General features: G+C 46.6%; 29 protein-coding genes, 3 pseudogenes and 2 riboswitches. Of the genes and pseudogenes, 29 read left to right on the forward strand and 3 right to left on the reverse strand.

The window, feature by feature from the left end:
• The first annotated feature begins 45 nt into the window (after positions 1-45).
• The 7 genes from ACR0QT_RS11225 (at position 46) to ACR0QT_RS11255 (ending at position 11,460) form a co-directional block, all read left to right on the forward strand.
• Positions 46-357 carry a hypothetical protein gene (locus tag ACR0QT_RS11225; RefSeq protein WP_432630889.1) on the forward strand — a complete coding sequence of 104 codons (312 nt, stop codon included), beginning with the start codon at positions 46-48 and terminating at the stop codon, positions 355-357.
• Positions 358-359: 2 nt separating this feature from the next.
• Positions 360-974, forward strand: a complete 615-nt coding sequence (lepB, locus tag ACR0QT_RS11230; protein ID WP_432630864.1) for a signal peptidase I — start codon at positions 360-362, stop codon at positions 972-974.
• Between the two features lie 64 nt (positions 975-1,038).
• Entirely contained in the window at positions 1,039-6,219 is a 5,181-nt protein-coding gene (locus ACR0QT_RS11235; protein ID WP_432630865.1) for a SpaA isopeptide-forming pilin-related protein, read from the forward strand.
• A gap of 187 nt (positions 6,220-6,406) precedes the next feature.
• Positions 6,407-8,047, forward strand: coding sequence for an isopeptide-forming domain-containing fimbrial protein (locus ACR0QT_RS11240; RefSeq protein WP_432630866.1), 1,641 nt, complete (start codon positions 6,407-6,409; stop codon positions 8,045-8,047).
• Positions 8,048-8,528: 481 nt separating this feature from the next.
• Positions 8,529-9,413, forward strand: coding sequence for a class C sortase (locus ACR0QT_RS11245; RefSeq protein WP_432630867.1), 885 nt, complete (start codon positions 8,529-8,531; stop codon positions 9,411-9,413).
• 8 nt (positions 9,414-9,421) lie between these two features.
• A complete protein-coding gene (locus tag ACR0QT_RS11250) occupies positions 9,422-10,390 on the forward strand; it encodes a class C sortase (RefSeq protein WP_432630868.1) in 969 nt (322 codons plus the stop codon).
• The gene (locus ACR0QT_RS11255; RefSeq protein ID WP_432630869.1) at positions 10,387-11,460 is read left to right on the forward strand and encodes a hypothetical protein; all 1,074 of its coding nucleotides are present in this window, start codon (positions 10,387-10,389) and stop codon (positions 11,458-11,460) included. Before ACR0QT_RS11250 ends, ACR0QT_RS11255 begins: the two co-directional genes overlap by 4 nt.
• 179 nt (positions 11,461-11,639) lie before the next feature.
• Here ACR0QT_RS11255 and ACR0QT_RS11260 read toward each other — a convergent pair whose 3' ends face one another.
• Both ACR0QT_RS11260 and ACR0QT_RS11265 read right to left on the reverse strand, forming a co-directional pair.
• The gene (locus ACR0QT_RS11260; RefSeq protein ID WP_432630870.1) at positions 11,640-12,146 is read right to left on the reverse strand and encodes a CAP domain-containing protein; all 507 of its coding nucleotides are present in this window, start codon (positions 12,144-12,146) and stop codon (positions 11,640-11,642) included.
• Between the two features lie 109 nt (positions 12,147-12,255).
• A riboswitch (cyclic di-GMP riboswitch) is annotated at positions 12,256-12,339 on the reverse strand.
• A 139-nt stretch (positions 12,340-12,478) separates the two neighbouring features.
• A riboswitch (cyclic di-GMP riboswitch) is annotated at positions 12,479-12,562 on the reverse strand.
• 445 nt (positions 12,563-13,007) lie between these two features.
• Positions 13,008-14,489 carry a DUF1846 domain-containing protein gene (locus tag ACR0QT_RS11265; RefSeq protein WP_432630871.1) on the reverse strand — a complete coding sequence of 494 codons (1,482 nt, stop codon included), beginning with the start codon at positions 14,487-14,489 and terminating at the stop codon, positions 13,008-13,010.
• 209 nt (positions 14,490-14,698) lie between these two features.
• Here ACR0QT_RS11265 and ACR0QT_RS11270 point away from each other — a divergent pair, with 209 nt between their 5' ends.
• From ACR0QT_RS11270 to ACR0QT_RS11345, 16 genes and pseudogenes are all read left to right on the forward strand, one after another.
• Positions 14,699-15,352: a DUF1653 domain-containing protein gene (locus tag ACR0QT_RS11270; RefSeq protein WP_432630872.1), complete on the forward strand. Its 654-nt coding sequence runs from the start codon at positions 14,699-14,701 to the stop codon at positions 15,350-15,352.
• Between the two features lie 27 nt (positions 15,353-15,379).
• Positions 15,380-17,266 carry an excinuclease ABC subunit UvrC gene (gene uvrC, locus ACR0QT_RS11275; protein ID WP_432630873.1) on the forward strand — a complete coding sequence of 629 codons (1,887 nt, stop codon included), beginning with the start codon at positions 15,380-15,382 and terminating at the stop codon, positions 17,264-17,266.
• Between the two features lie 293 nt (positions 17,267-17,559).
• Positions 17,560-18,498 (forward strand): HPr(Ser) kinase/phosphatase, encoded by a 939-nt coding sequence (hprK, locus tag ACR0QT_RS11280; protein WP_432630874.1) that lies wholly within the window; start codon positions 17,560-17,562, stop codon positions 18,496-18,498.
• A gap of 91 nt (positions 18,499-18,589) precedes the next feature.
• Positions 18,590-19,555 carry a UDP-N-acetylmuramate dehydrogenase gene (gene murB / locus ACR0QT_RS11285; protein WP_432630875.1) on the forward strand — a complete coding sequence of 322 codons (966 nt, stop codon included), beginning with the start codon at positions 18,590-18,592 and terminating at the stop codon, positions 19,553-19,555.
• Positions 19,556-19,603: 48 nt separating this feature from the next.
• A complete protein-coding gene (gene rapZ / locus ACR0QT_RS11290; protein ID WP_432630876.1) occupies positions 19,604-20,506 on the forward strand; it encodes an RNase adapter RapZ in 903 nt (300 codons plus the stop codon).
• A 26-nt stretch (positions 20,507-20,532) separates the two neighbouring features.
• Positions 20,533-21,498, forward strand: coding sequence for a DNA-binding protein WhiA (gene whiA / locus ACR0QT_RS11295; protein ID WP_432630877.1), 966 nt, complete (start codon positions 20,533-20,535; stop codon positions 21,496-21,498).
• Between the two features lie 30 nt (positions 21,499-21,528).
• Positions 21,529-21,786, forward strand: a complete 258-nt coding sequence (locus ACR0QT_RS11300; protein ID WP_177977488.1) for an HPr family phosphocarrier protein — start codon at positions 21,529-21,531, stop codon at positions 21,784-21,786.
• Between the two features lie 177 nt (positions 21,787-21,963).
• A pseudogene (locus ACR0QT_RS11305) lies at positions 21,964-24,213 on the forward strand (DNA polymerase III subunit alpha); the annotation flags it as partial.
• Between the two features lie 837 nt (positions 24,214-25,050).
• Positions 25,051-26,901: a group II intron reverse transcriptase/maturase gene (gene ltrA / locus ACR0QT_RS11310; RefSeq protein ID WP_432630888.1), complete on the forward strand. Its 1,851-nt coding sequence runs from the start codon at positions 25,051-25,053 to the stop codon at positions 26,899-26,901.
• Between the two features lie 151 nt (positions 26,902-27,052).
• Positions 27,053-28,318 (forward strand): annotated as a pseudogene (locus ACR0QT_RS11315) (OB-fold nucleic acid binding domain-containing protein); the annotation flags it as partial.
• A gap of 173 nt (positions 28,319-28,491) precedes the next feature.
• Positions 28,492-29,466: a 6-phosphofructokinase gene (pfkA, locus tag ACR0QT_RS11320; protein WP_432630878.1), complete on the forward strand. Its 975-nt coding sequence runs from the start codon at positions 28,492-28,494 to the stop codon at positions 29,464-29,466.
• Between the two features lie 268 nt (positions 29,467-29,734).
• A pseudogene (locus ACR0QT_RS11325) lies at positions 29,735-30,091 on the forward strand (DUF6145 family protein); the annotation flags it as partial.
• Positions 30,092-30,159: 68 nt separating this feature from the next.
• On the forward strand, positions 30,160-31,128 hold the full coding sequence (dusB, locus tag ACR0QT_RS11330; protein ID WP_432630879.1) for a tRNA dihydrouridine synthase DusB: 969 nt from the start codon (positions 30,160-30,162) through the stop codon (positions 31,126-31,128).
• A 351-nt stretch (positions 31,129-31,479) separates the two neighbouring features.
• Complete coding sequence (greA, locus tag ACR0QT_RS11335; RefSeq protein WP_177977492.1) at positions 31,480-31,962, forward strand: transcription elongation factor GreA; 483 nt, start codon at positions 31,480-31,482, stop codon at positions 31,960-31,962.
• Positions 31,963-32,012: 50 nt separating this feature from the next.
• A complete protein-coding gene (gene lysS, locus ACR0QT_RS11340) occupies positions 32,013-33,968 on the forward strand; it encodes a lysine--tRNA ligase (RefSeq protein ID WP_432630880.1) in 1,956 nt (651 codons plus the stop codon).
• Positions 33,969-34,286: 318 nt separating this feature from the next.
• Positions 34,287-35,687: an O-antigen ligase family protein gene (locus ACR0QT_RS11345; RefSeq protein ID WP_432630881.1), complete on the forward strand. Its 1,401-nt coding sequence runs from the start codon at positions 34,287-34,289 to the stop codon at positions 35,685-35,687.
• Positions 35,688-35,839: 152 nt separating this feature from the next.
• Here the strand turns inward: ACR0QT_RS11345 and ACR0QT_RS11350 are convergent, their stop codons facing one another.
• Positions 35,840-36,868 (reverse strand): acyltransferase family protein, encoded by a 1,029-nt coding sequence (locus ACR0QT_RS11350; protein WP_432630882.1) that lies wholly within the window; start codon positions 36,866-36,868, stop codon positions 35,840-35,842.
• A gap of 283 nt (positions 36,869-37,151) precedes the next feature.
• Between ACR0QT_RS11350 and ACR0QT_RS11355 the strand changes: the two genes are divergently transcribed.
• The 6 genes from ACR0QT_RS11355 to ACR0QT_RS11380 all read left to right on the forward strand — a co-directional run bounded on the left by ACR0QT_RS11355 (position 37,152) and on the right by ACR0QT_RS11380 (position 44,442).
• The gene (locus ACR0QT_RS11355) at positions 37,152-38,225 is read left to right on the forward strand and encodes a membrane receptor RagA (RefSeq protein WP_432630883.1); all 1,074 of its coding nucleotides are present in this window, start codon (positions 37,152-37,154) and stop codon (positions 38,223-38,225) included.
• 22 nt (positions 38,226-38,247) lie between these two features.
• The gene (locus ACR0QT_RS11360) at positions 38,248-39,267 is read left to right on the forward strand and encodes a membrane receptor RagA (RefSeq protein ID WP_432630884.1); all 1,020 of its coding nucleotides are present in this window, start codon (positions 38,248-38,250) and stop codon (positions 39,265-39,267) included.
• Positions 39,264-40,064: a radical SAM protein gene (locus tag ACR0QT_RS11365; protein WP_432630885.1), complete on the forward strand. Its 801-nt coding sequence runs from the start codon at positions 39,264-39,266 to the stop codon at positions 40,062-40,064. The genes ACR0QT_RS11360 and ACR0QT_RS11365 overlap by 4 nt, the downstream gene beginning before the upstream one ends.
• A gap of 147 nt (positions 40,065-40,211) precedes the next feature.
• The gene (gene rpsO / locus ACR0QT_RS11370; protein WP_177977497.1) at positions 40,212-40,478 is read left to right on the forward strand and encodes a 30S ribosomal protein S15; all 267 of its coding nucleotides are present in this window, start codon (positions 40,212-40,214) and stop codon (positions 40,476-40,478) included.
• Positions 40,479-40,859: 381 nt separating this feature from the next.
• Positions 40,860-42,968: a polyribonucleotide nucleotidyltransferase gene (locus ACR0QT_RS11375; RefSeq protein ID WP_432630886.1), complete on the forward strand. Its 2,109-nt coding sequence runs from the start codon at positions 40,860-40,862 to the stop codon at positions 42,966-42,968.
• Positions 42,969-42,972: 4 nt separating this feature from the next.
• On the forward strand, positions 42,973-44,442 hold the full coding sequence (locus ACR0QT_RS11380; protein ID WP_432630887.1) for a M14 family zinc carboxypeptidase: 1,470 nt from the start codon (positions 42,973-42,975) through the stop codon (positions 44,440-44,442).
• Positions 44,443-44,919: the final 477 nt, after the last annotated feature.

Raw genomic sequence — 44,919 nt, forward strand, 5'->3', positions numbered from 1 at the left:
ATCTATAAGGGGTCACCTCCGTAACATTAAACTTTGGTCGGTAAAATGATTTGGGAGGCTTCTTATAGATGTATTTTATTACAACAAAAAGAATGTTGGAAGTATGTTTTTCAACACACCCCAACATTCAGTATAGAACCGGAAATTCTGGTTTCTCTGTCTGAAGAGAATGAGCAACTCAGAAAAGAGAATGAAGAGCTGAGGGAAAAGATTTCCCGCAGAGAGATTTGCATTGAGCAGTCAGGTTCGATCGCAGAGGCATCCCTGAAGCTGAGCGGAATTTTTGAGTCGGCGCAGAAGGCCGCAGACCTCTATCTGGAGAATATTCGCAGAAGGGCAGAGGAGGAAGGTCGTTAAGTATGGACAATAACAGAAATGCGAATTCCTCTCAGAATTCTTGGAAATCGCAGACTCGTCCGACCTCCGTACAGTTGAAAAAGCAACTGATGTGGGAACGGTATCGGATGCGTTATCTTCGAACTCTTCGCAGTACCGTGATGATTCTGGTATGTGTGGCGGCGATCGCAGTGCTTTTGGCGACTCTCGTTTTTCCGGTTCTTCAGGTTGTGGGAACGAGCATGGAGCCCACACTGGAAAACGGCGAGGTTCTTGTGGCAATAAAAAATGGAAAGTTTCGGCGCGGAGACATCGTGGCATTCTACTATAACAACAAGATTCTTTTAAAGAGAGTGATAGCGGTAGATGGCGAATATGTGGAGATCGCGGAGGATGGAACCGTCAGTGTCAATAATCAGGTGCTTGATGAGCCGTATCTGACGGATAAGAGTCTTGGAGAGTGTGACATCGAGATGCCATATCAGGTTCCGGATGGAAGAATTTTCGTGATGGGAGATCACCGCGCGACATCTGTGGACAGCCGATCCAAGTCGATCGGGGCGATCGCAGATGAGTATATTGTGGGACGTGTGATTTTTCGAGTTTGGCCTTTGTCTCATTTTGGAGTAATCCAATAGGAATAATCAATAGGAAGAATAAAACATATTCTGACATTTGTCTGAAAGAAAGGGGGGAAGAGAGATGGAAGAGAATTTACTGAAAAAGATAGCTGTTTATCTTCAGGCGCACAGAAAAGCAAAACGTTTTGCAGTGTTTGCGTGTGTGCTTTCGGTACTCATGATTACCGGAGTGGTTCAGGCATTGATGAAACCGGCAATCAGTATGGAGATTGGCAATCCGGCGCTGAGTTCGGAAGATGAATTTCTGGAGTACGGCGAAGAATCCGTGATTCATGTGTCGGCAACCGCAGACGATGATCAGGAAGATGGAACATACTTTGCGTTATCGACAAAAGAAGAAAATGCCTATCTGTCAGGTCTCTCTTTCGACCGACAGGGAGAGGCAACGCTGAAGATGGATGATGGAAGTGATCTGGTTCTTCATCGGGTTTCCGCAGACAAGATTTCTTCGCATGAGGAGATTGAGGATGGAAGAGTCAATTACTGGTTCTGGCTTCCACAGGGAACTTCTCAGGATTTTGATCTGACGTTTGTCTCCTCGCTCAATGAGGATGGAAAGCAGAAGAGTGAGGAGGAGAGACTGGCAGATCTCGCGACCGATTCGGATGCAGAGCCGGCGGAGGATGCAAAGCAGACGAAGAAAGATGAGCAGGAAACGAGCAAAGATCAATCGTCCGATCAAGAGAGTCTTGCAAGTCCATCGGATGCATCTGGCGTGGAGTCGAAGCAGTCCGGAGTAAAGCCGAAGAAGAATACACTGTTTTCCATGCTGAAACATGCCGTTGAGACAGTAGAGCATGACTTGACAAAAAAGGCGAGTCCTTCCAATGCAAGCCCTTCCAACGCAGAGGAGGGAGCAGATGGATATAAATGGAATCTGACGGATTCTGGTCTCAGCTTTGTAGAGTTTTACAGCGCAAGTTCGTTTGAGAAGAAGGAAGCGCTCTTTGCAGCCGATTCCGCACGCGAGAACCTACAGGGAACTCTGACGGTGAGCTGGATGAGCTGGGATATGATCGAGGCACTCCGATATGAAAAGGGAATGCCGGACAGTGCAATCAGCTGGGTGACGGTTCAGCGTGAGGGACTGCCACTGACTTCGTTTGGATATGATTCCTATTCTGTGGCACTCTTGAATGACCTGTCAGATGAAGAGGATGGAATCGCAACATTTGACGACTCGGCAGAGGAAGGAATCGACTTTACCGATCACATCACAAGCGTAACTGTTTGGAAGATCGTCAATGGTCAGTGGAAAGAGAGCACGGAATTTGTCGATGGAGATCAGGTTAAGACGGAGATCCATTTCACAATTCCAGAGGGAGAAGTAGACGAGGACAACAAGACGATCTATTATCAGCTTCCGGCAGGAATTCGCCCGCTCGAAGAGCAGACCGGAATTGTGTATCAGAAGGGTGTGGCAGTCGGAACTTATACGATTGACACAGACGGAATGATCAAGATTCTTTTCTATGATGCATTTGCAGATGGAGAAGAGTTTGATGGAAAGGTTGAGTTTAAGGGAACGCTTTCTGCAAGCGGGGCTGGAGATGACGGAAAGATCAATTTTGGCGGAGCAGCCGGAACGATCACCGTCGGAAAGAAAGATCAGGATAAGACGGATTTAAGCATCACGAAGACAGGTACTCCGACTGATGATAAGACGGCAATCGACTACACGATTGAGGCATCCACAAAGAACGGAACAAAAGATACCGTGACGATCATGGATAGTTTCAAGAGTGGAGGAAGTGCAACCGGTGTCTATCAGGAGGGAAGTTTTAAGCTCCAGAAGAAAGATGCCGAGGGAAATCTGATCGATCTCTCAGATCAGTATAAGCCGACGATCAAGACTGAGGCGGATGGAAATAAATCCTTTACTTATGAAGATCTTCCACCGCTTGAGGCAGGAGAGAGTTATGTGGTGAACTATCGTGCGGATGTCAAGTCGACCTCCATTTCCGGACAGGAGACTGTTCAGAATGCCGCAGGTGTGAAGAGCGATGGATCGGAAGACTGGAAATGGAGCTGGATTGAGATTTCCAAGAACATGATCGCAAAGAGCGGATATTATGACGCCAATCAGGATGTGATCAACTGGAACATTACAGTCAATGAAGATCACAGAGACATCAGTGGGTATCATCTCAAAGATACCCTTCCGGATGGCTTGGATCTGACCAGCGATGTGATTATCAGGGATAGCAACGGAACTGTGGTTGCTACAATTCCAAAGTCGGATGTTCAGAACCATGAAATTCTCTACACCTTCCCGAATGGAAGCAACGACAGATATACGATGGAATTTCAGACGACAGCGCCGAAACTGGAAGGCAATGTAAACAACAGTGCCGATTTTGAAAATCCTGATTCCGGAAAAAATTGGTCTTCGTCCACGACGGTTTCGGTTAAGCATCGCGATGACAAACTTCAGAAATCGTATCAGAGCAACTACGTTGACGGTGGAAAGATTCATTACCGCTGGAAAGTAGAGAGAACAATTCCGAATGGAACGCTTTCTGGATTCACCTATACGGATGTCATCCACGATGGAGTTGATGGCAATGGAAATGAGATTCCGGACAGCCATTATGCAATCGCAAGTGAGCTTCAGCGTGCGATTCAAGAAAAGCTGGAGATGCAGATTCAGGATGAGGACGGAAAAGTTCAAACTATCAAATGGGGAGAAAATGACTTCCTTTCGTTTTCTGTCACTTACTACGATGCAGAAGGAAATGTGGTAGAACCGAATGACACAGCGACCCATGTAATGCGGTTTGAAATTACGGTGACTCCGAAAGAGGGACGGACTCTCGAAGGTATTTATTTTAAAATCTCAGAATATTCGACGATCGTGGATTACACGGGAATGGATGAGAATGAGACAAGAAATTTTGTGAATACTGGAAGCATTAATGATATGACGAGTGATGCCTCTCATGAGCACAAAAAACCGATTCGAATTGAGAAGAACACAAAGGTGAAAGACCAGTGGGGCAATTTTTCGTCCTATGGTTCCGGAGAGCAGAGCGTCAATTACGACAGACAGAATGGAATTCTCTACTATGAGATTCTTCTTCACACGGAGGAGAATGAGAATGGAGAGATCGTTCTCAAAGACCAGATCCCGGACGGAGCTACCTATGTGGAAGATTCTCTTGAGGCAAAATTTTATGCGAACCAGTGGTATCAGTTTTCAAAACTTGAGTGGAATGATGGAAAATACGATTTTGAAAATGAGCAGAAACCTCAGGTGAGCGTAGATTCCAAGACGAATCTCATGACGATCACAATTCCGGCTGGTTACAACACGAAAAAGTCGGATAGTGCTAACCCATATGGAAATACGATTCAGCTTGTATATCAGATTTCCGTGAAGGACGATCCATACTGGAAGGATGAGTCCCATGAGCACAAGATTTACACAAATACGGTGGACTGGGATGGAAGCAAATCCGATCAGACGACCGAAGTGACAAAGGATGTGGAAAAACTTCGCAAGTCTGCAACCCAGCTGGAGGAATGGGATGAGGCAACCGGAGAGATGAAGCTGATCGACAAGGTGCGATACACGGTTGTAATCAACCCGGGCGCAGTCGATCTTCATCCGGACAGCGATGAACTCAGCTTAACCGACAATCTGACCGTGCCAAATGGCGTGGATGCTCATCTGGATTTGACATCTGTAAAGCTGTATCAGTATGACGGAGAAGCCGACGATCATCTCGGAAAAGAGGTAGAAAAGAGCCGATACAGTCTGACGTACAACGATGAGTCGCACAAACTTGAAATGAAGATTCCGGATGAATTTGCCTGTGTCCTCGTCTACGAGTACGCGTTTGAGAATAAGAGTTCTGCGTCAGAGGAACTGACGATGACAAACGAGGTTTCTCTGGATGGACAATTCTCCAAGAAAAATGAGCTTGTGGCGATTGATACAACTTCCGCCGTAACCGTTGACAAAAACGGAGAACTTCGATTCTACAAGGTGGACAGCGAGAACTACTCCAAACTTCTTTCCGGAGCACAGTTTACGCTCTATACCGTGGATCGGGGGCAGACGGATGTGGAAAAAGGCTGGACGGAGGTCGGAACATTTGATACCGACAAAAACGGAGAGCTGATTTTCAAACTGAGAAACAGTCTTGGAAGCGATGGCGTGACCATTGAGCGAAATCGTCTCTACAAGATCACAGAGACAAAGGCTCCGGATGGATATGTGAAGTCCGATGACGCATGGTACTTTGTCTGGATGCAGAATGGAAATAAGATTGCCGATTCCAAATATATCGTCAGCAATTATAATGCATGGAATTTCTTCAATACATGGACGGGTGATCCGGAGGCAAAAAATGTCACGTTCTACGGCGGAGTCGATGGAGAGCGGGATGGCTTCTACTATGTTCCGAACAAAAACACTCAGATTAATGTCAAGAAGGTCTGGGTAGATGAAGAGAACCGAGAGGTCGAACCGGGAAGTGACAAGATCCGCGTACAGCTCTATCGGGAAGAGATGGAGTGTGCAGGAAAACCTGTGAAGGTGATCATTCGATATTACAACACTGATAAGGACAATCCGGAGGAGATGGAGACAGAAGCATATGTTAAAGATTCCGGAACGATCACGGTAAAAGCACTGAAATATACATGGTCAGATGCCAACACAGATCCAATGATTATAAAAGGAGGCTTTACGCCACAGACACCTTTTTATGATGCTACTTATGGACAAAATGTGGTGTGGTATACAAAGACCTTTGACATTTCAGAGATAGAAGGAGATACCTTACTGATTCCAGTAGGTACAGGTGACTGGGCGGATCGAAACTATGCGAGCCTGTTGAAAATGGAAGTTACCGGTGATGTGGAGACATGGAAGAAGGCCGATGCAAAACCGTATGGAGATGAAGTTGAGCTGAGTGCAGACAATGATTGGAGTTATTCCTGGACTGTGGATGCAACGGATTCAAAAACAGGTCAGCCGTACTGGTATCGAGTGATGGAAGTAGGTGATCTTTCCGGATACACGATCATTTACAACAATAACAATGGCATCCAATCAGGAGATATCCTGATTACCAATAAAAAAGAAATTGATTTTTCCCTTCCGGAAACCGGAGGAGTCGGAGCGGAGGTAATCTGGCAGAGCGGAGCAATTCTCACCGCCTTGTCGGGCGCAGGACTCGGGGCACGGAAATGGAGAAGGATGCGAAAGAGAGATCTTTCGGACAGAAGGAGGTGACGAGGCGCGCATGGGAGAGACCGAAGAGACTAGACTTGGAGTTCGCGCGAAACGTCGCCGAATTCCGCGGGCGAGAGACTCGAACGCAGGCTGTCACAAAATATCCAGAATGTGACAATGGGGAGAATTCATAAAAAAGGTCCCCAAATGAGTATGAAAAACAAAGGACAAGCAGGAGGAAAAACGAATGAAAAAAGTGAAGAGACTTGCCAGTCTGATTCTGGCATTCGTACTGGCATTTGTACTGGCAGTACCGGCATTCGCAGCAACAGTAAACAATGAGACAGGTCATGAATATAAGGCATACCAGATTTTTACAGGAACTCAGGCAAGTGATGATGTAACAGGAGCTCTGGCAGTTACTGGATGGGGTAGTGGTGTAGATGGAGCTACTTTTCTGGCTGAATTAAAAACAGCAAATGCAGATTTATATGGTAATGCAAATTCAGCAGCAGAGGTTGCAGCTGTTTTAAGTGAGAATAACAGCAATTCTGAAGTGGCAAATGAGTTTGCAAAAATTGCAGAAAAGCATATTAAAAAAGATCAGGGAATCGATATTGCAGCGGATGCTGAATTAACTGCTGGATATTATCTGTTTGTAGACCAGACAACTACAAGTGGTAAGGATGATGTAAAGGGACTTTCTCTTCTTCAGGTAACTCAGAAGGGCGACATTGAGCTGAAAAGTAAAAATGATAAGCCAAGTGTAGAGAAGAAAGTAAAAGAGAATCTCAAAAACGTTTCTGGTAATAAAGATGACAGAATCCCGGATTATGAGCTTTCGACAGGATACAATGATGTAGCTGACTACAATATTGGCGATGATGTACCATTTGAACTGATTGGTACATTGCCTCAGAATCTTGATTTATATAATACCTATAAATATATTTTCCACGATACATTATCTGCGGGATTGACTTACAAAGAGGGAAGTTTAAAAGTTTACGTTGTAGATACTGAGAAAGATACCGAGAATGATGATAACGTAATTCCGGAGAGCGCATATAAGTTAACAGTAGCAAATCAGAAAATTGAAGTAGCATTTGATAATATCAAATCTGTAGATGGTGTAGCTGCTGGAAAAAAGATTGTTGTAAAATATGAAGCAACATTAAATAAAAATGCAGAAATCGGTCTGGATGGAAACAAGAACGAAGTTTATCTGCAATACTCTAACAACCCGAACAATGGTGGTGAGGGAGATACCGGTGAAACTCCGAAAGATGAAGTACTGGTATTCACTTATGAGCTGGATGTAACCAAGATTGATGGTGCTACTGCTGGAGATAATCCGAAAAAGCTTGCTGGCGCAAAGTTTGTACTGAAAAATTCTGAAGGAAAGTATGTTCAGGTTGATGCGGATGGAAAAGTAACTGGATGGGTAGATACAGAACCGAATCCGGAAAATCAGGAAGATGCAGCAGGAATTTTGACTTCTAATGACGATGGTCTCTTTAAAGTAATTGGTCTGGACGCGGGCACTTATTATTTGAAAGAGGTAGTGGCACCGGCTGGCTATAATATTCTGAAAGATGAGATTGAGCTGAAGGTACTGGCAACAACTAAGAATGACCAGAATTGGACAAGCGGAAACGCTAGTGATGCATTAACCGCATTAAAGATTAAAGTAGGTACTGGTGATGAAACAGACGGAGATGTCAATAGCGGTATCGTATCTGCAACTGTTCAGAATAACAAGGGTGGCACTCTTCCTGAGACCGGTGGTATCGGTACAACGATCTTCTACCTGACCGGTACGATCCTTGTTCTTGGTGCAGTTGTTCTTTTGATCACCAAGAAGCGCATGGAGAATGCAGAGAAGTAAGAAACAAACAAATAAGGCAGTAAAACAAGAGCGAAAAACTCAGATAGAATAACAGACATCATTGTAGACACCAGGGTAGACCGAAAATAAGACAGCGTAGTTGACATCATTGCAGACATCTTAGAGGACATCACAGTGTAGGCGGGCTCTGCAAGGCAAGAAAGATCATGCAAACCCGTGTGAGACGTCGGTGTTTAGGCTGTGTTTTTTACAGCCTTATGCACCGTTACGTCGAACCCGGAGTGAGAACGAGTTTGCAGGACTTTACTTGCCGGCAGAGCCTTAAAGACAATATAAGATAGACAATATAAAATAGGCGATAAAAAACAGATCCCTAAAGGGAATGTGAAAATTATTGATTTTATATATCTAAATTTTATGTATTAAAATTTTAAGAATTTAGATTTTGTGTATTTTAGATTTTATTTCGTGTTAGAAAAGAAAAAAAGAGAAACGACAGCAGGAGACAGTTATGAGGTGGATGAAACAACATTGGTCAACAGCAATACTGGTGGTGATTCTCGCAGTCGGACTGATCCTGCTGTCTTATCCGACAGTCAGTGACTATTGGAACTCCTTTCACCAATCCCGCGCGATTGCTTCCTATGCGGAAGCCGTAGCGGAGATTGATGAAAATGAGTATGAGAAAATCTGGGAGAATGCGCGCCAGTACAACGCGCAGATGCCCGATGAAAAGAAACGTTGGTCGTTGAATGATGACCAAAGACAAGATTATGAGAGACAGCTCAATATCGGCGGAACAGGAGTGATGGGTTACATTGAGATTCCATCGATTCAGGTTTCGCTTCCCATTTATCATGGGACAAGTGAAGGCGTCCTGCAAATTGCAGTGGGACATATTGAGGGGTCTTCCCTGCCGGTCGGCGGAATGGGAACACACTGTGTGCTTTCCGGACATCGAGGTCTTCCGTCGGCGAGATTGTTTACGGATTTGAATAAAGTAGAAGAGGGCGACCGCTTCTTTTTAAGAGTGCTCGATGAGACACTCACATATGAGGTAGATCAGATTCACATCGTGGAACCGAATGATCTGCACTACTTGGAAATCGAAAAGGGACAGGATCTGTGCACGCTTGTGACCTGCACACCTTATGGAATCAATTCGCACAGACTTCTTGTGCGCGGTCATCGCGTTGCAAATGATGAGGACGATAGTGGTTCCGATATTCGTGTCACCGCAGATGCGATCCAGATCGATCCTCTGCTCGTAACACCTGTCCTTGCAATTCCAATGCTTCTAATCGGACTCTTCCTTCTGCTCACAGGAAAGGGACAATCTGACACAGTTGGAAAGTCTGGTAAATTTGATAGATCTGATAAATTTGATAAATCTGGAAAGGAGTGAACACCCGGGTGAAAAAACATATCATGTCTTTCGTGATAGGACTCATTCTTCTGGCAGGCGGTGGGCTTTTGGCTTATCCGTCTGTCAGCAACTATGTGAATGAAAAGAACAGCTCCCGGGCGATTGCAACTTATCAGGACGCAGTTGGCGAGTTGGGAGAGGCAGATTATTCAAAAGAATTGAATGAAGCTCAGGAGTACAACATCCGGCTTGCGCAGTCTTATACCAACCTTGCTTCCGCCGTGAGCGCAGAGACGGAGCGGGCGGACAATCCATATGAGAATCTTTTGAACGTTGGCGGAACCGGAGTCATGGGAGAAATCAAGATTCCGGTCATTCATGTCGATCTTCCGATCTATCATGGAACCGACGAGGGCGTTCTCCAGATCGGAGTCGGCCACTTAAAGGGTTCTTCGCTCCCGGTCGGCGGAACAGGAACGCATGCAGTGCTCTCCGGTCACCGTGGACTCCCCTCGGCAAAACTATTCACGGATCTCGATCGTCTTCAGACCGGAGATGTCTTTTATCTGAGGGTGCTCGGGGAGATTCTTGAGTATCAGATTGATCAGATTGAAGTCGTGCTTCCGGAAAAACTCGATCAGATTGAGATTGATCCGGAGCGGGATCTTGTCACGCTTGTGACCTGCACGCCGTATGGTGTCAACAGTCACCGGATTCTGATTCGCGGAGCACGGATCGATTACGATGGAAAGATCGATGAGACTGTGGCAATGCGAGGAGCAGTGGAAAATGAAGATCCGCTTCTTGCCGGTCAGTCCGTTCAGGGCTTGACGCTGTGGCAGAAAGCAGGCATTGCAATCGGACTTCTTGCACTTGCCGTGTTGGTCGGATTTATGATTCCGGTAAAACCGAAAAACAAGCAGAATGTCCAAAATACGAAAAACATTCAAAATATTCAAAAGATCCAAAAGACTCAAAAACAAGATGAGGGAAAGGAGGAGAATGAGCCGAAATGAGACGATGGAAAACACAGAAAACTTGGAGTGCAGACAAAACAGAAAAGACTTATGGAACATGGAAGAAGTGGAAAGCGTGCAAAGCATGGAGACAGTGGACAACCGTGGCGGTGATTGCCACGATGCTTGGAACGGCGACTCCTCTTTTCTCACATTTCGCACAGAATCACAGTCAGGAATCGCCATCCTTGTTTGCTAGTATGGCAATGACCGCACTGGCGGGAGAAGCGTGGAATCCAGATCGAACGGTGAACCTGACGATCGACTTAAAGTCTGAGAAAAAGAAGGCGACACTCAATCTCTACCGCGTCGCAGAGTGGGATGGAAGTACGGGAACGTATGCGATGACCGGAGCATTTTCAGAGATGGGTCAGGCAAGCATTGGGGAGATGACGGCGGAGGAGATGCTTGAGCTGGCGGGGCGCATGTTCCGCTATGCAGGGCGAAACGGAATTCAGCCGGATTTCACCGGTCAGACTGCCCGCGGAGTCTTGCAGGCAGAAGAACTTTCCCAGGGCATTTATCTGGTTGCACAGAACCGCCAGTCCTTCGATAACGTGACAATCAATCCATATTTGATGACGCTTCCGGAAAAAGAGGACGATGGATGGAAGTATGAGATGACAGCTTACCCGAAGACGATCACGAGCAAGCCGGGTGGTGGTGGCGGTGGTGGTCATGACGATGATCATCCGTCCAATCCATCTGAGCCGACGGAATCTGTGCCGGAGACTCCGACGGAGCCGACAACTCCGGAGATGACGACGGTGCCTGAAAGTCCGACAGGACCGGAGAATCCAGATAACCCTGATAATCCGGATAACCCAGACAACCCCGATAATCCGAGAAATCGAAGAAGCCGAACCGGAGTACTTCCGGACTCAAAGGATCCGAACAAGAAGCGCGGACCGAGAACCGGCGTGCTTGGTGACGGATTCCTTCCGGCAACCGGAGATCCCCGCTCGCTTATGGTGAGCCTGATTTCCTACCTCGTCTTTGTTGCGAGTGTATCGGGAATTATTTTCCTGTTGAGATGGAGACATTCCGAAGAGAACCCAAAGAAAAAGTAAAAGTAAGTTATCACAACAAAATGAAGCAAAACAAAGCAATGCGAAGATAATGCGAAGATAACACAAAGATAACGCGACGATAACGTGAAGAAGCCCGAACGAAGATGTTTCCTTCGTCCGGGCTTCTTCTTTGTCTATTTCTGAATTCGCTTTGAATTCACAAAAATACCAAATTAAGATTAGTTGGAGAACATGTAAGCGGTGGAAAGCTTGATGCCATCGCTGGTCTGGCTTACGCTGGTGCGGATACCAACCTTGGTGTAGTTGCTGTTTACCATGTTGTTGTAGTGAGCCGGGCTGTCTTTCAGGCTGGAGAATACGCTGTCAGCTGCATCAGTCTGATCGCTTGCGGAGAAATCAAAATCATCATAGCTGATGTAAGAAAGATTCTCACCGCGATAGTTATCTGCGCTGATCATGTCACATCCGGAAGTTCCGTCTGGACGGGTGTGGCTCCAATTATCAATAATTTCGTTGCTTCTGATTTCTGCGATGTCATTCAGAGAATTGTCAAGAGTGAGTGCCGGGAGACCCTGTTCTGCACGAAGCTGGTTGATATCATTCAGCAGTTCGGAATCCATCGTCTGGGTCTGTTCAGCGGCCTGAGCCTCAATGGTGGTGAACGGAGCCGTTGCTCCTAAGAACATCATGACTGCGGTTGCAAGAGTAATTAATGTCTTCTTCATTTTCCTTTTCCTCCAATCGAAACGATCGAAAAAACGAGGAAAACTACTAAGGCTGATTTTCATTATTCAAAAGTTTGAAGATAAGCAATATCGAATTTACAGAATCGATACTGGCAACTGGCTACCATCCTTAAAAAGGGAAGGCCCTATAGTTTTGCGTCCTTACTTTTCAATAAGTTTGCCGAGGTAGTTTTCACGCCCTTCATGTGATATAAAAGGCCTGAACCGTAATGTGTGTAGCGTTTTCTAAAATAAAAAAACCTTTTCCGGAAATATGACTGTTGAACATCATACTGGAAAAGGGACGCTAGAACAAATACATTACAAATGTATCAGGCAACTGGCTGCCATCCTTAAAAAGGGAAGGCCCTATAGCTTTGCGTCCCTGCTTTTCAACAGGTTTGCCGAGTTATAAAAGATTGTGTACAACATACGAAAGATCTGTACGCAATATCTCTTTGTATCTTCATTATAAAGCAAGATGGGAAAATATGCAAGGGGAAAATAAAAGTATTTTAACAGTTTCTTAATGACCGGAGGTTATGGGGATATTATGCAAATGTGTCACGAGAATATGCATATAATATGTGTCACAAGCCCCCCTAGAATCAAAACAATCCGAATAACAGGAAAGACGGGAAAGCTATAAGAAAAAGAAATAGAAACAAGCAGAAGAAAGTAAAAGAAAGCAGAAGAGAGTAAAAGAAGGTAAGAGAAAGTAAGAGAAAGTAAAAGAAAAAGAGAAAAAACTGTCGCTTCGAGAGGTACCCCAGAGTGGAGGAAACCATCCCGAAACGACAGCTTAATGATGTGCTGAGCTCAGCCAATATCAAAAATTAGTGATATAAGTGATACAATTAATTAGTGATACAGTTTTTTGTCCTCGTAGATCGGCTCGGAAGTCAGCTGAATTCCGAGAGCGTGGAAGGTCTTCACGTCCACGGAGGAGAGCATAACCGATGTGTGAACCTGACATCCACGCAGGCGCGGAAGCTGTTCGAGTGCACGGCGCGCATTCTCATCGCTTGCGGCACACATCGAGAGTGCGGTCAGAACCTCATCGGTGTGCAGGCGCGGGTTCTTGCTTCCGAGATACTCGGTCTTTAAGTGCTGGATCGGCTCAATGAAAGTCGGAGAGATAAGAAGAGTCTCATCCGGGATTCCGCCGAGTTCCTTGACTGCATTTAAGAGAACTGCGGAGGAAGCGCCGAGCAGGGCAGTCGTCTTTCCGGTCACGATCTTTCCATCCGGAAGTTCGAGAGCAGCAGCCGGAGCCTGGGTCTCTTTCGCAAGATTGTTTGCAGTCGGGACAACCGGACGGTACTCCGGAGTGATCTTTGCCTGCTTCATCAAAAGCTCAATCTTGTAGACCTCATCCTGATTGCCTTTGTCCTTTGCGAGACGGCCGAGTGCCTGATAGTAACGGCGGATGATCTCCTGACGGGAAGCTTCCTGACAAACCTCATCGTCGATGATGCAGTTTCCAGCCATGTTGACACCCATATCAGTCGGGGACTTGTACGGACAGCTTCCGAAGATTCCCTCGAACATTGCAGAGAGTACCGGGAAGATCTCCACGTCGCGGTTGTAGTTGACCGTGGTGACTCCGTAGGCATCGAGGTGGAACGGGTCGATCATGTTGACATCGTTCAGATCTGCGGTAGCAGCCTCGTAGGCAAGGTTGACCGGATGCTTGAGCGGAATATTCCAGATCGGGAAGGTCTCAAACTTTGCATAGCCGGCTTTGATGCCACGCTTGTTCTCATGATAGAGCTGGGAGAGGCAGGTAGCCATCTTTCCACTTCCCGGTCCCGGTGCTGTGATGACAACGAGCGGACGGGTGGTCTCGATGTAATCGTTCTTGCCGTATCCCTCATCGCTCACGATGTGGGCGATGTTGTTCGGGTAGCCCTCGATCGGATAGTGGCGGTAAACGCGGATGCCAAGGTTTTCCAGACGGGTGCGGAACTGATCAACGACATCCTGACCGGTGTAGCGGGTGATTACGACACTTCCCACATAGAGACCCTTGTCGCGGAATTCCTGAATCAGGCGCAGAACATCTACGTCGTAGGTGATGCCAAGATCATGGCGGATTTTGTTTTTCTCAATGTCAGCAGCGTTGATGGCGATGACGATCTCTGCCTGATCAGCAAGCTGGAGAAGCATTTTGAGTTTGCTGTCCGGTGCGAATCCCGGAAGTACGCGGGAAGCGTGGTAGTCATCGAAAAGTTTTCCGCCGAATTCCAGATACAGCTTGTCGCCGAACTGGCTGATTCGCTCACGGATGTGCTCTGATTGCATGTTCAAGTATTTCTGGTTGTCAAATCCGATTTTATTCATCAGTTGTGCCCTCTCTTTCCATAGAGGATATTGTAGCACATCCGTTGATAATTGAAAAGAAAAAATGAAGTGTATTCTGAATTGTGCTATAATGAGAGTATCGTTTGCGGGCGGGAAAGTTCTGACTGGAAAATTTCCCCCTGTGGTGCTGTAAGAAGCACAAAAACAAAAACGGATATGGATTATAGAAAGAACAGGAGGCGAGCGGAATGGAGAGAACCGTGAGACCGGGAGAATTCTACCGACATTTTAAAAATAAGATGTATCAGATTGTGGCGGTGGCGACTCACTCGGAGACGAAAGAGAAAATGGTGGTCTATCAGGCACTTTATGGAGATTATGGAGTGTATGTGCGCCCGTATGAGATGTTTATCAGTGAGGTGGATCGGGAAAAATATCCGAATGTGAAGCAGAAGTATCGCTTTGAGCGGATCGATCCGGCAAGTCTGGTTTCCGGTCAGGTTGCAGGTTCGGGGCTGGATATGGAAAAATCAGAGACAGCCGGAACAAATCAGCAGACGGCTAAGACCGTAGGGGCGAATGAAGAAACAGAAAAAAATGAAGAAATAGAAAAAATAGAAGACGATCAGACCGATGACTTTGAATTGGTGGACCTGGGAGAAGAGACGATGGAGGAGGAAAAACCTGATCCGAACTTCCTTCGCTTTCTTGAGACGGACAGCTATGAGGTGAGAATGGAGTGCCTGAAAAAAATGCTTCACACTGCGTCTCAGAGAGACATCGACAGCATGTATCTCGTGCTCGATATGAAGCCGGAGTCCGGTTCGGTCGAGGAGCAGGTGGATGCGATCGCGCGTTTTCTGCGGATGCAGTACCGCTATGACGGAAGCCGTCTGAGATAACTTGGGCGGGAAAGGAAAGAATAGAACGTGTTTAATATTGAAGAGGAACTGAAAAAACTGCCCTCCCAGCCGGGCGTTTATCTGATGCACGATGCAAAGGATGAGATCATCTATGTCGGGAAAGCGATCAGTTTGAAAAACCGCGTGCGCCAGTATTTTCAGAGCAGTCGAAATAAGACGGCGAAGATTCAGCAGATGGTATCGCGGATTGCCCGTTTTGAATATATCGTGACGGACTCGGAGCTTGAGGCGCTTGTCCTCGAGTGCAATTTAATCAAGGAGCACCAGCCACGCTACAACACGATGCTCAAGGACGACAAGGCGTACCCCTACATCAAGGTGACAGTCGGGGAGGATTTCCCGCGTGTGATGACAGCGCGCTCGATGAAAAAGGACAAGAGTCGATATTTTGGTCCTTATACGAGCGGAGGGGCAGTCAAGGACACGATCGATCTGATGCAGAAGATTTATCGGATTCGCACCTGCAACCGCGTGCTCCCGCGGGACATCGGGAAAGCTCGCCCGTGCCTGAATTACCATATCGGGCAGTGCGATGCCCCGTGTCAGGGAAAAATCAGCCAGGAGGAGTATGCAAAGAAGACCGAGCAGGTGCTTGAGTTTTTGAATGGACATTATGATACGCTTCTTAATTATCTCGAAGATAAGATGCGCGAAGCGTCCGCTGTGATGGAATTCGAGAAAGCGATGGAGTACCGGGATCTTCTCGCAAGTGTGAAGCAGATTGCGCAGAAGCAGAAGATCACGAGCGAGGCGACTGAGGATCGCGACATCATTGCGATGGCAAGCGATGGCGAGGATGCAGTCGTTCAGGTCTTTTTTGTCCGTGAGGGCAAGATGATCGGTCGGGAGCATTTCGGAGTATCGGTCGGAAGCGCAGATACGCACGCTCAGATTTTGACCGGATTTGTGAAGCAGTACTATTCGGGCACTCCGTTTGTCCCGAAGGAACTCTGGATTCAGGAAGAGCTCGAAGATCAGGATGTGATCGAGAAATGGCTCTCCACGCGCCGAGGACAGCGCGTTCACATTCTCGTTCCGAAGAAGGGCGAGAAGGAGCGTCTTGTGGAGCTTGCGCGAAAGAACGCAAAGATGGTTCTGATTCAGGATAATGAGCGAAACAAGCGCGAGGAGGCGCGCACGAGCGGGGCGATGCAGGAAGTTGCAGGCTGGATCGGTCTTTCGGGTGTGCGAAGAATCGAGGCATTTGATATTTCCAATATCTCAGGCTATGAGTCAGTCGGGTCGATGGTCGTCTATGAGGATGGAAAGCCGAAGCGGAGCGATTACCGAAAGTTCCGGATTCGGACTGTGACGGGTCCGGATGACTATGCGTCGATGCGAGAAGTGCTGATGCGCCGGTTTACGCATGGACTTGAGGAGGCAAAACGTCTTGAGGAGGAAAATCTCGGCACTGCGCTTGGAAGTTTTACGCGTTTCCCGGATCTTTTGATGATGGATGGCGGACGCGGTCAGGTCAACATCGCGCTCGAAGTGCTGGAGGAGCTTGGACTCTCGATTCCGGTCTGCGGAATGGTCAAGGACGATAACCATCGGACGCGAGGACTCTATTATCAAAATGTGGAGATTCCGATTGATCGTCGTTCGGAGGGATTTCGGCTGATCACGAGGATTCAGGACGAGGCGCACCGGTTTGCGATTGAGTACCACAGGAGCTTGCGCTCGAAGGGGCAGGTGCGCTCGATTCTCGATGAGATTCCGGGAATCGGGGATACGAGGAGAAAGGCGTTGATGAAGCATTTGAAATCGCTTGATGCAGTAAAATCGGCATCGGTCGAGGAACTCATGGAAGTGCCTGGGATGAATCGGACTTCAGCAGAAAATGTATACCGCTTTTTCCGGAAAAACAAGGATGACAATCCCGCACAGATATGATAGGATGAACGCAGGTTCTTATGTATGGGTAGGAGTTTTCTGAACTGAAAATTCCGTATGATACAATGGCGGAAGCAGATTTTGCCGATTTGGAATGCGAAGCATCGGCAAAATCTATTGCAGTTCGTGCAACGCATGAACTGTAATGAACGCAGGTTATTTTATGTAGGGGTAGGAATTTTCTGAACGGAAAATTCCACAAATAAAAATAAAAAACAAAAGCAGAAAACAAAATATACAAAACAAAAAATAGAAAACAAAAATAAAAAGAGGCTTAGAAAAGGAGAACAGGTATGTACGGTGTTACGATTACAGAATTAATTAAGAAGATGAATATGAAAAATGTGATTCCGGAGATCGATACGGACAAGGAAGTTCTGTCCCACCCGGAAGTCAATCGTCCAGCTCTTCAGCTGACTGGATTTTTCGATCATTTTGACCGCGAGCGCGTGCAGATCATCGGATATGTCGAGCAGGCCTACATCAAGACACTCTCCCGTGAGAGAAAAATTGAGATGTATGAGCGTCTTCTGACGAGTGAGATTCCGTGTATTGTATACAGCCGTGGCCAGATGCCGGATGACGATATGCAGGATCTCTGCCGTCGCTACCAGGTTCCGCTTCTCGTCTCTGACAAGACGACTTCCGATCTGATGGCAGAGGTCATCCGTTGGCTCAAGGTAAAACTGGCTCCGTGCATCAGCATCCACGGTGTTCTCGTCGATGTATTTGGTGAGGGTGTTCTGATCATGGGTGAGAGCGGAATCGGTAAGAGCGAGGCGGCTCTGGAGCTGATTAAGAGAGGTCATCGTCTCGTGACTGATGATGTCGTTGAGATCCGCAAAGTCAGCGATGAGACGCTGGTTGGAAGTGCGCCGGATATCACGAAGCATTTCATCGAACTGCGCGGTATCGGAATCATTGATGTCAAGGCACTGTTCGGTGTTGAGAGCGTAAAGGATACCCAGAACATCGATATGGTTATCAAGCTCGAGGACTGGGATAAGGATAAGGAGTACGATCGTCTTGGTCTGGAAGATCAGTACACTGAGTTCTTAGGTAACAAGGTTGTCTGCCACAACATCCCGATTCGTCCGGGTAGAAATCTTGCGATCATCGTAGAGTCTGCCGCAGTCAACTACCGCCAGAAGAAGATGGGTTACAATGCAGCTCAGGAGCTGTACAACCGTGTACAGGCAAATCTGGGCCGTGCCATGCAGGATCACAGATAAGAATTAAAAATAAGAAATAGACAAGATTGAACGAAAAAAGAAATAAGTATAGAACTAAAACAAAAAAGATGGATAAGATGGAGCAGAAAAAATGACAGAGCAGAGGACAGCGCAGAATGTGGAAAAGAGAGAACAGGCGGATGGCAACCTGAGAGCGCAATTGGTGCAGGTTCTGCCGGAGGGAGGACTGCGTGAGAACGAGCCGATGAGCCGTCACACGACGTTTCGTGCAGGCGGAATGGCGGACTACTTTGCAGAACCGCAGTCTGCCGATCAGCTTGCGGGAGTGATCCGTGTCTGCCGGGAGGCGGGAGAGCCTTATGCGATTGTCGGAAACGGCAGCAATCTTCTCGTCGGAGATTTGGGATATCACGGTGTGGTGATCTCGATTGGAAAGGCATTTGGAGAGATCCGAGTGGAGGGCAACCGGATTTTTGCGGGAGCGGGCGCACTGCTCGCCTCCGTCGCAAGAAATGCGCTCACGGCAGAACTTACCGGATTTGAGTTTGCCGCTGGAATTCCGGGAAGTGTCGGTGGAGCTGTCGTTATGAATGCCGGAGCCTACGGCTCTGAGATGAAGGATGTGATGGCATCTGCGACGATGCTGACGCAGGACGGAGAGGTTGTGACGATTGCATCGGAGGATCTCGAACTCGGTTACCGCACGAGCTGTATTTTGAAGAAGGGATATGTGGTGCTTGGCGCAGAGTTTGTGCTTGAGCATGGAGACCCCGAGAAGATCCGCGAGCAGATGGACGAACTGGCAGGAAAGAGAAGAGAGAAACAACCGCTTGAGTATCCGAGTGCGGGAAGCACGTTTAAGCGTCCGCAGGGAGATTTTGCGGGACGTCTGATCGAGGTTGCAGGACTGCGCGGATTTCGTGTCGGGGATGCACAGGTTTCGGAGAAACACTGTGGATTTGTGATCAATCGCGGAGAGGCATCTTCCGCAGATATTTTGAGTCTCTGCCGTCAGGTTCAGGAAAAGGTGAGAGAAAATTCAGGAGTGGACCTGGAACTTGAGGTAAAACTGCTCGGAGAATTTTCGGTAAAATAGATCAATAAGAAACCAACATAAGAAGTGGAAATTTCGGAGGAAAAAATCGTGAGACTGGTGATTGTGACGGGAATGTCCGGGGCGGGCAAGACGATTGCCCTGAAAATGCTGGAAGATATCGGATTTTATTGTGTGGACAATCTTCCGGTTCCGCTCATGGAGCCATTTGTCGATCTGGCGCTTCAGAAACCGACCGCTCATGAGCGTGTGGCACTCGGAATCGACATCCGGAGTGGTGGGGAGACGCTTCCACAGCTTCAGAAGATTTTAGAGGGATGGAAGCAGAATAAGATTCCGTGTGAGATTCTCTTTCTGGATGCAAAGGATGAGACACTGGTCAAGCGTTACAAGGAGACGAGACGTTCTCACCCGCTTGCGGGAAAGGGACGTGTGGACAGCGGAATTCATCTTGAGAGAGAGCAACTGCATTTCTTAAAAGAGAATGCGGATTTCATCATCGATACGAGCCAACTGCTGACGCGGGAACTCAAGCAGGAACTTGAAAAGATTTTTGTGGGAAATCAGAAGTACCAGAACCTGTTTATCACCGTGCTGTCGTTCGGGTTCAAGTATGGAATTCCGGCGGACGCAGATCTTGTTTTTGATGTGCGTTTTCTGCCAAACCCTTACTATGTGGAATCTCTGCGCAGTCACACGGGAGAGGAAGCAGAGGTGCAGGCATATGTGCGCCGTGGTGGAACTGCGGAAGTCTTCCTCGGAAAACTTTACGATCTGCTGGATTTCCTGATTCCAAATTATGTGAAAGAGGGAAAGAATCAGTTGGTAATCGCAGTTGGATGTACGGGTGGAAAACATCGCTCTGTGACGATTGCGAGTGCGCTCTATCAGCATTTGAGCGGATTTGAGGAGTACGGGCTGAAGATTGAGCACCGTGATATCGGCAAGGACAAGAGTCGCAGTCTGCCTTCGCAGGACGGCGGGAAAGCGTGACTTGCCGGGAAGGGATGAAGAGAACGATGTCATTTTCTTCTATGGTAAAGGAGGAACTTTCTCATCAGATGTCTTCTGCAAGACACTGCCAGATTGCGGAGATCACCGCGATCATCAGTCTGTGTGGGCGAGTGCAGATCTCGGAGAGAGATTCCTATTGTATTAAAATTCATACAGAAAATGTGGCAGTTGCAAGAAAGTACTTTACATTATTGAAAAAAACATTTAATATAAAGACTGATGTCTCCGTGCGTCAGGGAATGGAAAATCACAGCAGTCGCATTTATTCGGTTTGTATTCGCAAACATGAGGATGCGATTCGGGTTCTTCAGGCGGCAAAGCTGATTGATCTGTACGGAGAGATCGAGGAGAATCTATCGTTAGCTCAGAATGTGGTGATCCGAAAAAGTTGTTGTAAACGCGCATTCATTCGCGGTGCGTTTCTGGCGGCGGGATCGATCAGTGATCCCGAGAAGTTTTACCATTTTGAGATTGCATGTACCGCTCCTGCGAAGGCAGTGCAGTTGCAGGAACTGATGCTGTTTTTCGGGTTGGAAGCCAAGATTATACAGAGAAAAAAGTATAATGTGGTCTACCTGAAAGAGGGCAGTCAGATCGTGGATATTCTGAACGTGATGGAGGCTCCGGTTGCGTTGATGGAACTGGAGAATATCCGGATTTTAAAAGAAATGCGCGGAAGCGTAAACCGGAAAGTTAACTGTGAGACTGCCAATATTCATAAGACCGTATCTGCTGCGGTAAAGCAGATAGAAGATATTTCTTATATCCGCGATCACATGGGATTTGAGAAACTTCCGGATACACTTCGGGAGATCGCCAATCTGCGTCTGGCAAGACCGGAGGCGACGCTGAAGGAGCTTGGGGAGGCACTGGATCCGCCGGTTGGCAAGTCTGGGGTCAATCATCGTCTTCGGAAACTTGGAGAGATGGCAGAAGATCTTCGACAGCGGAATTCGGTTACAGGGGCGTAAAGTCGCGCCCATATCATGAGGAGGATTATTATGTTAAAAAAGACAATCACCATCAGACTTGAGAATGGTCTGGAAGCAAGACCTGTGGCAATGCTGGTTCAGATTGCAAGCCAGTATGAGAGTGTCATCTATGTGGAAAAGGGTACTGCTCGGGTGAATGCAAAGAGCATCATGGGAATGATGACCCTTGGTATGGATGCGGGAGAAGCACTGACTGTTATTACAGATGGTGCGGATGAAGCTGAGGCAATGGACAGCATTGAGAAGTATCTGACGGATGCGAAATAAGTAGAGATATATGGATTCTGCGCCTGAGTTTACAGGAAAATTGAAAAAGAAACAGGGAGCCTCGGCATTGTGTCGGGGCTCTTTTTGCCAGTAGGGCAGGAAAAAATAGGATACAAAGCAAGATACAAACAGGATACAAAAACAAAAGTTCAGAAAGAGAGAAAGTGAGGAAGAAGAGTGGCATTTACGCATCTTCATGTCCACACGGAGTACAGCCTTCTCGATGGTTCCTGTAAGATCAAGGAACTTGTCGCGAGGGCGAAGGAACTCGGGATGGACAGCATGGCGATCACGGATCACGGTGTGATGTACGGCGTGATTGATTTTTACCGTGCGGCAAGAGAAGTGGGAATTAAGCCGATCATCGGCTGTGAGATTTATGTGACACCAGGATCTCGTTTTGAGAGAGAAAAGGGCAGTGGGGAGGATCGTTACTATCATCTGGTTCTTCTCGCGGAGAACGATCAGGGATATAGCAATCTGATGAAGATTGTGTCGAGGGGATTTGTCGATGGATTTTATTACAAGCCCCGCGTGGACTACGAGGTACTTGAGACTTACCACGAGGGAATTATCGCGTTGTCAGCCTGTCTTGCGGGTGAGGTTCAGAAGAATCTTGCGCGCGGGATGTACGAGGAGGCAACGCTGTCGGCAAAGCGTTACGAGGAGATTTTTGGAAAAGGGAATTTCTTTTTAGAGCTTCAGGATCACGGAATTCCGGAGCAGAGGACCGTCAATCAGGGACTCTTGAGATTGAGCAGGGAGCTTGGCATCGATCTCGTCGCGACGAACGATATTCACTACATTTTAGCGGATGACGCGAAGGCGCATGACATTTTGCTCTGCATCCAAACCGGAAAAAAGGTCACGGATGAGAACCGAATGCGCTATGAGGGCGGTCAGTATTACGTCAAGTCTGAGGAGGAGATGAGAGCGCTCTTCCCTTATGCGCAGGAGGCGATTGACAACACGCACAAGATTGCAGAGCGTTGTAATGTGGAGATCGAGTTCGGCGTGACGAAGCTCCCGAAATTTGAGGTCCCGGAAGGATATGATTCTTGGACATACCTCAATAAGCTCTGTCAGGATGGCATGAAAAAGCGATACCCGAATGATGATGGAACACTGGCAAAGCGACTCGAGTACGAGCTCGGTGTCATTCACAACATGGGGTACGTCGATTACTTTTTGATCGTCTGGGATTTCATTCATTTTGCGCGGTCGAATGACATCATGGTCGGACCGGGACGAGGATCGGCAGCGGGAAGTATCGTCGCTTACTGTCTGGAGATCACAAACATCGATCCGATCCGCTACGATCTGCTCTTTGAGCGTTTCTTAAATCCGGAGCGAGTCTCGATGCCGGATATCGACGTGGACTTCTGCTTCGAGCGAAGAGGAGAGGTCATCGACTACGTCGTCGAGAAATACGGAAAGGATCAGGTCGTTCAGATCGTCACCTTCGGTACACTTGCCGCAAAGGGTGTCGTGAGGGACGTCGGACGAGTGCTTGATCTGCCGTATGCGCGGTGCGATGCGATCGCAAAGATGATCCCGGGGGATCTCGGCATGACGCTCGACAAGGCGCTCAAGCAGAGCCCGGATTTGCGCGAGGCGTACCAGAGTGATCCGGAGGTCAAGAATCTGATTGACATGGCGAAGCGTCTTGAGGGACTTCCGCGCCACACATCGATGCATGCAGCGGGCGTAGTGATTGGTCAGAAGGCGATGGATGAATTTGTTCCGCTCTCGAGGGCTTCCGATGGAACGATCGTCACGCAGTTTACGATGACGACGCTCGAGGAGTTGGGACTTCTGAAAATGGACTTCCTCGGACTTCGAACGCTGACGGTTATCCAGAATGCGGTTCAGCTGATTGAGAAGGGATATGGAACCCATCTTGATATGGAGAAGATCGACTATAACGATAAGGAAGTTCTCGGTGCGATCGGAACCGGAAAATGTGAGGGCGTGTTCCAGCTCGAGAGTTCTGGAATGAAGAGCTTCATGAAGGAGCTAAAGCCGGAAAATCTCGAGGATGTTGTCGCCGGAATCTCGCTGTACCGTCCGGGCCCGATGGATTTCATTCCAAAGTATTTGAAGGGAAAGAATGACAAGGATTCCATCACCTACGATTGCCCGCAACTTCAGCATATTTTAAGCCCGACCTACGGATGTATCGTCTACCAGGAGCAGGTTATGCAGATCGTTCGAGATCTTGCCGGATACACGATGGGACGAAGCGATCTCGTGCGCCGTGCGATGTCGAAGAAGAAGACCGCAGTCATGGAGAAAGAACGCCAGAATTTCGTTTACGGAAATGAGGCGGAGGGCGTAAAGGGCTGTATCGCAAATGGCATCAGCGAGAGCGTCGCAAATCACATCTACGATGAGATGATCGATTTCGCGAAGTATGCGTTTAATAAGTGTTCGACTCGTTCCAGCTTTAAATAAACAAAGGGCTGGCACACATAAAGAAGTCCTTTAAAACGAAAAGGAAACCATTTATGCGGAGAACTGATAACTCGACAGAATGGAATGATGGGGTAACGCCCTGAAACATTCTACCTAATACTCCGACGGGCTGTATAAGACGAAAGTCTAACAGTTTGAAGTTCGGTGAAGTCGGCAGAAGTCGACCTAAACCAAGTAGCATCCGCTAGTAGCATTGGTATAAAAGTGGCTAGAGCCCGCCCGTGTGAATTGGTTGTGAAAGGCATGGTTTGCGATATGCCGGGGTCTATAAAATACCTATGGCGAGAATGCCGTGGCATCTACACGGCTGACGAACCAGCGAATTTAAGAGTCTAAATGAAGCTTGCTGGGAAACCAGTAGGGACGCAGGAGCGTCGTTGGTGTGGTGGAGTAAGAATTTTTGTTATGAAAGACCATATAGTGTTACAGGCACTATCAAGCCAACAGGATCAGAGCTAGGCGCCTAAGGGTATATATGTACAGATAGGGTTATCGGTACGAGGAAAGGTATCAGAGATGCGATTTCGCATCTAGGACGACGAAGAATAATAAGCGTCCGAACTGGTGCTGAAAAGTAGAGATCGCACCTTGGAAGTTTCTGTAATGGGAATGGAGGAATGGTCTCAAGCCGGAATTAGAATAATAGGAATATCGAATCTACGACAAGGATTCCGAGTAAGACAAAAAAGTCACTCAAATCTAATTTATTAGAGGAGGTGATGCCTTGTGCCTACTACGAAGAACAAAAGCAACGTTGTAGATAACATTAGACACTCCGAATACTACGAAATGCAGGAGACTCTGGACAGACTCTACGAGGAGAGCCGACAGGGTAAGGTGTTTGACAACCTGATGGATATCATTCTGTCAGAGGAAAATATCCTACTTGCTTATAGAAATATCAAAGCAAACAAAGGGAGTCAAACACCCGGCACAGATAAGCTCACAATGAGAGACATGGGAAAGCTACCAACAAATGAGGTAATAGAACGAGTCAGATTTATTATGAGCGGTAGTAAACACGGATACAGACCAAAACCGGTCAGAAGAAAAGAAATTCCAAAATCGAATGGGGAATTCAGACCATTGGGAATCCCATGCATCTGGGACAGATTAGTTCAACAATGCATGAAGCAAGTATTAGAACCAATATGTGAGGCAAAATTCTCTAAAAACAGTTATGGCTTCAGACCGAACCGATGCGTGGAACATGTAATAGCAGAAACACACAGACTTATGCAGAGGTCAAAATTAGGATATGCGGTAGAATTTGATATCAAAGGTTTCTTTGATAACGTAAATCACCAAAAACTAATCAGACAGATGTGGGCGATCGGTATACATGACAAGAAGCTGATATTCATAATAAAAAGAATTCTAAAAGCACCAGTAAGGCTACCAAATGGAGATACGATTCAACCCACTAAGGGAACTCCCCAAGGAGGAATCATTTCTCCGCTGTTAGCGAATATCGTGCTTAATGAACTTGACCACTGGATAGACAGCCAATGGCTTGAAAACCCAGTAATCGACAATTTTAGCCTTCGATGCAACAAACAGGGAAAACTAATCAAGTCGAATGCATACACAGCTCTTAGAAGAACGAATCTCAAAGAAATGTATATCATCAGATATGCAGATGACTTTAGAATTTTTTGCAGGAACTATGAAGTTGCCAAGCGAGTCAAAGAAGCGGTAACACAGTGGTTACAGCAAAGGCTTAAATTGGAAGTATCTGAGGAAAAAACGAGAATCGTAAATCTAAGACGTAACTATATGGAATTTCTAGGTTTCAAATTGAAACTATATGACAGAGGAAATGGCTGGAAAGTCAAATCTCATGTAAGTGACAAAAAGCTAAAAAACGTAAATAGAGAGCTAAAACATCAGTTTGCAAAAATAGCACATGCCAAGAACAAACAACACACCACATCGATCGTGCGTAGATATAACTCAATGGTGTTGGGAGTTCAGAATTACTATAAGATAGCAACGGATGTGTGCAAGGATTTCAGACTGATCCAATATCAGATTGATGCAGTGGCAAAATCCAGGCTACACGCAAAGAATAGCAGGAAAAGTAAGCTGGGAAGAAATGGGCGCGAGCTAACAATGTTTGAGAGAGAACGATATGGGAAATCAAAAGCTATGAGGTATATCAAGGTAAACGGTGAACCCATATACCCCATAGGATATGTTAGTCCAAAACCACCAATATCCAAAGCCGAAAAAGTATGCATGTACACGAGCGAGGGAAGAAAGGGTCTACATGACAATTTGCAAGTAGACATGAGTATTTTAATCAGCCTGATGAGAAATCCAAGCAGGAACAGAAGCACAGAGTTCAATGACAACAAATTGTCTTTATACTCTGCGCAAAAAGGTAAATGTGCGATCACGCAAAGGGTATTCTGCACAACAGAAGAAATCCATTGTCATCACAAAAATCCGAGAAAATTGGGCGGAACGGATGAGTACAAAAATCTAGTACTTATACTGGAACCTGTACACAAACTGATCCATGCCAAAGTTCCGGATGTGATCGATCAATACCTTAAACTTTTACAGCTCACAAGTGCGCAATTAGCCAAAGTCAATAAATACAGAGAGATGGCCGGCAACGAGCCCATCGTAGCATAACAACGAAAAACTGGAGTAATTCATACAAGGTGATTCGTTAATTCCTATCCCAATGTGGTAACACGCAGACATCAATAGTCACATTGGTTTCATTCTAAAATCGGGGGAACGCCGGATGCGCTGAAAGGTGCATGTCCGGTGTGGACCGGGGGAAAAGATGGAGATGATATCAAAATCTTACCTATCGGTATCGCACGCAGTCTGCTACGCGGTGGTTGCATACCAGACCGCATATTTGAAATACTATTACCCGAGAGAGTTTATGGCGGCGCTTATGACGTCGGTCATGGACAATATCTCAAAGGTGTCGGAATACATTCTGACATGCCGGCAGATGGGAATCGCAATTTTGCCTCCTGACATCAATGAGGGAGAGAGCGGATTTTCCGTATCAAACGGGGCGATCCGCTATGGACTGTCCGCAATCAAGAGCGTCGGTCGAAGTGTTGTGGACGCGATTATTGCAGATCGGGAAGCAAATGGTCTGTACACCTCTCTTGACGATTTTGTGGATCGAATGGGTGGTCGTGAGGTCAATAAGCGGACGCTTGAGAGTTTTATCAAGTCGGGAGCATTTGACTCTCTGCCGGGCAACCGCAGACAGAAAATCGAGGTAGCGCCGGAACTGCTTGACCAGAAGACGAAAGACCGCAAAAATGCATTTGAGGGTCAGATGAGTCTCTTTGATTTTGCGGAGGAGTCGGAGAAGAAACAGTACCAGATCACAATGCCGAATGTGCCGGAGTATCCGAAGGAGGAACTGCTCGCCTTTGAGAAGGAGATCCTCGGCGTCTACGTCAGCGGTCATCCGCTCGAGGAGTACTTGGATCTCTGGAAGAACAGCGTGACCGCACAGACGATTGACTTTGCAGTCGATGAGGAGACGGGGCACGCGAAGGTCGCAGACAACAGCCGGGTGACGATCGGTGGAATGATCACGGCAAAGACCGTCAAGATCACAAAAACGGGACAGCAGATGGCATTTCTGACCGTTGAGGATATGGTCGGATCGGTCGAAGTTCTCGTTTTCCCGAGAGATTACGAGAGCAAACGCTCCATGCTCAACGAGGATGCGAAAGTCTTTGTTCAGGGTCGCACTTCGATCGGGGATGATCCGGTCGGAAAACTGATCTGCGAGCAGGTGATTCCGTTTGAATCAGTTCCCCGCGAGCTTTGGTTAAAATTCGCGGACAAGGCGGAATATGATGAAAAACATCAGAGAATTTTGGACATTCTTCGCACTGGACAGACCGCAAATGCATCTGATACCGTCATTATTTATCTGGAAAAGGAGCGCGCGAAAAAAGTGCTCCCCGCTACTTGGAAGATATGCACAAATAAAGCACTTTTGGACACATTGAATGAAGAACTTGGTGAAAAAAATATCAGACTTGTAGAAAAGGGATTGAAAAGATGAAAAAAATGATTTACACTAGGCAGTGAGCAGTGCGCGTGCACTGAGAGGGCAGCTCGGAGCTGAGGGTGTAAATGATGCGTTGCGTTCACAGGGGGTCTGTGAGGAGAAGCGTGACAGTCGAAGAAAGGGCACAGCCTACACTATATATACGCTGTTGACAGGAGGAGACTACTATGGCAAAGCAAGTAAAGACGATTGGTGTTTTAACAAGCGGTGGAGATGCACCGGGAATGAATGCTGCAATTCGTGCAGTTGTCCGGACCGCTCTGAATAAAGGACTGAAGGTTAAGGGAATCATGCGTGGATACGCAGGACTTCTTCAGGAAGAGATCATCGACATGGACAGCACCAGCGTGTCAAATATCATTTACCGTGGTGGTACGATCCTGTACACAGCAAGATGTATGGAGTTTACCACACCGGAAGGACAGCAGGCAGGTGCAGACATCTGTCGCAAGCACGGAATTGACGGTATTGTCGTAATCGGTGGTGACGGTTCTTTCCGCGGTGCCGGAAAGCTGGCAGCTCTCGGCGTCAATACAATTGGTGTTCCGGGAACGATCGATCTGGACATCGCCTGCACGGATTACACGGTTGGATTTGATACCGCAGTTAATACCGCAATGGAGGCAATCGATAAGGTTCGTGATACTTCTACCTCTCATGAGCGTTGCAGTATCATTGAGGTAATGGGTAGAAATGCCGGATACATTGCTCTGTGGTGCGGTATTGCAAACGGTGCAGAGGATATTCTGCTTCCGGAGCGTTACGACGGAAATGAGCAGGCACTGATCAACCGAATCATTGAGAACAGAAAACGTGGTAAACGCCACAACATCATCATCAACGCAGAGGGAATCGGACATTCCACTTCTATGGCAAGAAGAATCGAGGCAGCAACCGGCATTGAGACGAGAGCAACCATCCTCGGTCACATGCAGCGTGGTGGTACTCCGACCTGTAAGGATCGTGTCTATGCGTCCATCATGGGAGCAAGAGCAGCAGAGCTTCTCTGCGAGGGTAAGAGCAATCGTCTGGTTGCTTACAAGCATGGTGAGTTTGTGGACTATGATATTCAGGAAGCACTCCAGATGACAAAGGACATTCCGGAAGAGCAGTATGAGATTGCAAGAATGTTGGTGAAGTAAAACTTCTCAGATAAAAAACAGGCGTGACGATAAAACTGCCCGGCGGAAGCGATTTCGCCGGGCGTTCTTTGTGGATTTGTGAAATTATGGACAAATAGGATAAGCAAGACAAATAAGGCAAGTAAGGTAAGTAAAATAAGTAAGATAAATTTAAGATAAAATAAGACAAATGCGGTTATTGGTTAGCGCGATGACAGAGTGATTGGTGAGTAATTGGTGATTGCGGAAATGATCGTAACCGAAGAAGAAATAGAAGGGAAAGGTGAAGATGAGAGGACACGACGGACGAATTGTACTTTGTGGTTCTAATGGATACGAAAAGAAGTATTATTTTAATGAAGAATTTTCCAATCTGCCGGAATCGATTCAGCGTCAGCTTCATGTGATGTGTGTGTGGTTCACGGAGGAGTGCGGAGGAATCCTGACTCTGGAATTTGAGGAGGACGGAACTCTGGAATTCTGCCACACGACATCGGAGTATGACGGTTATTACGATGAGATCGGAGCAGATTTGAAGATTAAGCAGTACCGCGAGGAGGGACAGGAACTTCTGAAGGCGCTGGAGACTTACTACAAGGTCTTTTATCTCAATGAAGATATTGAGGAGGAAGATGAGGACGAGGATGGCGGAAATTCTGCGGATAACGACACCGAGAATGACATGGCTGACGGAGTAGACGGAGATCAGGGCGAATGAAATTGCAGATTGGAAATGTAAAACTGGAAAACAACCTGATTCTTGCCCCGATGGCTGGTGTGACGGATCTGCCGTTTCGTGTGCTCTGCCGTGAGGAGGGCTGTGGTCTTCTTTATACGGAGATGGTCAGCGCAAAAGCGATCCTTTACAAGAACAAGAATACAAAAGAACTTCTCGAGGTCGACCCGTCGGAGCGTCCGATCGCGGTTCAGCTCTTCGGCTCCGATCCGCAGATTCTCGGCGCGATGGCACACCAGATCGAGGACGGTCCCTATGATCTGATTGATTTGAACATGGGATGCCCGGTTCCGAAGGTTGCGGGAAACGGTGAGGGTTCTGCCCTGATGAAGAATCCGAAGCTTGTGGAGGAGATCCTCTCCACGATGGTGAAGAGTGTAAAAAAACCGGTCACGGTAAAATTCCGCAAGGGTTTTGATGACGATCATGTCAATGCAGTCGAGATCGCAAAGATTGCGGAGAGCTGTGGCGTGTCGGCAGTGGCAGTTCACGGAAGAACGAGAGAGCAGTACTATTCCGGCACCGCGGACTGGGACATCATCCGTCAGGTCAAGGAGGCGGTGAGCATTCCGGTGATCGGAAATGGAGATATTTTCACTCCCCAGGACGCAAAGAGATGTCTTGAGGAGACCGGTTGTGATGGGCTGATGATTGGAAGAGGAGCACGCGGAAACCCTTGGATTTTCAAGCGCACCGCACATTATCTTGAGACCGGAGAACTTCTCCCGGAGCCGACTGGGGCAGAGATCGGAGAAATGATTCTGCGCCATGCCAGAATGCAGGTGAAAATGAAGGGCGAGTACATTGGAATGAAAGAAATGCGAAAACATGTGGCATGGTACACCGCAGGGCTTCCACATTCGGCCTCAATGCGACGCGCAAGCAACGAGTTGGAGACGCTTGAACAGCTTGAAAACCTGTTAAATACGAATGGTCTGGGTTCTTGACAACCCGCACCCTTTGGGATATAATACTGTGATACTTGAGTATGTGAGGAGACGCGCCGATGACGCGTCTTCTGCATGCAATGAGCTAAATCAGGTTTAGATCAGAGCGGAAGAAGCCGGAGGGTTCGGCTTTGCCCGGAGTCTTCGGAGATAAGATGGCATCAGATGGGGAAACAGTGAAGAATCAGCGAAGAACCAGAGACATGATTTAAGTAGTTTTTTAGTAGCTTTTAAGTAGTTTTTAAGTAGTTTGAGCAGTATTTTTAAGTAGCGTTTTTTTCAATGCTTCTAAGAGCATGAAAATCGCTATGAAAGTATTTAAAGTATTATGTTGTAAGGAAGGAAACAGTTATGGCAGACAAGAAACATATTATCACTTATGCGGGACTGAAACAGTATGAGGATGAGCTTCAGGATCTGAAGGTAAATCGTCGTCGTGAAGTTGCACAGAAGATCAAGGAAGCAAGAGAGCAGGGCGATCTGTCTGAGAACGCTGAGTATGATGCTGCAAAAGATGAGCAGAGAGACATCGAACTGCGAATCGAGGAGCTTGAGAAACTTCTGAAGAACGCAGAGGTTGTAGATGAGGATGAGGTAGATCTGGACAAGATCAGTATCGGTTGTAAAGTAAAAGTATACGATGTTGATTTCGATGAGGAGATGGAGTTCAAGATCGTTGGTTCCACCGAGGCAAACAGCCTTCAGAACAAGATTTCCAACGAGTCTCCGGTAGGAAGAGCACTGCTTGGAAAGCGCGTTGGCGATGTTGTTGACGTTGAGACTCAGGCAGGAATCATTCAGTACAAGGTACTGGAGATCCAGAGAGTATCATAGTTTTATAATTCCATAGATGATAGTTTTAGTGACAGGCAAAGGAGATAGAGATGGCAGAGCAGAATCAGAACGCAAAGCAGGCACAGGAGCCGGATGTTCATCAGCTCCTGAAGGTTCGCCGTGAGAAGCTGGCAGAACTTCAGGCAGCAGACAAGGACCCGTTTAAGATCACAAAGTATGATGTGACCGTACACAGCACGGATGTAAAAGAAAATTACAGCGAGTGGGAAGGCAAAGAGGTATCCATCGCAGGACGTGTAATGTCCAAGCGTGTGATGGGTAAAGCATCCTTCTGTAACGTTCAGGACCTCAAGGGCAACATTCAGTGTTATGTTTGCCGTGATGACCTTGGCGAGGATGCATACAAAGATTTCAAGCGCATGGATATCGGTGATATCGTCGGAATCCGTGGTCTTGTATTCACCACAAAGATGGGTGAGATTTCCATTCACGCACATTCTGTAACCCTGCTGTCCAAGAGCTTACAGATTCTGCCGGAGAAGTATCATGGTCTGACTAACACCGATACCCGTTATCGTCAGCGTTATGTAGACCTGATCATGAACGAGGATGTGCGCAAGACTTTCGTGATGCGTTCCCGTATCATCAGCTGCATCCGTCGCTATCTCGACAATCAGGGCTTCTTAGAGGTTGAGACCCCGATGCTCGTTGCAAATGCAGGCGGTGCTGCTGCAAGACCGTTTGAGACCCATTACAATGCACTGGATGAGGATGTAAAGCTCCGTATTTCCCTTGAGCTGTACTTAAAGCGTCTGATCGTCGGTGGTATGGAGAAGGTTTACGAGATCGGTCGTGTATTCCGTAACGAGGGTCTTGATACCCGTCACAATCCGGAGTTCACTCTGATGGAGCTGTATCAGGCATACACCGATTACTATGGCATGATGGATCTGACCGAGAACATGTTCCGTCACATCGCAAACGAGGTGTGCGGTACCACGAAGATCCCGTATGCAGAGGTTGAGATTGATCTTGGAAAGCCGTTTGAGCGTCTGACGATGATCGATGCAATCAAAAAGTATACCGGAATTGATTTCAACGAGATCAAGACCACTGAGGAAGCAAAGAAGCTCGCAGATGAGAAGGATATCCACTATGAGGAGCGTCACGTTCGCGGTGACATCATCAACCTCTTCTTCGAGGAGTTTGTTGAGGAGCATCTGATTCAGCCGACCTTCATCATGGATCATCCGATCGAGATCTCCCCGCTGACGAAGAAGAAGCCGGATCATCCGGAGCAGGTAGAGCGTTTCGAGCTGTTCATCTACGGAAGAGAGATGTGTAACGCATACTCCGAGCTGAACGACCCGATCGACCAGAGAGAGCGTTTCAAGGCACAGGAGGCTGCACTTGCAGCTGGTGATGAGGAAGCAAACACAACCGATGAGGACTTCCTGAATGCACTTGAGATCGGTATGCCTCCGACAGGTGGTATCGGATACGGAATCGACCGTCTCGTTATGCTGTTTACCAACAGCCCGGCAATCCGTGACGTTCTGCTCTTCCCGACGATGAAGTCCTTAGATGCAGGCAAGAAGTCCGCAGACAAGGCTGGCGAGAAGGCAACTGCTGGCGACAACAATGGTTTCTTTACCCCGAACGAGAAGATCGATTTCTCCAACGTAAAGATTGAACCGCTGTTTGAGGAGCAGGTGGATTTCGAGACTTTCAGCAAGTCTGATTTCCGTGCTGTAAAGGTAAAGGCATGTGAGGCTGTGAAGAAGTCCAAGAAACTGCTTCAGTTCACCCTCGATGACGGAACAGGCAAGGATCGCACAATCCTCAGCGGAATCCATGCTTACTATGAGCCGGAAGAGCTGGTTGGCAAGACCCTCGTGGCAATTACCAATCTGCCTCCGCGCGCAATGATGGGCATTGAGTCCTGCGGTATGTTACTCAGCGCAGTATGCGAGGAGAACGGCGAGGAGAAGCTGAACCTGCTGATGGTAGACAATCACATCCCGGCAGGCGCAAAGCTGTACTAAGAAGTACGAAGATGTACTGAGCTAGCTGTACCAAGGTGTACGAAAGCGGGAGTACGATAAAATCAAAAAGTGCGAAGCACGACAACTGTAAAACAGTTGGAATTTGAAATACAGAAAATGGGGCTATCGCTCGGCAACAGTTTGCTAATGCGACAGCCCCATTTGCTTTAAATAAATACGTTGCTTGAGTCAAGCATTTTTGCAGTGCTTATCGTTTAGAAACGATTGCTGAATAAAGAGGTCTGTTTATAAAGCTATAAAGGTGTTTATTTATAGCGATGTCTGTTTTCTAGGGATAAGCAAGAGGAGAAACAACAGGTGCGAACCTTATCCGAAATTATTGTAAAAAGGGATTATTCTCAGAAGCGTCCTTCTTCCATCTTTTATAAAGACAGTCCGTTTTGGCAGAGATTGCTTTGTGTTTGCTTTATTGGCTTGCTGACATTTGCAGGTCTGGGTGAGTGGAAGACCTTAAACAACATGCTTGGTGGCTTGCCTAAGATATTTACGGTGGGAGTGATCGCTATGACCGTGGGCTATGGGTTTATTTATCCGGATATTGAGAAATTGAAAAAAATAATCTGGCCGGCGCTTGCCTGTATGTCATTGATTGCAGCCTTGCTTCTCTGGTCCATGGTTATTTGGATGATGAATCTGAATAATATTTCGACGATGGTCAATGCCTGCTCTAAACTGGTTTTTCAGAGCATCTCGATTATGACGGCGGTCTGTGGCGTTTATCTGTTTGGTTCCAGGACAGTTGATTTGTTTACGATCGCAATGTGTATGGCGAATGCAGGAATTATGGTTTTGGAGATCCCGAATTTTGGTTTGGGTCCAAGTATCCAGTCTCTGATTACCTGCCTTGTGACCTTTGGTGAAGCGGAAGGTTATGCGCGCAATCTGGAAATACATGATATCACGTTTGTTTTTGGTCAGTTGGTACTCTACTATGTAGCGTTTGCCCCTCGTGAGACGCGAAAAGAGAAACGTCAGCGTATCTTTTTTATACTGGTATGTACCTTTTTCTTTTTTGTTGGTATGAAGCGTATTGCGATTCCAGCCGTTGTATTATTTATCATGGTAGCCTACGTTGTTCGTTTGTTTAAAAAGAAAAAACTCATCTTTGTCCTTTGGGGAATCGCATGGGTGGGGTTCTTTTTCTTATACCTTTATGGAGTTCGGACGGGAGTCGTTTCTCAGGTGTTGGACGTTATTGGCATTGATATGATGGGACGTGACTACCTCTGGAGTCTGGCAAATGATTACTATGAATTTTCAGTGAGCTATTTTGGAAAAGGATTTGAATACGTAGATTCCATTGTCGGTATCTGGTACAGTACGGGCTTGATCAATCATCCGTATCCGTTCCACAATGATATTTTGAAAGTATTTGTGGAGATGGGATTTCCGGGATTCATTTTCTGGTCTGGGATTCAGTATATTTTTATCCCGATTTTTTGGACGAAGTATGCGGACGATGATACGACACTTTTATATTTATGCAACCTCAGCTACATGACGATGACCTATCTTACAGATAATACATCATTCTCTTTCTGGAGCACAATGGCATTGAGACTGATTCCGTTGGCTTATTCTGTGGAACGAAAAAAGCCTCCGAAGCCCCAGGTATGGAAACCCCGTGACAAAAAAGAGATGCATGAGCATATCCGTATCTTGATGCAGGAGTCCCAGGAAGAAAACGAAGTGGAGTAAGTAGGTAAAATGATATAGTGAGATATAGTGAGTAAATAAAATAAGTAGATGAAGTTGGTGGATTAGGCAAAGAAGCGTCAGCGAAGAAAAAACTTGAGTTGGTTTTCATCGCTGACGCTTAAATTTTGGCGCTATGTTAATCAGGCACGATGTCAATCGTTATGATGAAAATGCTTATTTACTATCATTCCAACGCGATCATAGATATTTTGGATGATAACAGCAAGGATGCAGGTTAGACCTAAGCATGCGAAAAAGAAAAAGACATCAAAAGGTCGTTCGTTTGACAGATAATAATTTTTCAAAATCGTGAGCACTGGAAACTGGAATAAATAGATAAACATCGTATATCGATTCATCGTCTTTAAAATGAGATTGTTTATTTCTATTTTATCCATCAACAAAATCAGTACAAATCCAACTGGAACTAGCATGAGATTGTGAAAAATCAAATCCAGCAATCCTCGTTCTGGAACACTGAATGCAATTCCTCCAAAAATAATTTCTGCTACAATGACAATGAAAATAGCACTTTTCTTCTTTAAAAATCTGGAAATCAAATCTGCGTATTCATAAATCAACACTCCAAATGGAAATGCTAATTCACTGATGTAATAGTTTCTGTAATTGTTCCCGGTAAAATTATCAAAGTAGAGCACAATCAAAATGCTGGCAAATGCAGCGCCGACAAGACAGGCATTTCGTATATTCTTTGACTTTGGCAAGAGACTGAATACCACATAAAAAATAATATACAATGCGATGATTGCTGGCATATACCAGTTAATCAGGCTGAGTGGCTCGCTCCACCCAAGAGCGAGATTTTTGATGAGTGCACTTACCACACTTGAAAAAATGGTGATCCACACCAAATTCCCGATTTTCTTTCCGAAATGATCCAGATAATTTGGCTTGTTTGCGACAGAATATGCCAGTCCATAACCAGATAAAATAAAAAAGTATCCCACGCCAAAAGTAGATATTTTTCTTAGTGGGAAAAGAATATGAGGCAAGTATTTGTAGGGGAGTGTGCAGTGAGTAAATATAATTAGGATGGCAAAAATAAATCGTAACTTGTTGAGTCGATTCATGACGATTTTTACATCCATGTTAGCTGTCACAAAATGAATCTTCCAGGCACATAGTACGGCTAAGAGGATATACAAAATAATATAGATCATTTGGGATTATTCTCCTTTGTATAAAAAATTTTTAATTTGTGAGTCCTGTGGCTCTCTGTGCCTCCTTTCTGTCTTTTATTTTCACGATTCTGTTCTTAATTATGTTAATTATAAGATACGAAAAAAGGAGAGGAACTGTCAATAGTTTTTCAGGGATTCCTGATTTCTTTTTGATTTCCGGTATTTGATTGGGAATGTGTTATTTTGGTTGATAGGAGTTTTGGTTGGGGAGTATAATGACAAAAAATGTATCAGTGAAAATTGGTAGACAGAGAGGAAAAGTATGCGAGTCATCGTCACAGACACGGGATGGATCTGGAATCATAAAAATCCGATTCTTGAAAAATTTGATGTAAATGTGGTATTTGTCGTGTGTTTGAATGGGAAAAAGGTCACGGATAAATATAAGTATTTTATCAGTCCATATAAAGAAAAAGAGGATTCTGAATGGGAGACGGAGGAATATGGACTGGAAAGCAGGAAGTATCAGGCTTTGGAATCCGTTGGAGATGATTTGTATTTTGCGATTGAGCTTTTAGGGGGTGGGGAACCAGAGGATTTTCTTTTTCTGACAGATGGAAATCCGGAGAGCTTGTATCCGTTTTTTGCTATGAAATCCAGACAGGATCTTCATACATTTCATTTGTGTGCCATGTCGCCGTGGCGGTTTGAAAGTGAAAAGATAAAATCAGCTTATCGGGAGATGGTATCGGACATGACTCAGCTTCGTTCGGTTATGTATATCGACAGTGACAGAATTTTGGATCGAGTAATCAGTTATGACGCTTTGGATTCTTCTCCTTCCACAGGTTCCTCTGATTTGGCTTTTTCCTCTGGCTTTAAGAAAAAACTTTTGGAGGAGGCAACCGACGAATGCGTTTCTCTGCTTCCAAGAGTAATCAGTAGCATTGAGAAGATCGAGGAGCCGTTGTATTTTGATTTTGCATCGATGTCCTATATTCCAATGAAAGAGGGAATGGAAAAAATTGATCTGTCAAAAGCATCTGAAGAACCGCCATCCATGCAGGTTTTAGAATCGGTTCATTCGGGGCGTTTGACATTGGGAATGGTTAATTATGATAGATATCCTTTAAATAATAAAAGGACGAAAACAGAAGTCGAAAAACCGATTGCAAGGATCGATGGAAAACAAATCTGTAATTATTTGAGAGAACTCAGAATCAAACTGGCAGAGGCGAATGGAATCGAGTTTTCTTCAGAAGAGTGCCCTTCGATCGGTCCGTGTGCGGGGACATGCGCGAAGTGTGATGAGGAGGCGCGATATTTGAGAAAAGAATTGAAAAAAATTCCTGTGGAGGAGCAGGTGATCCCGGATTGTACGCTAAAAAAGTGGTAACAGCACAGAGGAGGAAAATGGTATGAGAGTCGTGGTTACAGACACGGGATTTATCTGGAATCATGAGAATCCGATCCTGAAAGAATTTGGAAAAGATGCAGTGCTCGTCGTCTGTCTGAATGGAAAAAAGGTTACAAAGAAATATCAATGTTTTGTCAGTCCGTATCAGCCGGAAGTGAAGTTGGGAATGGATAAATGGGGAACAGAGAGTCAGAAATATCGGGCACTTGAGTCTGTTGAAGATAATTTATATGCGAAAGTTGTTTGGAGTGGAGATCCAGATATCCTTTTTCTCACCGACGGAAATCCGGAAAGTCTTTATCCCTTTTTTGTGTTGAAAGATCGAAAAGAGGAATATAAGATCCATTTGTGTGCGATGTCACCCTGGCGATTTGAATCAAAGCAGAGAATTGAGGCTTACAAGGCGTTGATATCGGATCTGTCACAGTTGTCCTCAATTTTGTATATAGATAGTGATATACTTTTTGAGAAACTGAAAAAGAAGACAAGGGTGTGGGATGAATTTTTAAAACTGGCAGAGGAAGAATACGTTTCTCTGCTTCCGAGAGTTGTCCGTAGTATTACAAAATTGAAAGAACCTTCGTATTTTGATTTTGCTTCGATGTCCTATGTTCCGATCAAGAATGGAATGAAGGAGATTGATTTATCAAAGGCAGAAATAGAATCTCCATCTGTGGAGGTACTCAATTCCACAGTTCTGGAATATACGATACTGGGATATCCATGGAAAGAAATTTATCCCCAAAATGACGATCGAACGAAAGCAGAGGTTGAAAAACCGATCGCAAGAATCGATGGAAAACGAATCTGCACTTATCTGAGAGAACTCAGAATCAAATTGGCGCAGGCGAATGGAATCGAGTTTTCTTCGGAAGAGTGTCCGTCGATCGGTCCATGTGCGGGGACATGCGCGAAGTGTGATGCGGAGGAAGAATATTTAAGCAAGAAATTGAGCGAGATTCCGCTTGAAAAACAGGTAATCCCCTATGATCTGCTGACAGAATGGGAGGTGAAAGAATGAAAAGCGATATTATGTCCATTTCCAGATTGAGAATGGCAACAGACGGAGAGGGCGTTTCTACTTTGGTTGCCTTTTTTAATTGTCCCCTTCACTGCAAGTATTGTATCAATGAGTACTGTCATAAAAAGAGCATGTTTTTTGAAAAGGCGAGAGCGATCTATACACCGAAAGAGCTTGTCGACATTCTAAAGCGGGATGAGATTTATTATCTGATGACGGGCGGAGGTGTGGTTTTTGGCGGGGGTGAACCCTTGCTTCAGTCTGCATTTATCCATGAGGTCTGCCAGTTGATTGATCCGCGATGGAAAAAACGAATCGAGACCTCTCTGAATGTTCCGTGGGAACTTGTTGAACCGCTGATTGGGGACATTGATGAGTGGATCATCGACATCAAAGATATGGACCCGGATATTTACGAATTGTATACAGAGAAGGATAACAAGAACGTGATCGACAATCTCCTGAAAATTCGTACCCTTGTTTTTCCGGAGCAACTGCGGATTCGGATTCCATACATAAAAAACTACAATGATGAGAAAGATGTAGAGAGATCGATTGACTGGGTGATGGAGAATCTAAATGTGATCCCGGATGTCTTTCGCTATATGTTTCTTCCGCATACAAATGAAAAACACTGGCGTGAGGAAGAGAGTGAGCCAAGAGAAGATCCGAAACCGGTATACAAGAAGGAAGAGAAAGATCCGCGCCTGAAAACAAAGTTAGAACGGCGAAAAGAAAAACGGGAGGCACGGCGGGAAGCACAGGCACAGCGCAATCAGACAAAAAATCTTTTTTAACTTCATTATGGAAGAAGCGATTGACAGCAAAAACGGAATATGTTATGATGTTCCGGTATGAAAACGCCGAGGCCCGGTTGTATGGCCACTCCAGCCACATCCTGGTTTCCGGTAAGATTATTTAATATTTTTAAGGAGGATTTCACAATGATTTCTAAGGAAAAGAAAGCAGCTATCATCGCAGAGTACGGCAGAAAGCCGGGAGATACCGGTTCACCGGAGGTTCAGATCGCAATCCTGACCGCTCGTATCGCTGAGCTGACCGAGCACTTAAAGAGCAACATGAAGGATCATCATTCCAGACGTGGTCTGCTGAAGATGGTTGGTCAGAGACGTGGTTTACTGAACTACCTGAAGAAGACCGACCTCGAGGGCTATCGTGCACTGATCGAGAAGCTGGGTATCAGAAAGTAATTTTAGATATAAAAGGGGGCGGAGAGGGTTTCTTCTCCGCCTTGATTTGTATCTGAGCAAAAAAGTAGAAAAGACGGAAGAACAGGAGCAGGACCCCGAAGCCGCTGCTGTACCCACAGAAATATCCATTCTGCGGGCAGAGCAGTAGTTTCGAGGAGAGATCCTTCTGTTTTTCGGGATTTTTCTGAACCAAAAAGTTTCAAGAAAGAGAGTTTTGACAAAGAAAGTTTTCATTATATTTTCATGTTGAAACAAAGATTGGAACTTTTCAAGAAATTTCTGATAAGGAAAATTCTGATCACAAAGAATTCACAAAGAACTCACAAAGAGCTCAAAAAGAGATGACAAAGAAATGAAAATGAGATGAAAGGAAAACAAGACATGTACAAAAGTTATAGTATGGAACTTGCTGGCAGAACGCTGACCGTAGATGTGGACAGAGTTGCTAAGCAGGCAAACGGTGCAGTACTGATGCATTATGGAGATACTGTTGTACTTTCCACCGCAACCGCATCCGACAAACCGCGTGAGGGCGTTGACTTCTTCCCGCTGAGCGTAGAGTACGAGGAGAAGATGTACGCAGTTGGAAAGATCCCGGGTGGATTCAACAAGAGAGAGGGAAAGGCATCTGAGAATGCAATCCTGACCTCCCGCGTTATCGACCGTCCGATGCGTCCGCTGTTCCCGAAGGACTACCGCAACGATGTCACCCTTGACAACATTGTGATGTCCGTAGATCAGGATTGCAGTCCGGAATTGACCGCTATGCTCGGTTCCGCAATCGCAACCGCAATCTCTGATATCCCGTTTGACGGTCCGTGTGCAACGACCCAGATCGGTCTTGTAGACGGTGAGTTCGTTGTGAACCCGACTCAGGCACAGAAGGTTGCTTCTGATCTGGCTCTGACCGTTGCATCCACGAGAGAGAAAGTCATCATGATCGAGGCTGGCGCAAAGGAAGTGCCGGAGGACGTGATGATCGAGGCAATCTACAAGGCAGATTCCGTGAACAAGGAGATCATCGCTTTCGTAGACAAGATCGTTGCAGAGTGCGGAAAGCCGAAGCACAGCTATGAGAGTTGCGCAGTTCCGGAGGAGCTGTTTGAGGCAATCAAGGAGATCGTTCCGCCGGCAGAGATGGAAGTTGCTGTCTTCACCGATGACAAGCAGACCCGTGAGGCAAATATCCGTGCGATCACCGAGAAGCTCGAGGAGGCATTTGCAGACAACGAGGAGTGGCTCGCTCTTCTTGGAGATGCTGTTTATCAGTACCAGAAGAAGACCGTCCGCAAGATGATCCTGAAAGATCACAAGCGTCCGGATGGCCGTGCAATCACCGAGATCCGTCCGTTAGCAGCAGAGGTTGACCTGCTTCCGCGTGTACACGGTTCCGCAATGTTCACCCGTGGACAGACCCAGATCCTCAACATCTGTACTCTGGCTCCGCTGTCTGAGGCACAGAAGTTAGATGGTCTTGATGAGCTTGAGACCACGAAGCGTTACATGCACCATTACAACTTCCCGTCCTTCTCCGTAGGTGAGACGAAGCCGTCAAGAGGACCGGGACGTCGTGAGATCGGTCATGGTGCTCTTGCAGAGCGTGCGCTTGTTCCGGTACTTCCGTCCGAGGCTGAGTTCCCGTATGCAATCCGTACCGTATCTGAGACGATGGAGTCCAACGGTTCTACCTCTCAGGCAAGTATCTGTGCATCCACGATGTCTCTGATGGCAGCTGGTGTTCCGATCAAGACGATGGTAGCAGGTATCTCCTGTGGTCTGGTAACCGGCGAGACCGATGACGATTACATCGTTCTGACCGATATCCAGGGTCTTGAGGACTTCTTCGGCGATATGGACTTCAAGGTAGGCGGAACTCACAAGGGTATCACCGCAATCCAGATGGATATCAAGATTCACGGTCTGACCCGCCCGATCATCGAGGAGGCAATCCGCAGAACCCGCGAGGCAAGACTTTACATCCTCGACGAGGTTATGGCAAAGGCAATCTCCGAGCCGAGAAAGACCGTTGGCAAGTATGCTCCGAAGATCGACCAGATCAGCATTGATCCGCAGAAGATCGGTGATGTAGTCGGCAAGCAGGGCTGTGTGATCAACAAGATCATCGAGGAGACCGGCGTGAAGATCGACATCTCCGAGGATGGAAATGTTGCAGTTTGCGGAACCGATCAGGCAATGATCGATCGTGCAAAGGAGATCATCCACAACATCGTTACCGACATTGAGCCGGGTCAGGTGATCACGGGTAAGGTTGTTCGCATCATGCCGTTTGGCGCATTCGTTGAGCTGAAGCCGAAGAAAGATGGAATGATCCACATTTCCCGCCTGTCTGACCGCCGTGTCGAGAAGGTTGAGGATGTGGTAAATATCGGCGACACCGTAACCGTTAAGGTACTTGATGTAGACAAAGCTGGCAAGATCAGCCTGAGCATGAAGCCGGGTGACCTTGCAAAGAAGGACAGTGAAAACTAGTTTTATGAGAACAAAAAATATAAATGGCTTTCTTACCGGAATGCTGGCTACCGTTATGGTAGCTGGCACTTCCTTTTTGGCACAGGCAGAAGTGATTGTGCCGGCAAACGAATTGACGACAGAAGTAAAGCAGGAGTCTCCGACGACTGCGACCACAGAGGCAACAGCAGACGCGACGCAGACGACTGCCCAGACTTCACCGGCACCGGTGACCTCTGAGACTCAGGCAAGCCCGACGGCTCCGACAACTTCGGAGACGAGTGCGGGAACACAGCAGACGACCTCCACGGTTGTCGTTTCTGCGGGAAGCACCGCACAGACTTCCTCTGCGCCGACTGCTTCCTCCACGCCTACTCCGTCCGGATCAACAACGACCTCCGGCTCTTCCACCGGAACGACTTCACCGGTCATCGGACCGGGTATGAGCAGTTCCAATTCCGTGGGACCGGGAATCGGGGGAATGCTTCCTCAGGTTGCGGAGTCGACGAACACGACGGATGGAACGAATGCTTTTGCGGGAACGGTGACGGACCCGATTGTCAAGGTGGCAGACAAATATACCTATGACCAGATGAGTCAGGATATTCAGAAGTTATCAGCGCGTTATGGAAGCCATATGAAAGTGAATGTGATCGGCACTTCGTTGGACGGCAGAAATCTCTATGAGATTGTAGTCGGAAATCAGAATGCGCCGAAGCATATCCTGATTCATGCAGGCATCCATGCGAGAGAGTATATGACGCCCCTTCTTGTGATGAAGCAGTTGGAGTATGGTCTGGCATTTTATGACAGCGGAAGCTACAATGGAACGCCACTCTCCCAGCTCTTTAATCAGGTTGCCATTCACTATGTTCCTATGGTCAATCCGGATGGAATCTCGATCAGCCAGTTTGGAGAGAGCGGAATTCGCTCAGCAACTCTGCGTCAGCAGATTCGCGAGTGCTATGAGAATGACAAGGCACTTGGAAGAACGAGCGCGACGTATGAGCGTTATCTCCTTTATTGGAAAGCAGATGCGAGAGGAACGGATTTGAACCAGAACTTCCCGGCTGACTGGGATCAGGTGAGCAGTTCCCCGAAGCCGTCCTACGGCACTTACAAGGGAACGAGTTCCCTGTCAGAGCCGGAGAGTCAGGCGCTTGCAAATCTTGCGATGTCAAGAAACTGGGCGCTGACGATCAGCTATCACAGCATGGGAAATCTCATTTACTGGGATTATGCAGGCAACAAGGTCAAAGAGACCTCCAAGGCGTTGGCAGATCTCATGGCATCCAAGACCGGTTATCGTCTGGGCGGATCAAGTGGTCACGGCGGTTTCAAGGACTGGGTACAGATCAAGGACAGCCCGATTCCGAGTGTGACGATTGAGGTTGGAAGTGTCACCTGCCCGATGCCGGTTTCCGAGTTCCCGGCAGTATGGCAACACAACAAAGAAGTCTGGGTTTCCGCGATGGAATTTGCAATCCAGCACTGACGGAATTCCTGCTGGAATTCTACTGAATCTTCATCTAAATACGGGCAGAATATTCCGACCTCTTAGGTCGGGAAGGAATGCCCGTTACACCTCGCTTTCTTAAATGCTAGATTTTTAGTAAAATATACGATAAAATATTATTGCTGAAAGAGGTTCGTCGTCAGATCCAATCCAAAAGGTAAAGCGTAGACCAGAAGCTATTTCAGGACGAGAGAACCGTTGGATATCCGATGTAAACCATCAGATTTCTAAGACACTCGTTAAGAAATATGGTAAGGATACGTTATTTGTTCTGGAAGATTTGGCTGGTACATCTCTTCGGTGTGATGTGGATTTTGGAGATAACCATCCTCGCTACGAAAGAATAACAAATACCTTAGAGTAAATCTCTTTGGTAAAACGGGCATTGTCAACTGCCCGATGATGTAGGCAGAATGAGGGAGACATCTTGCGATGTCGTTACTACCTATGCTTCTC

The organism is Brotaphodocola sp., assembly GCF_050873365.1.
Taxonomy (GTDB): Bacteria; Bacillota; Clostridia; order Lachnospirales; family Lachnospiraceae; genus Brotaphodocola.

What these genes read in the sequence shown, in the direction of transcription:
- ACR0QT_RS11240 (WP_432630866.1), top strand. Translation starts at nt 6,407, where the DNA reads ATGAAAAAAGTGAAGAGACTTGCCAGTCTGATTCTGGCATTCGTACTG.
- ltrA (WP_432630888.1), top strand. Translation starts at nt 25,051, where the DNA reads ATGCAGGAGACTCTGGACAGACTCTACGAGGAGAGCCGACAGGGTAAG.
- whiA (WP_432630877.1), top strand. Translation starts at nt 20,533, where the DNA reads ATGTCATTTTCTTCTATGGTAAAGGAGGAACTTTCTCATCAGATGTCT.
- ACR0QT_RS11300 (WP_177977488.1), top strand. Translation starts at nt 21,529, where the DNA reads ATGTTAAAAAAGACAATCACCATCAGACTTGAGAATGGTCTGGAAGCA.
- ACR0QT_RS11380 (WP_432630887.1), top strand. Translation starts at nt 42,973, where the DNA reads ATGAGAACAAAAAATATAAATGGCTTTCTTACCGGAATGCTGGCTACC.
- pfkA (WP_432630878.1), top strand. Translation starts at nt 28,492, where the DNA reads ATGGCAAAGCAAGTAAAGACGATTGGTGTTTTAACAAGCGGTGGAGAT.
- ACR0QT_RS11350 (WP_432630882.1), bottom strand. Translation starts at nt 36,868, where the DNA reads ATGATCTATATTATTTTGTATATCCTCTTAGCCGTACTATGTGCCTGG.
- ACR0QT_RS11260 (WP_432630870.1), bottom strand. Translation starts at nt 12,146, where the DNA reads ATGAAGAAGACATTAATTACTCTTGCAACCGCAGTCATGATGTTCTTA.
- ACR0QT_RS11245 (WP_432630867.1), top strand. Translation starts at nt 8,529, where the DNA reads ATGAAACAACATTGGTCAACAGCAATACTGGTGGTGATTCTCGCAGTC.
- lepB (WP_432630864.1), top strand. Translation starts at nt 360, where the DNA reads ATGGACAATAACAGAAATGCGAATTCCTCTCAGAATTCTTGGAAATCG.
- lysS (WP_432630880.1), top strand. Translation starts at nt 32,013, where the DNA reads ATGGCAGAGCAGAATCAGAACGCAAAGCAGGCACAGGAGCCGGATGTT.
- ACR0QT_RS11265 (WP_432630871.1), bottom strand. Translation starts at nt 14,489, where the DNA reads ATGAATAAAATCGGATTTGACAACCAGAAATACTTGAACATGCAATCA.
- ACR0QT_RS11375 (WP_432630886.1), top strand. Translation starts at nt 40,860, where the DNA reads ATGTACAAAAGTTATAGTATGGAACTTGCTGGCAGAACGCTGACCGTA.
- ACR0QT_RS11360 (WP_432630884.1), top strand. Translation starts at nt 38,248, where the DNA reads ATGAGAGTCGTGGTTACAGACACGGGATTTATCTGGAATCATGAGAAT.
- ACR0QT_RS11225 (WP_432630889.1), top strand. Translation starts at nt 46, where the DNA reads ATGATTTGGGAGGCTTCTTATAGATGTATTTTATTACAACAAAAAGAA.
- ACR0QT_RS11365 (WP_432630885.1), top strand. Translation starts at nt 39,264, where the DNA reads ATGAAAAGCGATATTATGTCCATTTCCAGATTGAGAATGGCAACAGAC.
- ACR0QT_RS11235 (WP_432630865.1), top strand. Translation starts at nt 1,039, where the DNA reads ATGGAAGAGAATTTACTGAAAAAGATAGCTGTTTATCTTCAGGCGCAC.
- murB (WP_432630875.1), top strand. Translation starts at nt 18,590, where the DNA reads ATGACAGAGCAGAGGACAGCGCAGAATGTGGAAAAGAGAGAACAGGCG.
- rpsO (WP_177977497.1), top strand. Translation starts at nt 40,212, where the DNA reads ATGATTTCTAAGGAAAAGAAAGCAGCTATCATCGCAGAGTACGGCAGA.
- ACR0QT_RS11355 (WP_432630883.1), top strand. Translation starts at nt 37,152, where the DNA reads ATGCGAGTCATCGTCACAGACACGGGATGGATCTGGAATCATAAAAAT.
- hprK (WP_432630874.1), top strand. Translation starts at nt 17,560, where the DNA reads ATGTACGGTGTTACGATTACAGAATTAATTAAGAAGATGAATATGAAA.
- dusB (WP_432630879.1), top strand. Translation starts at nt 30,160, where the DNA reads ATGAAATTGCAGATTGGAAATGTAAAACTGGAAAACAACCTGATTCTT.
- ACR0QT_RS11255 (WP_432630869.1), top strand. Translation starts at nt 10,387, where the DNA reads ATGAGACGATGGAAAACACAGAAAACTTGGAGTGCAGACAAAACAGAA.
- greA (WP_177977492.1), top strand. Translation starts at nt 31,480, where the DNA reads ATGGCAGACAAGAAACATATTATCACTTATGCGGGACTGAAACAGTAT.
- ACR0QT_RS11270 (WP_432630872.1), top strand. Translation starts at nt 14,699, where the DNA reads ATGGAGAGAACCGTGAGACCGGGAGAATTCTACCGACATTTTAAAAAT.